The organism is Cupriavidus taiwanensis, from assembly GCF_900250075.1.
Taxonomy (GTDB): domain Bacteria; phylum Pseudomonadota; class Gammaproteobacteria; order Burkholderiales; family Burkholderiaceae; genus Cupriavidus; species Cupriavidus taiwanensis_C.
Window position 1 is genome coordinate 1,879,901 of record NZ_LT977071.1, and the last position, 54,668, is coordinate 1,934,568.

53 protein-coding genes and 2 pseudogenes (1 of these 55 cut by a window edge) are annotated in these 54,668 nt (G+C 68.4%); 31 read left to right on the forward strand and 24 right to left on the reverse strand.

What is annotated here, in order from left to right; all coding sequences use genetic code 11:
- Positions 1-160: 160 nt before the first annotated feature.
- Positions 161-403: pseudogene (locus tag CBM2588_RS31495) on the forward strand (helix-turn-helix domain-containing protein); the annotation flags it as partial.
- A gap of 337 nt (positions 404-740) precedes the next feature.
- Here the strand turns inward: CBM2588_RS31495 and CBM2588_RS24835 are convergent.
- From CBM2588_RS24835 to CBM2588_RS24865, 7 genes and pseudogenes are all read right to left on the reverse strand, one after another.
- Positions 741-893, reverse strand: a pseudogene (locus tag CBM2588_RS24835) (ISNCY family transposase); the annotation flags it as partial.
- A 259-nt stretch (positions 894-1,152) separates the two neighbouring features.
- Positions 1,153-1,884 (reverse strand): hypothetical protein, encoded by a 732-nt coding sequence (locus CBM2588_RS24840; RefSeq protein WP_115682958.1) that lies wholly within the window; start codon positions 1,882-1,884, stop codon positions 1,153-1,155.
- 294 nt (positions 1,885-2,178) lie between these two features.
- Positions 2,179-2,562 carry a hypothetical protein gene (locus tag CBM2588_RS24845; protein WP_115682959.1) on the reverse strand — a complete coding sequence of 128 codons (384 nt, stop codon included), beginning with the start codon at positions 2,560-2,562 and terminating at the stop codon, positions 2,179-2,181.
- Positions 2,563-2,685: 123 nt separating this feature from the next.
- Positions 2,686-3,252: an Hsp20/alpha crystallin family protein gene (locus CBM2588_RS24850; protein ID WP_115683727.1), complete on the reverse strand. Its 567-nt coding sequence runs from the start codon at positions 3,250-3,252 to the stop codon at positions 2,686-2,688.
- Positions 3,253-3,349: 97 nt separating this feature from the next.
- Positions 3,350-3,757, reverse strand: coding sequence for an Hsp20/alpha crystallin family protein (locus CBM2588_RS24855; protein WP_115682960.1), 408 nt, complete (start codon positions 3,755-3,757; stop codon positions 3,350-3,352).
- A gap of 15 nt (positions 3,758-3,772) precedes the next feature.
- Positions 3,773-4,213, reverse strand: a complete 441-nt coding sequence (locus tag CBM2588_RS24860; protein ID WP_115682961.1) for an Hsp20/alpha crystallin family protein — start codon at positions 4,211-4,213, stop codon at positions 3,773-3,775.
- Between the two features lie 213 nt (positions 4,214-4,426).
- The gene (locus CBM2588_RS24865) at positions 4,427-5,293 is read right to left on the reverse strand and encodes a LysR family transcriptional regulator (RefSeq protein WP_115682962.1); all 867 of its coding nucleotides are present in this window, start codon (positions 5,291-5,293) and stop codon (positions 4,427-4,429) included.
- 108 nt (positions 5,294-5,401) lie between these two features.
- Between CBM2588_RS24865 and CBM2588_RS24870 the strand changes: the two genes are divergently transcribed.
- The 3 genes from CBM2588_RS24870 (at position 5,402) to CBM2588_RS24880 (ending at position 8,067) form a co-directional block, all read left to right on the forward strand.
- Complete coding sequence (locus CBM2588_RS24870) at positions 5,402-6,715, forward strand: DUF3422 family protein (RefSeq protein ID WP_115682963.1); 1,314 nt, start codon at positions 5,402-5,404, stop codon at positions 6,713-6,715.
- A gap of 44 nt (positions 6,716-6,759) precedes the next feature.
- Positions 6,760-6,945 (forward strand): hypothetical protein, encoded by a 186-nt coding sequence (locus tag CBM2588_RS24875; RefSeq protein ID WP_147298429.1) that lies wholly within the window; start codon positions 6,760-6,762, stop codon positions 6,943-6,945.
- 195 nt (positions 6,946-7,140) lie between these two features.
- Entirely contained in the window at positions 7,141-8,067 is a 927-nt protein-coding gene (locus CBM2588_RS24880) for a LysR family transcriptional regulator (protein WP_115682964.1), read from the forward strand.
- A 42-nt stretch (positions 8,068-8,109) separates the two neighbouring features.
- On the opposite strand, the gene CBM2588_RS24885 is transcribed toward CBM2588_RS24880, so the two are convergent.
- From CBM2588_RS24885 to tcuA, 3 genes are all read right to left on the reverse strand, one after another.
- Positions 8,110-9,090 (reverse strand): Bug family tripartite tricarboxylate transporter substrate binding protein, encoded by a 981-nt coding sequence (locus tag CBM2588_RS24885; protein ID WP_115682965.1) that lies wholly within the window; start codon positions 9,088-9,090, stop codon positions 8,110-8,112.
- Between the two features lie 73 nt (positions 9,091-9,163).
- Positions 9,164-10,375 (reverse strand): tricarballylate utilization 4Fe-4S protein TcuB, encoded by a 1,212-nt coding sequence (gene tcuB, locus CBM2588_RS24890; RefSeq protein WP_115682966.1) that lies wholly within the window; start codon positions 10,373-10,375, stop codon positions 9,164-9,166.
- Positions 10,359-11,789, reverse strand: coding sequence for an FAD-dependent tricarballylate dehydrogenase TcuA (gene tcuA / locus CBM2588_RS24895; protein WP_115682967.1), 1,431 nt, complete (start codon positions 11,787-11,789; stop codon positions 10,359-10,361). The genes tcuB and tcuA overlap by 17 nt, the downstream gene beginning before the upstream one ends.
- A gap of 178 nt (positions 11,790-11,967) precedes the next feature.
- On the opposite strand from tcuA, the gene CBM2588_RS24900 reads away from it, so the two are divergent.
- Entirely contained in the window at positions 11,968-12,480 is a 513-nt protein-coding gene (locus tag CBM2588_RS24900; protein ID WP_147298430.1) for a hypothetical protein, read from the forward strand.
- A 126-nt stretch (positions 12,481-12,606) separates the two neighbouring features.
- Here the strand turns inward: CBM2588_RS24900 and CBM2588_RS24905 are convergent, their stop codons facing one another.
- The 5 genes from CBM2588_RS24905 to CBM2588_RS24925 all read right to left on the reverse strand — a co-directional run bounded on the left by CBM2588_RS24905 (position 12,607) and on the right by CBM2588_RS24925 (position 17,749).
- Positions 12,607-13,233 (reverse strand): hypothetical protein, encoded by a 627-nt coding sequence (locus CBM2588_RS24905; RefSeq protein ID WP_115682969.1) that lies wholly within the window; start codon positions 13,231-13,233, stop codon positions 12,607-12,609.
- A 220-nt stretch (positions 13,234-13,453) separates the two neighbouring features.
- A complete protein-coding gene (locus tag CBM2588_RS24910; protein ID WP_115682970.1) occupies positions 13,454-13,915 on the reverse strand; it encodes a RidA family protein in 462 nt (153 codons plus the stop codon).
- Between the two features lie 35 nt (positions 13,916-13,950).
- Positions 13,951-15,399, reverse strand: coding sequence for an aminotransferase class V-fold PLP-dependent enzyme (locus CBM2588_RS24915; RefSeq protein ID WP_115682971.1), 1,449 nt, complete (start codon positions 15,397-15,399; stop codon positions 13,951-13,953).
- Positions 15,400-15,623: 224 nt separating this feature from the next.
- On the reverse strand, positions 15,624-16,295 hold the full coding sequence (locus CBM2588_RS24920; RefSeq protein ID WP_115682972.1) for a response regulator: 672 nt from the start codon (positions 16,293-16,295) through the stop codon (positions 15,624-15,626).
- Positions 16,292-17,749: a cache domain-containing protein gene (locus CBM2588_RS24925; protein ID WP_231942263.1), complete on the reverse strand. Its 1,458-nt coding sequence runs from the start codon at positions 17,747-17,749 to the stop codon at positions 16,292-16,294. The genes CBM2588_RS24920 and CBM2588_RS24925 overlap by 4 nt, the downstream gene beginning before the upstream one ends.
- Before the next feature lie 570 nt (positions 17,750-18,319).
- Between CBM2588_RS24925 and CBM2588_RS24930 the strand changes: the two genes are divergently transcribed.
- Positions 18,320-20,332: a hypothetical protein gene (locus tag CBM2588_RS24930; RefSeq protein WP_231942264.1), complete on the forward strand. Its 2,013-nt coding sequence runs from the start codon at positions 18,320-18,322 to the stop codon at positions 20,330-20,332.
- A 39-nt stretch (positions 20,333-20,371) separates the two neighbouring features.
- On the opposite strand, the gene CBM2588_RS24935 is transcribed toward CBM2588_RS24930, so the two are convergent.
- From CBM2588_RS24935 to ampC, 3 genes are all read right to left on the reverse strand, one after another.
- Entirely contained in the window at positions 20,372-21,763 is a 1,392-nt protein-coding gene (locus CBM2588_RS24935; protein WP_115682974.1) for a YncE family protein, read from the reverse strand.
- A 32-nt stretch (positions 21,764-21,795) separates the two neighbouring features.
- Positions 21,796-22,230 (reverse strand): CopM family metallochaperone, encoded by a 435-nt coding sequence (gene copM / locus CBM2588_RS24940; protein ID WP_115682975.1) that lies wholly within the window; start codon positions 22,228-22,230, stop codon positions 21,796-21,798.
- 575 nt (positions 22,231-22,805) lie between these two features.
- Positions 22,806-23,987, reverse strand: coding sequence for a class C beta-lactamase (gene ampC, locus CBM2588_RS24945; protein ID WP_439897475.1), 1,182 nt, complete (start codon positions 23,985-23,987; stop codon positions 22,806-22,808).
- Positions 23,988-24,201: 214 nt separating this feature from the next.
- Between ampC and phnC the strand changes: the two genes are divergently transcribed.
- From phnC to CBM2588_RS24965, 4 genes are all read left to right on the forward strand, one after another.
- On the forward strand, positions 24,202-25,056 hold the full coding sequence (phnC, locus tag CBM2588_RS24950; protein ID WP_115682978.1) for a phosphonate ABC transporter ATP-binding protein: 855 nt from the start codon (positions 24,202-24,204) through the stop codon (positions 25,054-25,056).
- A gap of 49 nt (positions 25,057-25,105) precedes the next feature.
- Positions 25,106-26,107 (forward strand): phosphonate ABC transporter substrate-binding protein, encoded by a 1,002-nt coding sequence (phnD, locus tag CBM2588_RS24955; protein WP_115682979.1) that lies wholly within the window; start codon positions 25,106-25,108, stop codon positions 26,105-26,107.
- Positions 26,108-26,207: 100 nt separating this feature from the next.
- The gene (gene phnE / locus CBM2588_RS24960; RefSeq protein ID WP_115682980.1) at positions 26,208-27,020 is read left to right on the forward strand and encodes a phosphonate ABC transporter, permease protein PhnE; all 813 of its coding nucleotides are present in this window, start codon (positions 26,208-26,210) and stop codon (positions 27,018-27,020) included.
- A 5-nt stretch (positions 27,021-27,025) separates the two neighbouring features.
- On the forward strand, positions 27,026-27,487 hold the full coding sequence (locus tag CBM2588_RS24965; protein ID WP_115682981.1) for a GNAT family N-acetyltransferase: 462 nt from the start codon (positions 27,026-27,028) through the stop codon (positions 27,485-27,487).
- A 2-nt stretch (positions 27,488-27,489) separates the two neighbouring features.
- Here CBM2588_RS24965 and phnN read toward each other — a convergent pair whose 3' ends face one another.
- The 3 genes from phnN to phnF all read right to left on the reverse strand — a co-directional run bounded on the left by phnN (position 27,490) and on the right by phnF (position 29,663).
- Complete coding sequence (phnN, locus tag CBM2588_RS24970; RefSeq protein WP_115682982.1) at positions 27,490-28,080, reverse strand: phosphonate metabolism protein/1,5-bisphosphokinase (PRPP-forming) PhnN; 591 nt, start codon at positions 28,078-28,080, stop codon at positions 27,490-27,492.
- A complete protein-coding gene (locus CBM2588_RS24975) occupies positions 28,077-28,802 on the reverse strand; it encodes a DUF1045 domain-containing protein (RefSeq protein WP_115682983.1) in 726 nt (241 codons plus the stop codon). The genes phnN and CBM2588_RS24975 overlap by 4 nt, the downstream gene beginning before the upstream one ends.
- Before the next feature lie 126 nt (positions 28,803-28,928).
- Positions 28,929-29,663, reverse strand: a complete 735-nt coding sequence (phnF, locus tag CBM2588_RS24980; RefSeq protein WP_115682984.1) for a phosphonate metabolism transcriptional regulator PhnF — start codon at positions 29,661-29,663, stop codon at positions 28,929-28,931.
- Between the two features lie 178 nt (positions 29,664-29,841).
- Here phnF and phnG point away from each other — a divergent pair, with 178 nt between their 5' ends.
- The 11 genes from phnG (at position 29,842) to CBM2588_RS25035 (ending at position 41,719) form a co-directional block, all read left to right on the forward strand.
- Positions 29,842-30,342 carry a phosphonate C-P lyase system protein PhnG gene (phnG, locus tag CBM2588_RS24985; RefSeq protein WP_115682985.1) on the forward strand — a complete coding sequence of 167 codons (501 nt, stop codon included), beginning with the start codon at positions 29,842-29,844 and terminating at the stop codon, positions 30,340-30,342.
- A 1-nt stretch (position 30,343) separates the two neighbouring features.
- Complete coding sequence (phnH, locus tag CBM2588_RS24990; RefSeq protein WP_115682986.1) at positions 30,344-30,961, forward strand: phosphonate C-P lyase system protein PhnH; 618 nt, start codon at positions 30,344-30,346, stop codon at positions 30,959-30,961.
- 1 nt (position 30,962) lies between these two features.
- The gene (locus tag CBM2588_RS24995) at positions 30,963-32,117 is read left to right on the forward strand and encodes a carbon-phosphorus lyase complex subunit PhnI (RefSeq protein WP_115682987.1); all 1,155 of its coding nucleotides are present in this window, start codon (positions 30,963-30,965) and stop codon (positions 32,115-32,117) included.
- On the forward strand, positions 32,114-33,016 hold the full coding sequence (locus CBM2588_RS25000; RefSeq protein ID WP_115682988.1) for an alpha-D-ribose 1-methylphosphonate 5-phosphate C-P-lyase PhnJ: 903 nt from the start codon (positions 32,114-32,116) through the stop codon (positions 33,014-33,016). The genes CBM2588_RS24995 and CBM2588_RS25000 overlap by 4 nt, the downstream gene beginning before the upstream one ends.
- Entirely contained in the window at positions 33,013-33,789 is a 777-nt protein-coding gene (gene phnK / locus CBM2588_RS25005) for a phosphonate C-P lyase system protein PhnK (protein WP_018004533.1), read from the forward strand. Before CBM2588_RS25000 ends, phnK begins: the two co-directional genes overlap by 4 nt.
- A gap of 5 nt (positions 33,790-33,794) precedes the next feature.
- Positions 33,795-34,532, forward strand: a complete 738-nt coding sequence (gene phnL, locus CBM2588_RS25010; protein ID WP_115682989.1) for a phosphonate C-P lyase system protein PhnL — start codon at positions 33,795-33,797, stop codon at positions 34,530-34,532.
- 27 nt (positions 34,533-34,559) lie between these two features.
- Positions 34,560-35,777 (forward strand): alpha-D-ribose 1-methylphosphonate 5-triphosphate diphosphatase, encoded by a 1,218-nt coding sequence (locus tag CBM2588_RS25015; RefSeq protein ID WP_115682990.1) that lies wholly within the window; start codon positions 34,560-34,562, stop codon positions 35,775-35,777.
- A 100-nt stretch (positions 35,778-35,877) separates the two neighbouring features.
- Positions 35,878-36,390: a sigma-70 family RNA polymerase sigma factor gene (locus CBM2588_RS25020; RefSeq protein WP_115682991.1), complete on the forward strand. Its 513-nt coding sequence runs from the start codon at positions 35,878-35,880 to the stop codon at positions 36,388-36,390.
- Between the two features lie 10 nt (positions 36,391-36,400).
- Positions 36,401-37,375, forward strand: coding sequence for a FecR domain-containing protein (locus tag CBM2588_RS25025; RefSeq protein ID WP_115682992.1), 975 nt, complete (start codon positions 36,401-36,403; stop codon positions 37,373-37,375).
- 133 nt (positions 37,376-37,508) lie between these two features.
- A complete protein-coding gene (locus tag CBM2588_RS25030) occupies positions 37,509-39,971 on the forward strand; it encodes a TonB-dependent receptor (RefSeq protein WP_115682993.1) in 2,463 nt (820 codons plus the stop codon).
- The gene (locus tag CBM2588_RS25035) at positions 39,971-41,719 is read left to right on the forward strand and encodes an enterochelin esterase domain-containing protein (protein WP_231942265.1); all 1,749 of its coding nucleotides are present in this window, start codon (positions 39,971-39,973) and stop codon (positions 41,717-41,719) included. Before CBM2588_RS25030 ends, CBM2588_RS25035 begins: the two co-directional genes overlap by 1 nt.
- Here the strand turns inward: CBM2588_RS25035 and CBM2588_RS25040 are convergent.
- Entirely contained in the window at positions 41,703-42,536 is an 834-nt protein-coding gene (locus tag CBM2588_RS25040; RefSeq protein WP_115682994.1) for an IclR family transcriptional regulator, read from the reverse strand. The genes CBM2588_RS25035 and CBM2588_RS25040 overlap by 17 nt on opposite strands.
- A 239-nt stretch (positions 42,537-42,775) precedes the next feature.
- On the opposite strand from CBM2588_RS25040, the gene CBM2588_RS25045 reads away from it, so the two are divergent.
- From CBM2588_RS25045 to CBM2588_RS25055, 3 genes are all read left to right on the forward strand, one after another.
- A complete protein-coding gene (locus CBM2588_RS25045; protein WP_231942327.1) occupies positions 42,776-43,711 on the forward strand; it encodes a Bug family tripartite tricarboxylate transporter substrate binding protein in 936 nt (311 codons plus the stop codon).
- 85 nt (positions 43,712-43,796) lie between these two features.
- On the forward strand, positions 43,797-46,136 hold the full coding sequence (locus tag CBM2588_RS25050) for a cytochrome P450/oxidoreductase (RefSeq protein WP_115682996.1): 2,340 nt from the start codon (positions 43,797-43,799) through the stop codon (positions 46,134-46,136).
- A 112-nt stretch (positions 46,137-46,248) separates the two neighbouring features.
- The gene (locus CBM2588_RS25055) at positions 46,249-46,815 is read left to right on the forward strand and encodes a hypothetical protein (RefSeq protein ID WP_115682997.1); all 567 of its coding nucleotides are present in this window, start codon (positions 46,249-46,251) and stop codon (positions 46,813-46,815) included.
- Between the two features lie 10 nt (positions 46,816-46,825).
- Here the strand turns inward: CBM2588_RS25055 and CBM2588_RS25060 are convergent, their stop codons facing one another.
- On the reverse strand, positions 46,826-47,731 hold the full coding sequence (locus CBM2588_RS25060; protein ID WP_115682998.1) for a LysR family transcriptional regulator: 906 nt from the start codon (positions 47,729-47,731) through the stop codon (positions 46,826-46,828).
- Between the two features lie 197 nt (positions 47,732-47,928).
- Here CBM2588_RS25060 and CBM2588_RS25065 point away from each other — a divergent pair, with 197 nt between their 5' ends.
- From CBM2588_RS25065 to CBM2588_RS25090, 6 genes are all read left to right on the forward strand, one after another.
- On the forward strand, positions 47,929-49,911 hold the full coding sequence (locus CBM2588_RS25065) for an FUSC family protein (protein ID WP_115682999.1): 1,983 nt from the start codon (positions 47,929-47,931) through the stop codon (positions 49,909-49,911).
- A 23-nt stretch (positions 49,912-49,934) separates the two neighbouring features.
- A complete protein-coding gene (locus CBM2588_RS25070) occupies positions 49,935-50,153 on the forward strand; it encodes a DUF1656 domain-containing protein (RefSeq protein ID WP_115683000.1) in 219 nt (72 codons plus the stop codon).
- Positions 50,150-51,058 carry an efflux RND transporter periplasmic adaptor subunit gene (locus CBM2588_RS25075; RefSeq protein ID WP_115683001.1) on the forward strand — a complete coding sequence of 303 codons (909 nt, stop codon included), beginning with the start codon at positions 50,150-50,152 and terminating at the stop codon, positions 51,056-51,058. Before CBM2588_RS25070 ends, CBM2588_RS25075 begins: the two co-directional genes overlap by 4 nt.
- A complete protein-coding gene (locus CBM2588_RS25080) occupies positions 51,055-52,542 on the forward strand; it encodes an efflux transporter outer membrane subunit (protein ID WP_115683002.1) in 1,488 nt (495 codons plus the stop codon). The genes CBM2588_RS25075 and CBM2588_RS25080 overlap by 4 nt, the downstream gene beginning before the upstream one ends.
- 180 nt (positions 52,543-52,722) lie before the next feature.
- Positions 52,723-53,064 carry a hypothetical protein gene (locus tag CBM2588_RS25085; protein ID WP_115683003.1) on the forward strand — a complete coding sequence of 114 codons (342 nt, stop codon included), beginning with the start codon at positions 52,723-52,725 and terminating at the stop codon, positions 53,062-53,064.
- Positions 53,065-53,188: 124 nt separating this feature from the next.
- The gene (locus CBM2588_RS25090; protein ID WP_115683004.1) at positions 53,189-53,524 is read left to right on the forward strand and encodes a cupin domain-containing protein; all 336 of its coding nucleotides are present in this window, start codon (positions 53,189-53,191) and stop codon (positions 53,522-53,524) included.
- A 29-nt stretch (positions 53,525-53,553) separates the two neighbouring features.
- Here CBM2588_RS25090 and CBM2588_RS25095 read toward each other — a convergent pair whose 3' ends face one another.
- Positions 53,554-54,438, reverse strand: a complete 885-nt coding sequence (locus CBM2588_RS25095) for a LysR family transcriptional regulator (protein ID WP_115683005.1) — start codon at positions 54,436-54,438, stop codon at positions 53,554-53,556.
- A gap of 123 nt (positions 54,439-54,561) precedes the next feature.
- On the opposite strand from CBM2588_RS25095, the gene CBM2588_RS25100 reads away from it, so the two are divergent.
- On the forward strand, positions 54,562-54,668 hold the 5' end (the start) of the coding sequence (locus tag CBM2588_RS25100; RefSeq protein ID WP_115683006.1) for a VOC family protein. It continues 325 nt past the right edge of the window; 107 of the gene's 432 nt are visible here — the first part of the coding sequence; the start codon lies at positions 54,562-54,564; its stop codon lies off the right edge, out of view.

Sequence of the window (54,668 nt, forward strand, 5' to 3'; positions counted from 1 at the left end):
AGTAGCTGTTGGGGATTATTAGTAATGTCACCTTTGGGATGATTAGAGATGTCACCTCATGCTGCGGCCCCGTATTCTCACCGTTCGGCGGTGGATGCTACGGGAGGCAGCCATGCACGACCAGGGATTGGTGACCATGAGCATGCGCGAAGTTGACCGCATGAAGGTGATCCAGGCAGTGGCCGATGGCCATTTGGCGCGTTGGCGCGCCGCGGAGCGGCTTGGCATCAGTGCTCGGCACGTTAGGCGGCTGGTCTTGCGGCTTCAGGAGGACGGGCCAAGCGGCCTGGTCTCGCGCAAACGCGATCGCCCGAGCAACCGCCAGTTGCCGCCCGGTCTGGAGTCGCGGATTCGCGGCCTGATCCGCGACAGCTACGCCGACTTCGGCCCGACCCTGGCCTGCGAGAAGCTGCGCGAGCGCCACGGCATCGAGATTTCCAAGGCCTGCGTGCGCCGGATCATGATCGACGCCGGCTTCTGGATCCCGCGCAAGCGACCAGGGCGCGATCGTCGAGCACAAGCGCCTCCGGCACGTGCTGGCGCTCGCGGCGCAGGTGCAGGCGCAGCGCGACAATCGCCAGCAGGCCGGGCCGTCGCGCACGCTGCAAGGCGAACCCGCCCGGCCGCATCGCGCGCCGCTGAACGTGAAGCGCCAGCGGCTGATCAACCGGCTCGATCTGGAGCGCGCGCTGGCGCCCGCGCCGCTCCCTCAGAAAGCGGACCTTTCAACTTGGCCAACGGTGCATCAGGCGTCCGGTCGCGTCGTCGACGTAGACCAGCAGCGTGCACGCCGGCGCCCGGTCCTCGAACCAGGCGTGGTCGCTGCCGTCGATCGGCACCAGCTCGCCCAGGCAGGCGCGGCGATTGCGCGGCTGGTGCACCTTGGGCGGGCGCAGCATCCACCGCCCCACCCTGCGCTGAATTCAGTCACGTCAGGCCAGCGCCACTGCCCTACTTCTACCCCGCAAAAGAACCCAATCCCGCACAAAAAGCACGGTTGGACTGACATTTGAATTTAGCGGAAGCGACGACCTTTCAAAACCGACTAGACAACGGCTGTAGCAGCTAAGCGGTAATGTCCGCTTCTGGCTAAGTTCAAATGTCCGAGTTGACCCCGGTAACCTGTACGGCCTTGAGCCAGCCGGCGTCGGCTCACCACACCAGCCAGAGTCCCACGCCGAGCAGGAGCGCATGCGCGCCTAGCGCGATGTATAGCGGTTCGCTCGAGGGCGTCGCTATGTCCTGCAACGTCTCGCTGATACAGCGCATGAGCATGGCACGCAGCGCAGGATCCTTCACCGCGCCCTTGTCGCCCGCTGCCGGTTCGCTCGGCGCTGCGCGGCACGATTGCAATTCGGCGAGCATGTCGCCGATTGGCAGCCGGTTCAGCACGAAGGCGATCGCCGAGCGCACCGCTCGACCTTCGCCCAATACCGGCGCCAATTGCTTGCTCAAGGCGTCGACCGACAGCCAGTCCGCCGCGCGCTGCAGCGTCCCGTGCGTGTGTGGCATGGCTTCGATGCGGTCCGCGAACGCAGACGCCAGGCGCTGCGCCATGGCGTCGCCGTGGGCCTCCACAAGGTGTTGCATGGCGCGTGCGCGCCCGTGTGCCACGCCCAGCACCGCGTAGACGCCGACGAACAACAGCAGCAGGACGGCTACCAGCCACGGCGCAGACGTGGCCAGCGCGAAGCTGGCGCCCGCGCCCCCGGAATCCACCGCCGTGTTGCCCGGCCCCAGCAACTGGCTCAAGTAGAAGAAAAATGCGCCGCCGCCCAGCGCCATGCCGAGCAGGCCGCCGTTGATGACCGAACGCGCAAAGATCAGCCCGGCCCTGGTGCCGGTGCCAATGAGCGATGGTTGCCCGGTTGATTCTGAGGACATAGAGAATGCGAGGTTGTGAACTTGCAAGGAATAAGGATACCGGCTCCGGGCTTCCGCCACCTGACCAGCCCCCTTGACGCATGCGTGCTGAAACGTGTCCTCGTGGCCGGCGCGGTCGCCCGCGGCGATCCCGTCCAACCGAAAGGCGGCCGCGTCATGGCCGCAGCACTTGCGCGCCGGTATGGCGCGGCACTGCCGATGCTTCAAAAACCCAGGGAAACAATGCGCCGACTGGTGACGGTGGCCGGAATGCTGGCGCCTTGCTGGGCGCGGTCTTGACATGCTTCGGGAGCCTTACTGTATCGAAGGCACGATGCCCAGTTTTTCCGCCAGCATTCGCTCATAGACGCCAAAGTGCCTGTCAACGTCTGCCTGGCTGACAACCACTATTTCCATAGAGACCTGGCCGACCTTCAGCCCAAGCATCGTGGCCAACGCCAGCTCCAGGTGCGGGGCCGCTTCGCGGTCTTTGGCAAACGTCGTGCCGACGCTGACCGTGTAGGCCCTCTCGCCTTCACTGCTTACCTCGACCAGCCTTGCCGCCGCGCTGAGGTTGCTCTCAATGGCGATCCTGGCGAGTTCCGCCACACGTCGCGTCCTTTCGGTGGGGAACCCGCGCGCGCATCTCAGCCGCAGCCGATGCTTGCCCAGCGTTAGCCATTCGGAATCAAACTCCATCGAAGTCTCCTTTTGCCAAAGATGCGTACAGACCCTGGAGCCGGGGCATGCCAGAACCCGCATCCGTCTGGCTGCTACGGTAGCGAGAAGCCGGCTGCCACCCGGCCCACTCTTCTATCCGGCTCACTTCACGTCGATTCGCCGGACCGCAGCCTGCGGCGAGCCCGACTTGGGCAAGCGCACTGTCAAGAGGCCGCGTTCGAAGCGCGCATCGACGTGGTCCAGGTCGAGACCATCCGGTAACGGGATGCTGCGCATGAATGCCCCATATGCGCGCTCCAGGCGGTAACAGCCGTTTTCTTCGCTGCAAACATCCTGTCGCTTCTCTCCGCGCAGCACCAGCGCCCCATCTTCGATGGTGGTCTGCACGTCCTCACGCTCCATGCCCGGCAGCTCGGCCGTGATCCGCAATGCCGCGCCATCGTCGACCACGTCGATCCTCGGCTGAAAGCGGGAAGAACTGAAGTCGCCGAACCACCGGTCCAGACCGCTGAAGCCGGCGAACGGCTCATGCAGGAACTCGCCCATCGCACGCCATGGTTCGCCGGAGAACAGCCGCGCAACGTCCGGCCATTCGGAGGCCCTGTGCCGGGGCACAGGAACGTTCGACGGCTCGTCACTGGATGGCTTCTCCGCCGCCGGTCTCCGCAGGAACTTGAAGGGATTCCACTTGCCCAGATCCGTCTTCATCTCGTCCTCCATTCACGCAATGAAAAATACCTGGCCCCTCCGGCAAGAGGCACGTCGGCAGCGCGCGGGTTGGCGCAGCCGACGCACCAGCGACCACTCACGCCACGGTGACTGCGATGCGGCGCGGGCGTGCTTCCTCGCGCCGCGGAATCGTCAATCTCAGCACGCCGTCGTGCAGATTTGCCTCAATTCTTGACGTGTCAAGATCGGGACTTAACGCAAATGCGCGAGCGAAGTGAGGCTCCCGGATTTCCGCGTGTTGCACACGCAGTTCCTTGCGCGTCGGCACCACCGCCTCGGCCTCGATATGGAGGTTGCCGTCATGGACATTGACCTCGAGCTTGTCCTTCGTCACGCCCGGAAGGTCGGCCCAGAGGGTGACACCGTTGCTGTCCTCGACAATGTCGACCGCGGGCAGCAACGTCACGGTCGGCGCCGACTTTTGCTCCTGACCTTTTGTCACCGCTCCCTGGCCGCGTTCAACTACTTGCGTTGTATCGTTCATGGCTTGCTCCTCGCGTCATTGGACCGTAATCGCCCGTGGCTTCGAGGCTTCCTGCTTGCCAACGCTGACAGACAGGCAGCCATTGGCATAGCGCGCCTGGACTTTTTCGGGGTCGGCGCCCGGGGGCAACTCGACCACGCGCCGGAAGGCGCCGGTGAAGCGCTCCTGCTTGTACAACCGCATTTCCGGATCGTCGACGGCATGCGTCGGTTCGCGCTCTCCGCTGATGGTCAGCAAGCCCTTGTCGATCGACACCTCGAGCTTGTCCTGCCTGATACCGGGTGCGAACGCCACCACCTCGAACGAGTCGTCCGTGGCGCCGATATTGACGGGTGGAAAGGCTCCGAAACGGCCGGAGCGAATGCTGGATGGGAATCCGCCGAACAAGCTCGCCATCTGCCTTTGCATGCGGTCGAGTTCGTTGAACAGGTCGGTTCCGAAGAATAGATCACTCATGGTCGTATCCTCCTTCGATGCAGCAAGGAGGCGAAGGGGCAACGCGCTACCATTCACCTGCCAAGCTGCTGGCAAACAAATAGAAACACGCAGCGCGCAACGTCGCGACTGCCTGAGCGAAAAATAAAATAGTAACGGCGCCGCGAAATTTCAAGGGGGATTGCGTTGCACTTCGCCGTAGAGCGACGTGTGATCTTTAGTGCTTTTTTGACGCTAGGCCTGCCCCGCCGCCGCCCGCAAGTCCGTCATGATCTGCTCGGCCAGGAACTCGCAGGGCGGCCGCTTCGACTTCGCGCTGCGGGCCAGGATCAGCTCGAGCGGCGGCAGGTCAGGCAGGCCCTGGGCCTGGCCCAGCACGGTCAGTTGCGGCGGGATCGCGCAGCGGGCCAGCGCGGCCACGGCCAGGCCGGCCTCGACCATGCTGAGCAGGCCCAGCAGGCTCGGGCTCTCGTACGAGGTACGATGCGCGATCCGCGCGCGATCGAGGCTGCGTATTGCGTTCTCGCGCGCCACGCTGCCGGGCATGAACACGGCGATGGGCAGTGGCCGGTCCTCCCACACTTGCGGCCCGTTGGACATGGCGGCCCATGCCATCGGCTCATGGCGGATGAAGTCGCCCGACAAGCCCTTCACGCGCGTGCCGCAGACCAGGTCGACGGTGCCGTCCTTGACCAGTGGCGCGAGCGCGCTGCTGGGCAGGCCCACCACCTGGATCTCCACCTTCGGGTACGTGGTCGAGAATTTCTTCAGCACCGATGGCAGCAGCGACGACGCGTAATCGTCGGGCACGCCGATCGCCACCTTGCCCGTCACCTCCGGCCGCACCACCGCCGCCCAGGCTTCGTCACGCAGCGCCAGCATGCGGCGGGCGAAGCCCAGCAGCACCTCGCCCTCGTGCGTCAGCACAATGCTGCGCGGCCGCCGCACGAACAGCGGGCGGCCCAGTGCTTCCTCGAGTGCCTTGATTTGCATGCTGACCGCGGATTGCGAACGGTTCACCGCCTCCGCGGCCCGCGTCATATTGCCGGTCTCGGCGACGGCGATCACCGTGGCCAGCACATCGTGGTCGAGCGTCTTCATTGGTATCAGGAAAACTGAACGTAACAATCAATATTATGCGTTTTTCTTGTTGAAAACGGCGTGCGATATTCGGCAACAGCAAACAGGATTCCGCCCTCCCCTCCGAGCATGGACAACCCAGCCGCTTCCCTCCTCGTCGACCACCCGCTGCGTGCCTCGCTGGTCGCCGAATTGCACGCCCGACCCTTTCTTCGGCTCAGCGGCAGCGTGTCACTGACCCACTACGCCATCTACTCGGACGAGGATCCCGCCATCCATGAATATCTGGTGCGCGCCTTGTGCGAACAGACCGGCATGGCGCTGCCTGCGGACGGGGTCACGCACTACGCCGTGCAATCCCCGTTCGGCTGGCATCTGAAATGGGAGCGCCACACCGAGTTCTCCACCTTCACCTTCGTCAGTCCGCGCGACGACACCGATTACTTCAACGACCTCGCCATCGATGGTGTTCCGGCAGACTGGCTGAGCCTGCTGGCCGGCAAGCGCTTTCATGCGGTGCGGATGGAATTGCTGTCGGGACAGGCGGCGGCCGCTGTCAGCGCGAAGCTGCGCGAATGGCTCGACGGGCCGGTTCTGGTCGGCAGCGATGTCCTGGGCGGCGGCAGGGTCTACTGCGACTGGAACGTGCGGGCCGATGGCTATATGCGCATCCTGGCGATCGACGAGGACTTCCGCGAGGAACAGGGCGGCAGGCTGCTGCAACGGCTTTACGAGATCGAGACCTATCGCATGATGGCGTTGCTGGCGTTGCCGGTCGCACGCCGCCTGGGGCGGGAGCTCGACGACATCCACGCATCGCTGCAGGAACTGATGCGCGCCATGGACGCGCGCCGCGCCGGCGACGACGATGCCGAACTGCTGGACCGGCTTACCGAACTGGCCGTGCGCGTGGAATCGCTGTCCGGGCACAGCGGGCGCTTCAGCGCATCGCGCGCCTATGAGCGCATCGTGCTGGCGCGCATCCATGAGTTGCGGGAACAGCGCATCGAAGGCATGCCTACCATCTCAGAATTCATGGAGCGGCGTTTCGGTCCCGCCATGGAGACCTGCCGCAGCGTCTGGTCGCGCCACGAACAGATCGCGGCACGGGTGGCGCGCGCGGTCGACCTGCTGCGCACCCGCGTCAACCTGGCGCAGGAGCGGGATGTCACCAGGCTGCTGGCCGGACTGGAACGCACCGCGCGCAACCAGTTGCATCTGCAGCATGCGGTCGAGGGGCTGTCGGTCGCCGCGATCTCGTATTACGTGTTGTCCATCGCGGCTGCCGGATTGAAGGCATTGCATGTCATCAAACTGCCGGTGGATCCCGAACTGGCAGAAGGCCTGTTGATCCTGCCGGTGGTGCTGATGGTGTTCGGCGTCATCAAGCGCAGCCGGACCCAGAAAGCCCACGATGGCGCTGTCCACGCCGGCCAGGCCTGAACCATCATCGACCTGAAGTGCTTACCATCGAGAAAGAAGAGCCCATGAACGCCGTCACGAGCATCGACCCGTCTCTTGCATCTTTGCTTCGAGCTGTCCGCCACGCGCCGCAGCCTGGCTCGCATCGGGTGATCCGGGCCGGCAGACAAAAGACCCCCACGGAAGTGCTGACCGACAACTCGAACGACCGGCCGGACGTCGCAACGATCGCGGTACTGGGCTACAACTGAAGCAAAAATGCCCGCCGGGATCCCGGGCGGGCCGGTACCCTGCTTCAAAACTCGCCCGGGCAGTTCTGTTCCCTGCTCCCATCCGCGCAGGCACCCTGCCAGGTGCTACCATTCGGCGGCATGGCGCACGCAACCACGGCCAGCCAATGGTCCGTCGCCGCGGCGCTCGCATAGTGCGATGCCACCGAATACTCCATGGAACTGCGTCAACTCCGCTATTTCGCCAAGGTCTGCGAACTTGGCAGCTTCGGCAAGGCAGCGCTCGAACTGGAGCTCGCCACCTCCGCGCTCAGCCAGCAGATCAGCCGGCTCGAGCGCGAATTGTCGACGCGCCTGCTGCAGCGCCAGTCCACCGGCGTGGTGCCGACCGATGCCGGGCTGGCCTTCCTGCGGCAGGCCCAGCTGACGCTGCGCCACGCCGATGATGCGGTTCGGGCCGCGCAGCAGGCGCGGCTGTCCGGCCATGTCAGCATCGGCCTGGCTTCGACTACCGCCGCGGTGCTGGGCGTGCCGCTGCTGCGTGCCATGGCTGCGCGCTATCCCGACGTGCGCGTCCACGTGGTCGAGGCTTTGTCCGGGCATCTGAGCGAGATGCTCAATGCGCGCCGGCTGGACCTGGCCATCGTATTCCGCACCGAGACCGCGCGCCGCTGGAGCGTGACGCCGCTGCTCGACGAGAAGCTTTATGTGCTGGGGGCTTCGGGCTTGCCAGGCCTGCCGAAGGGCCAGCGCGCCCGGCTCGCCCAGTTGGGCGAACTGCCGCTGATCCTGCCAAGCGCTACCCACGGCCTGCGCGCCCTGCTCGATGCTGCCTTTGCGCGCGTGCGCGTGACGCCAAACGTGGTGGCGGAGATCGACGGCCTGTCGCTGCTGATGGATGCGGTGCGCGCCGGCTTTGGCGCCACCATCCAGCCGGGCGCAGCGACCGCGCGCCTCAATGATCCGACGCTGGTCCGCTCGCTGGTGGTCGACGCCCAGGTCGGGCGGCACAATCTGCTGGCGAGCCTTTCCGATGACGAGCTGTCGCCTGCGGCGCTGGCGGCGCGGGTGGTGCTGGCCGATACCGCGCGCAGCCTAGTGCGCGACGGCGCGTGGTTCGGCGCCACGCTGCACAAGGCTTGAGGCCGCGACGGCGGCGCTGCCGTCCCGGCCTGAGCGCCGGCCTCAATCGACCGTGATCTTCCGCTCCCTGACGATCGCGCCCCACTTGGCGCTTTCCTTCTTCATGAAGGCCAGCAGTTCCGGCCGCGTGGTCGGCTGCGGGGTCAGGCCATGCTTGTTCAGGGCATCCTTCACGCCGGCGTCGTTCAGCACCTTGACGATCTCCTGGTTCCAGCGATCGAGGACCGGGGCCGGCGTCTTGCCCGGAGCCACGAAGGCATACCAGTTCAAGGCCTCGAAACCGGGATAGCCGGATTCCGCTACCGTGGGCACGTTGGGCAGATACGCCGGCCGCACCGGGCCGGTGGTGGCCAGCGGCACCAGCTTGCCGGCCTCGACCTGCGGCATTGCGGTCGGCGGTGCCGCGAAGTACGAGGTCACACGCTGGCCAAGCAGGTCCTGCAACGCCGGTGCCCCGCCCTTGTAGGGGATATGGACCATCTCGATGCCGGCGCGCTGGTTGAACAGTTCACCGGCAAGGTGGGAGGCGGAGCCGGCACCGGTCGACGCATAGTCCACCGCTCCAGGCTTCTTCTTTGCCAGCGCGACCAGTTCGGCCAGGTTGTTCACCCCGGCGCCCTTGTGCACCACCAGCACATTGGGAAAGTTCACGCCGCCCGAGACCGGAGCCAGATCCTTGAACGGGTCGTAAGGCAGCTTCATCAGGTGCGGCGCGATGGTCAGCGGCCCGATCGAGCCGAACAGCAGCATGCTGCCATCGGCCGGACCGCGCGCCACCAGCTGGTGGGCAATATTGCCGCCGGCACCGCCGCGGTTGTCGACGACGACCGGCTGGCCGAGGTTGTCCGCCAGTTTCTTGGCGATCAGTCGCGCGGCCGCATCGGCGGCGCCGCCGGCAGCGAAGCCCACCACCAAAGTGACCGGCTTGCCGCCGGCGATGGGCTGCGCTTGCGCAAAACCCGATGAGAAGGGAAAACAGAGCGCGGCCAGCAAGGGTGCGCGCAGGATCAGTCGACGGTCCATTGAATCGGTCTCCGTATTGTCGTTCTGGAAAGGGTCTATGGAGGGGCGTGGGGATTGGCCAAGCCTCGGCCGCTCAGTCCGCCCCGAGCCCGACCGGGTTCGGCCGGCGCTTTTCCACTGCATGGCGCAGCAGCGCGGCACTGCGGAACACACCGTGCGCAAACTTGCCGTAGGGCATGGTGGCGAACAGCGCCATCACCGCGCCCAGGTGCAGGCACAAGAGCACGGCCAGCGCCGGTGTGCCGCGGCCCAGCCACAGCGCCAGGCCGCTGGTGGCGGTCAGGAACAGCAAGGCGATGAAGCCCAGGTCCATCGGCCGCTGGCCGTGAGCGAGGTGCAGGCGGTGACGTTGCAGGTTGAGCCAGCCGAGCCCCGCGGTGCCGATCGCGAGACTGACGCCGCCGAGGGCACCGAGCACCTTGGGCAGGCTCGGCAACTCGTATGGCGCATGCCAGCCGAGCGCATAGTGATAGATCGTCGCCACGGCGGTGGCGGCAAAGCACAGCACGAAGCCATAGAACGTCAGGTGATGGAAACGCCGGCGCGACAGCGTAAAGGCGTCGTCGGCATTGTTGCAGCCGGCACCGTGGCCGCCGTCGAGGTATTTCAACCGCAGCACCGCGGCTCCCGCCTCTGCCGCCGCCGGTGCGCTCACTGGCGCACCGCTGGTCGCCGGGGTGACTTCGCGCCAGAACCTGCGCACGCCCATCGCCAGCGCAAGCACGACGAAGCCGAATACCGGCGCAAACATCGACACCAGCAGGTTGTGCGGGAACAGCGCGTAGAAATTGCCGCTGGCGGGACCGCCCCACAGCGTACCGTTGAGCGCCACGGCCAGCAGCAGGAACAGGGTCAGCGCGAGCGCCAGCGCCAGCGACACGGTCAGGCCATTGCGCCGGTACAGCTTGCCCAGCACTGGCGGCCAGGCATAGTCCTGGTAGGTCTGGCCCCGGACCTCGGCCATCGCCACCGGCACGTTGACGGCGAACTCGTGCGGCGGCGCGTACTGGCAGGCGTGCAGGCAGGCCCCGCAGTTGTGGCACAGGTTGGCCATATAGTGCACGTCGGCGCGGCCGAACTCGAGCCGCCGCGTCATGGCGGGGAACACCGCGCAGAAGCCTTCGCAATAGCGGCAGGCATTGCAGATCTGCAGGATGCGCGCGACTTCGCCTTCGGCAGCGGTCAGCGGCAAGACGGGATGGATCGGAATCACGCGTCGCTCCGCCCCGCCCACGCCTTGTGCGTCGGCACGAGCCTGGTCGACCAGCTCAGCTAGCGATGGCATTGGACTGCTCCATGTCGAAATCGGGATGTTGGAAACCGCAGGCGCGCGCGGCGCCCACGCCGGCGATGCGGCCGAAGGCGGTGCCGATCGCCATGCCGACGCCGGCGGTATAACCCTTGCCCAGCACGTTGCCGGCCATCATCTCGCCGGCGACGAACAGGTTCGGGCTGGGCCTGCCATTGAAGTGGACCTGAGCGTTCTCGTTGACCTTGAGGCCCAGGTAAGTGAAGGTCACGCCGGGACGCAGCGCGTAGCCGATGTAGGGCGGCGTGTCGAGCGGCCGCGCCCAGTGCGTCTTGGCCGGCGCGATGCCCGCGGTAGCGCAGTCATCCAGCACCGTGTGATCGAAGGTGCCAGGCCGGCAGGCGGCGTTGAAGGCTTCGACGGTCCGCACGAAGGTGGCTTCCGGCACGCCGAGCTTGCGCGCCAGTTCGCCGAGCGTATCGGCGCTGGTGCCCGGAAACACCGGCGGCATAAAGCGGCCGATAGCCTTCTGGTCGATGATCGAGAAGCCGACCTGCCCCGGCTGCTGTGCGACCAGCCGTCCCCAGATGGCATAGCGCTTGGGCCAGAAGTCCTCGCCCTCGTCGTAGAAGCGTTCGCCGTCGCGATTGACGACCACGCCGAGCGAGACACAGTCGATGCGCGTGCAGATGCCGCCGTCATAAAGCGGAGCGCGCGCGTCGATCGCCACCATATGCGCCTGGGTCGGGTCGCCGATCGCATCGGCGCCCGCGTCGATCATATGGCGCAGCAGCACGCCCTGGTTGAAGCGCGTGCCCCGGATCAGGAAGTTGTCCGACGGCCACTCGCCACGTTCGTTCTGGCCCCAGGCTTCGCGCAGCCAGTCCCGGTTCGACTCGAAACCGCCGGCGGCCAGCACGCAGCTCCTGGCCTGGATGCGTTCGCCCGCAGCGGTCACGGCCGCGACGAAACGGTCGCCGTCGCGCTCGATCGCAACCACCTGCGTGTCGTAGCGGATCTCGGCGCCAAGCGCCTCGGCACTGCGAAAATAGGCGTTGACGAGCGCCTTGCCGCCGCCCATGAAGAAGGCATTGGTGCGCGCCACATGTAGCGCGCCAGACAGCGGCGGCTGGAAATGGACGCCGTGCCGGCGCATCCAGCCCCGGCAGCGCGACGACGCACGGATCGTCATGCGCGCCAGCCGCTCGTTGGTGATGCCGCCCGTCACCTTCAGCAGGTCCTGCCAGTACTCCTCTTCCGGGTAGGCGTCGACCAGCACATCCTGCGGCGCATCATGCATGCAGCGCAGGTTGCGGGTGTGCTGCGAATTGCCCCCGCGCCATGCGCGCGGCGAGCCCTCCAGCAACAGCACCGAGGCACCCGCCTCGCGCGCCATCAACGCGGCGCACAGCGCGGCATTGCCGCCGCCGATCACCAGCACATCTTTCATGGGGGAATCTCCTTGTGGGCTCGACTGTAAGCAGGGCCCGAAGGAGACGAAAGATGGTGGTGGTTAAGGCGTGTTCAGTTTTTGTGAAGGGTCGGGGGCGGTGGTCGAAGGCCATAACGCGGGCCGTTGATCAAAGTGTGCCCCAGTGCGTGAAGGCGGGCCGAGCGCTTCAACGCCGGTGTCCGATCTCTTCCCTCGTGTTACCGTTACGCTGCCAAAAACGGGAAATGGTAACGATATGCGCTCGATCATACAGACCGCGGGATTTATCGCCATCGCCATGGCGGGTACCTTTTTTACTCCGGCCGATGCCGCAAAATGTCGCAGCGGCAAGAGCATCCTGTACACCCAGGACCAGTATTGCCCGAGCGGTTACACAGATATATCCAATGGCATGAGTGGTAGCGTGTCTACCTACTCAATGACTGCTCAGGAATTGAAGTCGCAGCAAGATTATCTCGCATCACGCGAGCAGGACAAGCATCGCTATCAAGTTCAGCTAGCCCGAGAGCAACAAGCGATGGCCCTGGCCGATAACCAGGAACGATCTGGTTGCCAAGCCATCGACAGCCAGTTACGGGCAAACGAGAACGCAATGCGTCAGATCAACGCCTGGCAGACCATGGAACAACTCAAGCAGAACCGCAAGCAACTGCAAGAGCAGCGCTATCGGTTAGGCTGCCATCGGTAAAGCTACCAAAGCGGTTTGTCGGCGGGTGGCTTGCCCCGGATAACGCTCCGTTACGACACGATGCCGCGCCCAGCTTCTGGAATGCCACGCCCAGTCGACATCAGCGCGAGCTGACCTCACGCTTCCCTACTCCTCCACGCTCACGACAGACGCCCCCATCCAGCTTGTTCTCAGGTACAGGACAGCGGCGTTGCCTTGATCCCCATAATTTCCGTGCCCGACCGCGCCATCACGGCCGACGGAAAAGACTTCGTCTTTCATCGGCCCCGTCAGCACCTTGTATTGAACGTAGGTCCTGGCAGGCGTCCGATGCGCGGAAGGCTGAATGGTCGTGGTCCAACGGTGTGCAGTCAATGCCAATGGCGTGCCATACGCCGCGTTGTAGAGGTTCATGACGGTGGCTCCCTCGAATGCCACCAGCATCAGGGCGCAGGGAAACAGGGAGTACAAAAGACCGCTGCCAGCGTCGCTGATCTGTGTGCCGATGGGGCGGATCAGCGCGGCCAACAGTGTCTGGGCCATGACGAAGAGGAACAGCCCGGCAAAAACCAGCGGAAAGCGCAGCAACCACCAGCGCAGGCTCTGATTTCCACCCAAGGGATACGGGTCGACTTCGCCCAGGACCATTACCATGGTTGTCGTGATGCTAACGATTATCCCGATCGCTATTCCGGCCTTGAAGGCGTTACTCCGGCCTGGGTTGGCCGGCGCCGATGCCACGGCGCTGTCTGATGTATCGATACCCGGCTGCATCCTCGCTCCATACTGAACGTCTCCCCGGCCATCGCCTTTCGTGCGGGGCGCATCGGCGCCTGCTGGTGTCCCCGCACTGCAACGAAACCGGCGTGTGACATTGTAATGGCGAGGCGCATCCTGGATCTGCACGAGCCGCTTCCAGCACGGTGCAATTCCAACGCCAACAGCGGGGACGGCCGAAACCGTACCCCGCTGCCCTCTTCCTACCGTAACACCGTCAGGGCTTGACCGCGATCGCCCCGATCTCCACGGCAACGTCGCGCGGCAGGCGCGCGACCTGGACCGTCGCCCGTGCCGGCGCGACGCCGGTGAAGTAGGTCCCGTAGACCTCGTTCATCTTGCCGAAGTCGTTCAGGTCCTTCATGTAGACGGTGGTGGAAACCACGTCGGCCATGGTCATGCCGTCGGCCGCGAGTACCGCCTTCAGGTTGTCGAGCACCAGCCGGGTCTGGGCTTCGATGGGGGCGTCCTTGAGCAACTCGCCCGTCTTGGGGTGGATCGGGATCTGGCCGGCAAGATACAGCACGTTGCCGGCGCGGATGGCCTGGGAGTATGGACCGATGGCCTTGGGGGCGTCGGCCGACGCGACGGCGCGCAGCGTGCCGCCGTGCTGGGCGCAGGCCGACAGCGAGGCCACGCCGCAAAGGGCCGCGGCAATCAGGGTGACAGATCGTTTCATGGGCTTGGCTCTTGTCGTGTTGAACGGGACCGGGGTTACGCCATGGCGCCGGACAGGGTCCACATCGATTCCACCAGCCGGTCGATGTCGTTCGCGTCGTGCCACAGGTGCGTGGAAATGCGGATGCCATAGTGCTGGGCCGGCGCGCCGATGACCTCGAAGTTCACCGAGCGGATCACGAAGCCCGGGGCGAAGTCGCTCAGCATGCGGTTGACGAAGGTCGTGGCCTTTTGCTGGTTCATGGCATCGTCGCGATTGCGGAACGGATTGAAGCAGGTCAGCGCGGACAGCAGCTTCGGATCGTCCTTGGGCGAATACAGCGACTCGACGCCCCAGCGCTCGACGATTTTTTCCTTCAGGTACGACGACAGCGTCAGGTCGTAGGTCTCGATCTTCTTCCGGCCGATGGTGTCCCACATCTCGCAGGCGCGCGCCAGTGCGCGGAACATCGGCACGTGCAGGCTGCCGCAGGACGTCACCGTGGCGGCGATGTCGTAGGCGCCGCGCGGCTGCCTGACGTAGGAGCTGGTATGGATCGGATACCACTCCGGCAGCGGCAGCGGATTGGATGGGCGCATCTTGTTGCGGATCACCAGGATGCCGGTGGAACCCGGTCCGCATTGCCACTTGTGGCCGGCGCCGGACATGAAGTCCATGCCCAGCGCGCCGTAGTCGTACGCCATCATGCCAGGCAGGTGGGCACCGTCGACGATGCTGATCAGGCTGTGGGCCTTCACCACCTGCATCAGGTCGGCGATCGGCAGCATGGTGCCGGTCTTGTAGGTGGGCGACGACCACATCATCGCGCGTACCCGCTTGCCCTGCCCCTTCAGCGCGCGGATGCGCTCGTCGAACAGCTGGACGTAAGTGCTGGCGGTCTGGTTGTTGCCGACCGGCAGCGCAATGGTCGAGACCTCGATGCCGTAGCGATCGACCGCGATATTGAGCGGGGTCAGGCCGCCGCCGTGTTCGTGGTTGGTGGTGACCACCACATCGCCCGGCTCCCACTTGATGCCGAGGATCGCATGGCACATGCCCGACGAGGTATTGCCGGAGAATGCCACTTCATCGCCATCGACGCCGAAGCCCTTGGCCACTGCGGCGCGCAGGTCGGCCAGGTTGCCGTAGCCGCTCGATGAATCGGCGGCCTTGGCGAGGTTTTCCTGGCCGAAGACATCGAGCACTACCTTGGGCATCGAGCCGCCGGTGCCGATGTTCATGTAGACCTTCTCGGGCTTGAGCACGAACATGCCCTGCACTTCATTCCAGAAGGCCTCGTCCTGCGCCAGTTGCGAGCGCAGGTCGGACGATGCCGCCGAGGCGTCGTCCGAGCAGGCGCTGATCAGCGGCGCCAGCGCCAGCGAGCCGGCGCCGTAGGCCAGCATGCGCAGGAATTCGCGCCGCTTGGGTGTCCACGTCGCCAGCGCTTCCGGATGCGGTGGCGTTGCGACAGCCGTTATCTGCTTTTGCTTCAGCTCGTCCATGGTGCTCTCCCGTTGTGTCCAGCGATCGGCGCATCGACGCATCTGCGTGCCCGGCGCCTCTTCTTCGAAAAAAGTCTACGCAAACAACGGCCGCGACAGCAGCACGACTTTCCCCTACGCAGTAATACAGAGAGCTTGTTCCGCGCCCCACTCATGGTGCGCACCAGCGCCCTGCCCCGGTGCAACCGCACCAGGCATGGACACAGCGCACGGCTCAGGGGCAATCAGCAGTCCGCGGCCAGGGCCGCGTCGGCGAGCTGGATCGCGTGCAGGTCGGAGAAGTGGACCGCGTACTTCACCAGTTCGGCCCGGCCGCCAACCTGCAGCTTGCGGCGCAGGTGCAGCCGGTGGGTTTCGACGGTGCGCACAGAAGTGCCGAGCCGCTCGGCGATCTCCTTGTTGGAGCGGCCCTCGGCCAGCAGCTTCAGCACCGTGGCCTCCTTCGGCGTCAGCGTGCGGCGCGACGACGGTGGCGGCTCGTCGGTCTGCAGGAAGGCCTGCAGTTCGGCGTTGAGGTAGGTGCCGCCGGCGGCGACGGTGCGGATCGCGGTCACCAGCTCGTGCGCGGGCGCTTCCTTGAGGACGTAGGCGGCCACGCCGAGGGCAAAGGCGCGCCGCACATATTCCGGGTCCTTGTGCATCGACAGAGCGATCACGCGCACCGACGGAAAGCGTTCGGCAAAGCGCGACGCAAGCTGCAGGCCGTTGGCATCGGGCATGTGGATGTCCGACACCACCAGGTCGGGGTCGTGCTGACCGGCGAGGATGATGGCCTCCTCCACGCTCGCTGCCTGGCCCACCACCGTCATTTCCCCGGTGGCCTCCAGGCGCAGGCGCACGCCGTCCAGCACGAACGGATGGTCATCGACCAGCAGCACACGAAGGTTTGGGATCATGCGGCAGGCCTCCTCGCAGGGGAATGACGGCCCAGGCCGCGTCCGGCCGGGAGCCTGGCTGATGGTGTTGCGGGCGCTGGCTGCGGCAGGCGCAGACGTGCCTCGACACGCGTGCCGCCAGGGCCGGTGCGCACGGCAAAGTCGCTGCCTTCCAGGCTTTCGATGCGCTCGCGCATATTGCGCAGGCCGATGCCGCCCTTGCCGTCGGCGCGGACCTTGTTCAGGTCGAAGCCGCGACCGTTGTCCTCGATCGTCAGCGCCACGTGATGGCCGCTGCCGGCCAGCGTGACCTGGACCCGGCCGGCCTGCGCATGCGTGAGGGCGTTGTTCAAGGCCTCCTGCGCGACCCGGAACAGCGCGGTGCGCTGCGCCTGCGACAGCGCGGGGATGGCCCCCTGCTCGATGAAGCGCACCTCCACGGCGCGCGGCGGGTGCAACTGCTCGACCAGCATGCGCAGCGCGGCGGCCAGCCCCAGGTCGCTCAGCAAGGCCGGATGCAGCCCGTGCGAGACCCGCCGGATCTCGACCAGCGCTTCCTGCAGCCGGCCCAGGCCTTGTGCCAGCAGTGCCTGCGGCGCGTGGCGACGCGCTGGCGGACGCTCCTTGTCCGGGTCGGTTCCGGGGTCCTGCTCCAGATGCACCTGGGCGGTTTCGAGCAGGTACTTGGACGACACCAGCACCTGCACCACGCCATCATGCAGCTCGCGTGCCACGCGGGCGCGCTCCTCTTCCTGCGAGCTCACCACGCGCCGCGCCAGGCGCCGCAGCTTCTCGCCCGAGATGCGCGAGTTGCGCAGGTTCCAGGCCAGGCCGGCCAGGCTGATCAGCATCACCGAGCCGATCGCGAAGGCGGTCAGGCGTATCTGCGTATCGCGCAGCGTGCGCGCGGCGTTGGCATCGAACGCGGCCAGTTCGCGCTCGATGTCGTCCATATAGAGGCCGGCGCCGATCACCCATCCCCATTTGTCGGCGGTCCGCACATACGACATCTTGGGTGCCTCGGTACGCGAGGAGGGCTTGATCCAGTTGTACCGGACAATGCCGCCGCCAGCTTGCGCCTGCCTGATCAGCATCCTGGCCTGGTCGCTGCCGGTATCGGCCGGGTCGCAGAAATCGACCCCGTCGATGCCCATGCTGCCCGGATTCAGCAACACGTTGCCGAGGCGATCGTAGACGAAGAAGTAGCCGTCATTGCCGAAATGCATGCGCGACAGCGCAGCGAGCGCCTGTTGCTGCAGCGCGGCTTCCTCGCCGCTGCCCTGGGCGATGCGGGTCAGGGTCGCGTGCCCGAGTTCAACGTAGTGGCGCAGCTCCTTTTCCTTGCTGGCCACGTAGACGGCCTGGACCTGTTTGCGGTCCTGCCTGGAATGGCTGACCATCTGGTACGAGACCATCCAGGTCACCAGCAGAAATACCACCAGCATGAAGGCCGCCGACAGGGCGACCGTTCTCATGCGGATCGTCATGCTTTGCACGCGCGGGGGCAGATGGATCATCGCGGGGGCCCAGGGGAGCCGGTCATACTCGGGCTGGCGAGCCGACTGCAAGGCCGCCGACGAAAACACCAAGGCGGCGTTGGCGAGGAATGCCGACGCCGCCACGACAAATCGATTCCTCCCAGTTCGATTTATCGAAACCGCCCTGTGCGCGCGTTTTGGTCCTGTGTTTTGGTCCCGCGCTTTGCCAGCCGGTTTCTCGACCCCTGATGCAGCCGGCGAACCAATGGCTCAACCGATATGCATGAGGAAACCTATGTCGTTTTGTGGCAAAAAGCAAGCAGCGTGCCGGAACCGGCAACGCACTATGCAAGGGCGCCGGAACGTCGATTGGGGCGATTACCGATAACAATGCAGACATGGAGTGCGGCCGCGCGAGCCAAGGCACCAGAAATATGTGCTGGCGTACTAAGCGGCGGCCGGAAACCTGCCAAAGTCCAACCTGGCGAATCTTTGCGCCCCACGATTCTCCTTTGCGCCGCATAAAGACCCATGCCTGGGAAACGCTTGCCATCGCACCACACTGCCATGCGTCGGGCCGTCAAGCTGACGCTGGCTCCCTGCGTCGTCATGCTGGCGCTGGCCGGCTGCGAACGCGATCCCGAGCGCCGCACCGCGGCGCCGGTGCCGTCTGGTACCGCATCGGGGGCGGTGGCCGCCAAGCCGGTTCCCGCGCAAGTGCCCGCGGAACGCCCGCCGCCCGCAGCGACAGTACCGGCAGCACCGCCGCGGCCATGGTTCGACGACGTCGTGGATGCCGAAGGCAAGCTGGTGCGGGAAGCCTATCTGGCGATCGCGTCCGATTACAGCAGCGACGAGGCCATCGCCTATCGCTACGGCCCGGCCAATACCAGGCCGGTGGCGGGGGCGCCAACGCACTGGCAGCCGGACGACAAGACCTTCTATCCGCACGGCAATCCCTGCTATCAGAAGGAGTTTCCCAAGTCCGAGCTGGATCACAGCCTTAAGGTCATCTATCAGCTGGGCCAGATGGATTGCTCCCGCAACGATTACGGCAGCAATATGGGGGATGTCATTTATCGCGCCGATGCGGCGTCGGACCCTGGCGTTACCTCGCTGCTGACGCTGGCGCTGAGTGCCGGGACGGTTGCCGAGAAACCGCAGTTGCCGTGGGTTTACGGGCATGTCGCGACCGACCCCCAGTTGAAAAACCATATTGCGGCCAATGGCGGCGAATTGCCCAGGCGCCCGATTGCCATGGGCCGCTGCAGCGAACACGACTGTGCCCAGGCCTTGATCGCGTTCCAGAACGGGCTGATTGCCTCGGTCGGCAGCAATACCGCCTCGCACTCGGCGGCCGTGAAATTGCCCGCGGGCAAGGTGCCTACGGCGATTGCGATCACGACCAACTCGGAATTCGCCCTGGTGACGATCTGGGATACCGTCGCCTTCAAGGGCCAGGTGGCCGTGCTGGCGCTGGGCAGCCTGGCCGATGGCAGCAAGGTCGGCGGCCCCTATGATCCCAGCGCGGGCTCGTGGCCGGGTCTTTACCCCGGCCTGCGCAATATGTCCAACTTCGTCTTTATCAAGCTGCTGGGCTTTATCGACCTGCCCGGCATGGTGGCGCCGACCGACATCTCGGCGGTAACGGATTTTGGCGTGATGCAGGACAACAGCACGCAAGGCTGGCTGATCGACCCGGTCGGCCGCCGCGGCGCCAGCCGGACCAAGACGGAGGTAAACCCGGCCACCAGCAGCGTCAACCAGAAGAGCTTCACGCGCACGGGCATCAACGGCAAGCTGGTGTCCCGGGCCGGCGTGGCGGCGGTGATTTCGAAGTCCGAGAAAAAGGTGATCTTCCTCGATCTGAAGCCGCTGTTCGACAAGGTCAACCGGGCCTACTTCGAAGGCAGCCATGCCGCGCTGCAAGCGACGCTGGCCAACACCGGCCTGGGCGATGCCCAGTGGCCGCCGGTATTTGCCGTCGACAACTACGCGCCGGCCATCGTCAAGTCGGTCCGCCTGCCGCAGAAGCCCACGGCCGTCAGGATCTCGATCCTGCCGATTCCCGGCCGCGCCTGGGTGGCGACGGAGGAAGGCAAGATCCGCGCGTTCTCCGTGGCGGGGCTGCAGTCCGGCCGCAATCCCGACCCGAAGCTGATCGAGGAGATGCTGAGCGTGCAGGTCGGCAAGAATCCCACCAGCATGAAGCACCATGTCAACGTGGGACTGGGCAATTCCAACACCCGGCTATGGGTGGTCTCGCGTGGCGCGCAGAAGATCCAGTTGGTCGACATGGTGGGCCTGACCGTGGAGAAGACGCTGCAGGACTCGCGCATCGTCGACCCCATCACGGTGGACGAGACCCAGCAGAACCCGCTGCTGACCAGCGTGATCACCATTGCGGACTACACCGGCAGGCAGGTGATGAACTACCGTTATGCGCCGATTGCCCTGCAAGGCGGGAATACGCCGTTGCATATCGGCGTGGGCAAGTCGGGCAATGCGCCGTTCGAGTTCGGCGGCGCCTACGACGTGCCCGGCAAGCCGTTCGATTTCACCCAGAGCAATGTGCCGTGAGCACCCTGCCCCGTGCTGCCGCGCTGCTCGCGATCGCGCTCAGGGCGCGCTGACCAGCACCGCGTTGGCCGGGTCCGGCGGCGCGCTGCCCTCCATCACCACCAGCTGCACCGGTGACGGCGCCTGCGGCGACAGCGTCGGCACCACCTCCCGCAGCGGCCCGATCGCGGTGCCGTTGGCCATGCCGGCCGGGTTGGTCCTGAAGCTTGCCACCGGCGTCTTCTGCCCGCCCGCGTAGACGCTGTATTGCGTTTCCGGCTTCAGCTTGAACAGCGAGACCTCGAGCGCGTCGACCACGCCCAGGTTGCGCGCCACGACAAAGCCTTTGGCGTCGCCGCCGCGGACCGGCTTGAGCGCAACGTTGAGCGGCTCGGTGTTCGCGCGCGGCACCAGGTTGTCGGTGCCGGCGCCGCCGGGCACCGCATTGCTGACATAGACCAGCGCCTGCGGCGCCTGGCCCACCGGCACGCGTGCGATGACGCGGTTGTCGGCGGTGTCGATCACATCCACCGCGTCGCCGTTTTCCAGGCCGACATAGACGCGCGAGCCATCGTCCGCCGCCCAGATGCCATGCGGCAGCGCGCCGACGGGAATGGTCGCGACCAGCGTGGGCGTAGCCTCGGTGGTGAACACCTTCACCACGTTCTCGCCACCTACCGTGACATAGGTATGCGTGCCGCGCGCGGTGCGGGCAAAGGCCAGGTGGTTGGTGATAAAGCCGGTATCGAACACGCCTTTCACGGCCAGCTTCCCGGTATCGATGCGCGTGACCTTGCCCACGTCCTTGTGCGTCATCCAGACTTCCTTGAAGTCGGGCGTGAACTGCAGGAAGGGCGAGAACGGGCTGGCCACGTCCAGCCGCTTCACCACCTTGCGGGCCCTGACGTCGATCACGTCGACCACCGGATTGAAGCTGGAGACGACGAAGGCCAGCTTGCCCGCCGGGTGGAACAGCACCATGCCCGGCCCTGCCGTGGTCGGGATGCGCCGGGTTTCGCGGAAGGTGGCGGGATCGATCACGGAGATATAGTCTTCGCCGCGCACCACCACCCATACCTCCTTGCCATCGGCGGTAAAGAAGCCCTCGTGCGGCGAGCGGCCGATATAGGCGATGCCCTTGACCCGGTTGGTGGCGGTATCGATGAACGCGACCGAGTTGGAGCCATTGGAGATGGCGATCAGCGTCCGGTGGTCCGGTGAGAACCCCAGGCCGTGTACGTTGAGTTCGCCCTTGTACAGCGGCGACAGCACGTCGGGCCGTGCATTGCCGAGCCGGATCTGGCCCAGCAGCCGGTTGGCGGCGGGGTCGATCACCGACACGGTGTTGCTGTTCTGGTCGGCGGTGTAGACGCGGTCCTGTGGTTGCGGGGCGGCGGTGGCCAGTGGCGCGCCGAGGGAAATGGCCAGGGCGACAAGGGTGTTTTTCTTCATGGCGGTAAGGGGGATGGATGCGGTTGGCATGGTCAGCGCGGCGTGACCTGCGATGGCTGGGCCTGGTGGCGCTGCAGCCACGCCTGCATCAGCCGTATCTCGTTCTGCTGCTCGGTGATGATGCCCTGAGCCAGGTTGCGCAGCGCCGGATCCTTGCCGTACAGCAGCAGCGCCTTGGCCATGTCGATCGCGCCCTGGTGGTGCGGGATCATCATGGCGACGAAGTCGTGGTCCGGGTCGCCGTTGGTGGGCGCCTGCGTCATGCCGTGGTGCATTACGTTCATGGCGTCGTCGATCAGGGCGGCATAGGGCTTGGCGGTGCTGGCGATGAAGGGCGGAGGTGCCGACTGGCCCGGGTGCTGGTGGGCGTTCTGGGCCGGCGCGGCCAGGCTGGCGGCCGACAGGCACAGTGCCGCCAGGGCGCGTGCCGTGGTGCGGGCGCCATGGCGTGAGGGACTTCGTTGCATCGCAGGGTCTCCGGGTGGCCACGGACTGGCGTGGGTCTGGGTCGGGATGGTTTCCTGCGTATACACGTGGGCGGGCTGGACTATTCCGTCACGCGTGAAAAATATTGGTTGGGGTCGGGTGCTTGGCGGGCGCGGCTGTTTCGCCGGCGTAGCCGGCGACCTCCTTTCTGTCCGAGCGACAGAAAGGAGGCAAAGAGCGCGTCGCCTAAGCGGCTGGCTAAGGCGGCGTCGGTTGTTCCAGCGGCGGTGACTTGCGGTCCGGCGGTTGGTGGTTCCACCCTGCTGACGCTACCTGGATGTGCCTGGCGTTCGAGGTCGGATGGACGAACCCGACTTTAGGTCGGTGGCCGCCTTCTAACTGCGTTGTCGGTTGGACGCCTTCGGCTGCGCTGCGCGCGCTCCCTATCTCAGGTCTGCTGCCCGGGCACGGAATGCGTCGCGGCGCTCGCATGCGTTGTTGGTATTGATCACCACGAACGTACCGAACCTGCTTGTTTGCTCCCCTCTCCCGCTTGCGGGAGAGGGGCGGGGGTGAGGGCCGGCGCATCCACGAAGTCAACCGCCTCAATCGCCCCTCAAGGCTTGCCTTCCCCCACCGGCTGTCCGTCCAGATACTGCAGCACCTTGAACGCCGCCTTCACCCGCTCCGCGACCGGGTAGTTCTTGTTTGCCAGCATCACGATGCCGATGCGCTGCGACGGTACGTAAGCGACATAGGCGCCGAAGCCATTGGTCGAGCCAGTCTTGTTGACCAGCATGGCGCTGCGCGCCGGCTGCGGCGGCTCCAGTCGCGCCACCGGGTTGGCCTCGAACACCACCTGCGGCGAGCTGCCTGCCAGCACGCTGTCGCGCGATGCCGGCCAGGGGTACATTTCCCACGCCAGCCCTTGCACCATGTCGCCGACCTTGAAGTAACCGGTGCGGGTGGTGGCCAGCGCGCGCTGCAGGGTCTGGTCCAGCCCGCTGCTGTCGATATTGGCCATGACGAAGCGCATCATGTCGGCCGACGTGGTCTTGACGCCGTAGGCCTCGGCATCCAGCACGCCCGGCGTGACGCGGACCGCCTTGCCGCCCCTGGCGTAGCCATAGGCATAGTCCTTCATGCGCGCCTTCGGCACCGTGATGTAGGTGCTGCGCAGCCCGAGCGCGGGGAACAGTGTCTTCTCCATCAGCACGTCGAACGGCTGGCCCATGCTGCGCGCGGCCAGGTAGCCGAACAGGCCGATGCTGGGATTCGAGTATTGCCGGTGGGTGCCGGGGGCGTAGCGGGGACGCCAGTCGCGGAAATAGTCGACCATCTTGCCGGTGTCGGTGACGGCCTCAGGAAACTGCAGCGGCAGCCCGCCGGCCGCATACGTGCCCAGGTCCAGCAGGCTGGTCGCGCCCACGCTGCTGCCCGCGAGTTGCGGCAGGTGCTTCGCCGCATTGTCGGTCAGCGACAGGTCGCCGCGGGCTTGCGCATAGGCGGCCAGCGTCGCGGTGAAGGTCTTGCTGACCGAACCGATCTCGAACAGCGTATCGGCGTCGACCTTGCGTCCTTCCCTCTTGGCGGCGACGCCGTAGTGGAAGTCGTACTGCTTGCCGCCGGCCGTGACAGTCACGGCCATGCCCGGCACATCGTGCGCCTGCATCAGAGGCTGGATTGCCGCGTCGACGACACGCCTGAGCGCGGCCGCATCGACACGCTCGGCAGCATGGGCACCGGCACCGGCACCGGCGCCGCAAAGCAGCGCCGCGGCGGCGGCAATGGCTTGCATTGCCTTGTGAAGAGTTTGGTTCATATCAGATCGTCTGACCGTGGTGCGCCGGCACACAGCGCAGCCGGCGCGGGAAATAAGCGAGACTTTACCGGCTCCCGGGCCTCGCCCGCCCAAACCTGTGTCCGATGACCGCGCCGGATCGGTCTTCCAGTCATCGTTCTGTCATCCACCCCCGCCAGAATGCGCAGGTCAATCAAGTCAGGGAGTCGACATGACGCACGCAATTGAAGTCCGCGGCCTGAGCAAATCGTTCCGTGCGGACCGCAAGGCGCTTGACGATGTCACGCTGCAGATCGCACCGGGCGAGATGGTCGCGCTGCTGGGCGCGTCCGGATCCGGCAAGTCTACGCTGCTGCGCCACGTGGCCGGCTTCGTCACCGGCGACGCCGGCGCCGGCGAGATCCTGGTCAACGGCCGCCACGTGCAGCGCAACGGCCGCCTGGCCGGCAACGTGCGCCAGGTGCGGCGCGAGATCGGATTCGTGTTCCAGCAGTTCAACCTGGTGGGACGCCTGCCGGTCATCACCAATGTGCTGGTCGGCATGCTGGCGCGTGTACCCAAATGGCGCGGCCTGCTGCGCGCGTTCAGGGCCGACGAAATCCGCAGGGGGCTCGATGCGCTTGCGCAAGTTGGTATAGACGACTATGCCTTTCAGCGTGCCTCGACGCTGTCGGGCGGCCAGCAGCAGCGCGCCGCGATTGCGCGCACGCTGGTGCAGAACGCCAGCGTGATCCTGGCCGACGAGCCGATCGCCTCGCTCGATCCCGAATCCTCGCGCCGCGTGATGTCGCTGCTCAGGCAGATCAACCGCACCCGCAAGGTGGCGGTGGTGGTGTCGCTGCACCAGGTGGACGTAGCCATGCGCTACTGCCCGCGCGTGGTGGCGTTGCGCCACGGCAAGGTGGTCTATGACGGCCCCTCGGCCGCGCTGACGCCGGCCATGCTGCGCGACCTCTACGGCACCGAAGCGGACGAACTGCTGCGCGATGCCATCCCTGAAGACGACGACAGCGCCGCGCCCATGCCGGCGCCGGCGCTGGTCACGATGAACCTGGCCGCCGCCTGAGCGGTTGGCGCAGCCCCATTCCCCAAACCGCTTTCCATCGGAGTTGCCCATGCTTCGCAGAACCTTCATCGCCGTCGCGGCCTCGGCCGCGGTTGCCCTCCCCGCCCTGCCTGCCTTCGCCCAGGAGGCAAAGAGCCTGAACATCGGCTTCATCTCGACCGAATCGTCGTCCAACCTGAAGACCGCCTGGCAGCCGCTGATCGACGACCTGAGCAAGACCCTGGGCGTGCCGGTGAAGCCGTTCTTCGCCTCCGACTATGCCGGCATCATCGAAGGCATGCGTTTCAACAAGGTGCAGATCGCGTGGTTTGGCAACAAGTCGGCCATGGAAGCGGTCGACCGCGCCAGCGGCGAGGTGTTTGCGTCGGTGATCGACAAGGACGGCAACCCGGGCTACTGGTCGGTGCTGGTGGTCAACAAGGACAGCGACCTGAAGAGCGTCGAGGACGTGATCAGGCGCGGCAAGGACCTGACCTACGGCGCCGGCGACCCCAACTCCACCTCGGGCACGGCGGTGCCGGGCTTCTACCTGTGGAGCGCCAACAAGGTCGAGCCCAAGACGCTGTTCAAGGCGGTGCGCATCGGCAACCATGAAACCAACCTGCTGTCGGTGCTGAACAAGCAGGTCGACGTGGCCGTCAACAACACCGAGAACATGGAGCGCTACCGCATCAACACAGGCAAGAACGCCTATGACCAGGTGCGCGTGCTGTGGAAGTCGCCGCTGATCCCGGCCGACCCGATGGTCTACCGCAAGGACCTGGCGCCGGAACTGAAGAAGAAGATCCAGACCTTCTTCGTCAACTACGGCAAGGGCACCGACGCGGCGCGCGAGAAGCAGGTGCTGGCCGGCCTGACTTACCAGGGCTTCCGCGCCTCGAACGACGCCCAGCTGGTGCCGATCCGCCAGATCGAGCTGGCGCGCGAAAAGGCCAAGATCGAATCCGACACCACGCTGGCCGCCGCCGACAAGGAAAAGCGCCTGTCCGACGTGAGCCGCCGCCTGGCGGAGCTGGACAAGGCCGCCGCCAGCGCCGGCAGCACGCAGTAACCGGTTCGCCACCACACTGTTCGACCTGTCTCACCGGGGCGGCGGCTGTCGCCGCCCGCCTCGCACCGCTTTCCAATCCCCGCTATATCCGGACCGCTCCATGACCGTCTCCGCCACGCCTGGCCTGCCTCCCACGCCCCGAAGCCATGTGCGCCCGCCGCGCACGCCCCTTGCCGTGCCGCTGACCTGGGCGGTGCTGCTGGCCATGCTGGCCCTGTCCTGGCAAGGCGCCGACATGCGCCCGCTCGACCTGCTGCGCGATTCGGACAACATGGCCAGGTTCGCGGCCGACTTCTTCCCGCCGGATTTCCGCGACTGGCGCCACTACCTCGACGAGATGCTGGTGACCGTGCAGATCGCGCTGTGGGGCACGGCGCTGGCCGTGGTGGTGGCGGTGCCGCTGGGGCTGCTGTGCTCGGCCAATATCGTGCCGGCCTGGGTCTACCAGCCCGCGCGCCGCGTCATGGATGCATGCCGCGCCATCAATGAAATGGTGTTCGCCATGCTGTTTATCGTCGCGGTCGGGCTGGGCCCGTTCGCCGGCGTGCTGGCGATCTGGATCCATACCACCGGGGTGCTGGCCAAGCTGTTTGCCGAAGCGGTAGAAGCCATCGACCCGCGTCCGGTCGAAGGCGTGCGTGCCACCGGCGCCGGCCCGGTCGAGGAAATCGTCTACGGCGTGATTCCGCAGGTGCTGCCGCTGTGGCTGTCGTTCGCGCTGTACCGTTTCGAGTCCAACGTGCGCTCGGCGTCGGTGGTGGGCATCGTCGGCGCCGGCGGCATCGGCACCGTGCTGTGGGAAATCATCCGCAGCTTCCAGTACGGGCAGACCTGCGCGGTGATGATCATCATCATCGTGTTCGTCTCGGCCATCGACATCCTGTCGGCCCAGATCCGCAAGGTGCTGGTCTGAACGCCATGCCGACCACCGAAGTCTCGCTGGCGCTGCGCGAAGTGCGCGGCTCCGACGCGGAGCTGCTGCACCTGTCCGCGCTGCTGGCCGCGATGGACGGCGAGGCGCCGCTGCCGCTCGCCACCATGCGCGAGCGCTATGCCACCATGCGCCGCTATCCGGACTACCGCTGCTACATGATGGTGGGCGCGAATGAGGTGCCGCTCGGCACCTTCAGCCTGCTGGTGTTCCCGGTGATGGTCCACGACGGGCGTCCGGAGGCGATCGTCGAAGCCGTGGTGGTGGCGCCGGCCGCGCGCGGCATGGGCATCGGCAAGGCCATGATGCGCGAGGCGATGCGGCTGGCGCGGGAAGCCGGTGCCGCCAAGCTGGCGCTGTCATCCAGTGCGCGACGCCTGCGCGCGCACCGGTTCTATCGCCAGCTCGGCTTTACCGAGCATGGCATCAGCTTCAGCGTCGGGCTCTGAACTCAGGCCTGCCGTGCCGCCGGAGGCGCGGCGCCTACCAGTTGCGCCAGCGCCGCCACCGCGCTCTCCAGCCCGCCGCTGTTGTCGATCTCGACCAGCCGGCATCCCGGCGGCACGGCGAACGCCTGCCGCGCGCGGGCCAGCCGTTTCGCGATCGCATCTTCCGCTTCGCGTCCGCGCTGGCGCAGGCGCGCCGCCAGCACTTCCGGCTGCACCCGCACGTGTACCGCGCACAGCTTCGGGTAGCGTGCCACCGCCTGTGGCAGGTACTCGCGCGAGCCGTTGACGATCACCGTCAGGCCGCGCGCCAGCCACTGCTCGATCTCGATGCCGATGCCGTAGTGCAGGCCGTGGCTGTGCCAGTCCAGCGCCAGGCAGCCCAGCGCGCGGCGGCGGTGGAATTCCTCGGGTGTCAGCGCCACCGAGGCCTCGTTGGCATCGGCGGCGCGGGTGATGTAGCGATGGGCGATGACAATGCGGTGATCCGCGCCCAGGCGCTCGCGCAGCGCGCGCAGCAGCGAGTCCTTGCCGCTGCCGGACGGTCCCATCAGGTAGAACAGGCCGTGCCCGTCGGCCACGGTTGCCGCGCTCATGCGCCCAGATACGCCGCGCCGGCGCCGTCCGCGGTGCTGCCGTCGAAGCCGTAATGGCGGGCGACGACAAAATCCTCGCCCTGGGCCGGCTGCACGAATACGCTGATGCGGTCCACACGCAACGGCGCTTGCAGCAGCTTGCCGCTGGCTGCTTCAAGCTGCGCGATCGCGGCGCGCTGGCTGTCAGCATCGAGCATGCCGGTCAGCGTGATATGGAACACGAAGGTGCCGAACACATACGGGTAGCCCCATGCGTCGAGCATGCGGCGCTCTGCTGCGCTCAGCTGGTCCGCGGTGCGCCTGGCCAGTTCCTGCGCCGAAGGCGGCGCGCGCAAGGGGTCGAAGGCCAGCACGCAGGCGTCGGCCAGCGCCTGCATCGGCGGCGAGCCGCCGGCGGCGAGCGTCCATGCGACAAAACCACGCAGCGCGCGCAGCGCCAGCGGCGCCTCGAACGGCGTTTGCCGGCGCGCAAGATCCCGCGCGGCGGCATCGACCATCGCCGCGCTGGCGCCGTCGGCAAGCCGGAATGGCGGCTTCAGGGTGGCATGCAGGCCGTAGTGGGCCGGCGCCTCGATCCACTCGGGCGGCGCGGCGGGCAGGTCGGCGGGCGGAGGCAGCATGGCGCCGGTGTCGGCGTCGCGCCCCAGCCAATGATTGCCGAAGGTGGCCAGCGGGCCGGATGGCGACAGGTAGATGGCGTAGCGGTACGCGGCTTGAGTCATGCGGCAAGGTTACCAGCGGCATCACGCGCGCGCAGGCGCGGACTGCCCCGGTTTGGTGGGGTTGACCGCAGACAGTAGCGCAGGCAGATGACAGCCGGATGTCTAGACCAATCCCGCGCGACAGCGTCACTCACGGTCGGACACCGTCAGCTGCACCCAGTCGCCGGCAAAGCGCACCACGCTGTACTGCACCGGGTTGCCGTCGATATCGACGTTCAGCGCCTCGACCTGCAGCACCGGGCGGGTCTTGGGCTGGTTCAGCATCCGCGCCACCGGCGCGCTCGGCATCGCCGCGGTGATGCGCGACCACTTGCGGGTGTAGTCGGCAATGCCGTAATGGGCCAGCGCGCGCGATACGGATTGCCTGGCGCGCAGCACCTCGTCGATGCCGGGAAAGCGCTTGAGGTCGAAGTAGTGCTCGGCCACGTCGATGGTGCGGTCCTCGGCCTTGCCGATCATCTGCGCATGGAGCAGCTCCGCGGTGCGCGCCAGCCCCAGCTGTTTGGCCACCTCCGGCGCGCGCACCACCTGGCTGGCGACGACTTCGGTATGGCCGCGCACGCCCTGCGCCGCCAGGTTCTGCGAGAAGCGCGTGCGGCGCCCGATGGCGTAGTCGATCGCGTGCTCCTGCACGAAGGTGCCGCGGCCCTGCTCGATCCGCACCAGCCCGCTCAGTTCCAGCTCGCCCATGGCGCGGCGGATGGTGTGCCGGTTCACGGCGAAACGGTTGGCGAGCTCCGGCTCCGGCGGCAATTGCTCGCCTGGCAGGTACAGCTTCTTGCGGATGTCGTCCGCCAGCGCCTCGCCAATCTGGCGCCACACCGCGACCCCCGAACCCCGTTCCACTTCTCGATCAGACATCTTGCGCTGTCCTCTTGTCATCAAGCGTTAACCCATCTCGTGCGATTGTGCCTCAGCCATGCCGCGCTGGCAGCGTGCCCGAGCAATCCCCTGCCCCGTCATGAAACGTTCATTTGGCTGTGGTCTAGTGGCTGCGTGTTCCAGCAACGACATCTAAACGTATAGACGTATAGGGGTGATGATGCAAAGCGAAACCGCGCGGCCGGATGTGCCCGCCGCCCATGCTGCCCGCGCCGCCTGGCTGCGGATTCTGGCCACCGCGCCGACCGATGCGCTCGACGGCGCCTACCAGAGGCTTGCGCAGGCGCAGGCCCTGCCCGCCTACCGGCTGCTGCGCAAGCCCGAGGCCGGCATGGCGATGGTGCGGGGCCGCGCGGGCGGCACCGGGGCCCAGTTCAACCTCGGCGAAATCACGGTAACGCGCTGCGCGGTGGTGCTGGAGGATGGCGCCGCCGACGCTGCCGCCGGCGTCGCCTATGTCCAGGGGCGCAGCGTGCGCCATGCCGAGCAGGCCGCGGTGCTGGACGCGCTGCTGCAGCGTCCGGCCTGGCACCAGCGCGTGCAGGACCTGGTGCTCGCACCGCTGGCCGACGCACACGCCAGCCGCGCCGCGCACGCGGCGGCCATGGCCGCGCAGACGCGCGTCGAGTTCTTCACCATGGTCCGCGGAGAAGACTGAGATGCCCGCCGCCCAACCCATGCTGTCCACGCCGGCCGCCGCGCTGCTGCCCGGCTTTAGTGATCCGGTGGATGACGCCCAGCAGGTGTTCCGCGCCGCGCTGCGGGCGTTTGCCCACCCGGGCCAGCTGCAGACGCTGCCGGCCCGCAGCGGCTTGCCGGACGGCCTGTCGCCGGCGCTGGCCGCGCTGCTGCTGACGCTGGCCGACGCCGATACCCCGGTCTGGCTGCCCGCCGCCGTGCCGGCCGCGGCGCGTGCCTTCCTGCGCTTTCACTGCGGCTGCCGGCTGACGGAAGCGCCCGGCGCCGCGGCCTTCGTCTGCGTGCCGGCCGGCCATGCCATGCCGGCGCTCACGGACTGCGCGCAGGGCAACCCGGCCTTCCCGGACCGCTCGGCCACGCTGCTGGTGGAAGTGGCCTCGCTCACCGACGGCGAGGCCCTGACGCTGCGGGGCCCCGGCATCGAGCACACGCAAGCGCTGCGTGTTGCCGGCCTGCCGGCGGGCTTTCGCGCGGCCTGGCGCGCCAACAACGCCGGCTTCCCGCTCGGCGTGGACCTGCTGCTGTGCAGCGGCGACCGGTTCTGCGCGCTGACGCGCACCACCATCGTGGAGGACTGACATGTACGTAGCCGTCAAAGGGGGCGAACGCGCCATCCTCAATTCTTACCGGATGCTCGACGCCTATCGCCGCGGCGACACCGCGGTGCCGGAACTGACGCTGGCACAGATCCGCGAGCAGATGCCGCTGGCGGTGTCGCGCGTGATGGCCGAGGGCTCGCTGTATGACCCGCACCTGGCGGCGCTGGCGCTCAAGCAGGCCGCCGGCGACCAGATCGAGGCCATCTTCCTGCTGCGCGCGTACCGCACCACGCTGGCGCGCTTCGGCTATACGCAGCCGCTCGATACCGGCGCGATGCGCCTGCAGCGCCGGATCTCGTCGACCTTCAAGGACGTGCCGGGCGGCCAGGTTCTCGGGCCCACCTACGACTACACGCAGCGGCTGCTGGATTTCTCGCTCGAAACCGGCCGCGCGCCGCAGCCTTTGCCCGCTGATCAGGAACCGCTCGCCGCCGCGATGCCGCGCGTGACCAGCCTGCTGGAAGCGGACGACCTGGTCGAAGCCGACGCGATTCCCGCCGGCGACCCCGCCCCGCCCGACCTGACGCGCGAGCCGCTGAGCTTCCCCGCCGGCCGCGCCGCGCGTCTGCAGAACCTGGCGCGCGCCGACGAGGGCTTCCTGCTGTCGATGGGCTACTCGACCCAGCGCGGCTACGGCAACTCGCACCCGTTCGCGGCCGAGATCCGCTACGGCACGGCCGAGGTGGAGCTGTTCGTCGAAGAGCTCGGCTTTGCCGTCACCATCGGCGCGATCGAGCTGACCGAATGCCAGATGGTGAGCCAGTTCGCCGGCAATGCCGACGAGGCGCCGCGCTTTACCCGCGGCTATGGGCTGGTGTTCGGCTACAACGAGCGCAAGGCCATGTCGATGGCACTGGCGGACCGCGCCATGCGCGCCGAAGCGCTCGGCGAGGCCGCCGACGCGCCGGCCAACGATATCGAATTCATGCTGTACCACAGCGACAACGTCGAGGCCTCGGGCTTTGTCCAGCACCTGAAGCTGCCGCACTACGTGGATTTCCAGGCCAACCTGGAGCTGCTGCGCCGGCTGCGTGCCGAGGGCGCCGACGTGCCGGACAGCGCCATGCCCGCGTCCGTGGCGGCGCCACCGCAGCCGCAGCCGCAGCCGCAGCCGCAAGAGGAGACGCTGGCATGAGCGCCGCCGACACCACCATGGCCGCGGGCATCGCCCGCGACGAGCACTACAACTTCGGCTATCTCGACGAGTCGACCAAGCGCATGCTGCGCCGCGCCTTGCTGAAGGCGGTGGCGATTCCTGGCTACCAGGTGCCGTTCGGCAGCCGCGAAATGCCCTTGCCGTATGGCTGGGGCACCGGCGGCATCCAGGTGACGGCCGCGATCATCGGCAAGGACGACGTGCTCAAGGTGATCGACCAGGGCTCGGACGACACCACCAACGCCATCAATATCCGCCGCTTCTTCGCCCGCGTCACCGGCGTGCCGACCACCGAGCGCACCACCGCGGCCAGCATCGTCCAGACCCGCCACCGGATTCCCGAAACGCCGCTGCGCGCGGGGCAGACCGTGGTGTTCCAGGTGCCGATCCCGGAGCCGCTGCGCTGGCTTGAGCCCAGCGAAGGCGAGACCCGCACCATGCATGCGCTGGCGGAATACGGCGCGATGCACGTCAAGCTGTACGAGGACATCGCGCACCACGGCCACATCGCCACCACCTACGACTACCCCGTGATCGTCAACCAGCGCTACATGATGCGGCCCTCGCCCATCCCCAAGTTCGACAACCCCAAGCTGGACCGCAGCCCGGCGCTGATGCTGTTCGGCGCGGGCCGCGAAAAGCGCGTCTATGCGGTGCCGCCCTACACCGCCGTCAAGAGCCTGGACTTTGCCGACCACCCCTTCACGGTGGAGTCGTGGTCCAACTGCTGCGCGCAGTGCGGCGCCACCGACAGCTACCTGGACGAGATCATCACCGACGACGCCGGCACGCGCCGGTTCGTGTGCTCGGATACCGAGTACTGCGCCGGCCGCCAGGCCGCGCAAGCCGTCGACACCGCTGCCGGAGGTGCGCAATGAGCGCCGCTCCGCTGTTGTCGGTGCGCAACCTGACGCGCACCTGGGATGGCCTGCATGGCTGCCATGACGTCAGCTTCGACCTCTATCCGGGCGAAGTGCTGTGCGTGGTGGGCGAGTCGGGCTCGGGCAAGAGCACGCTGCTGCAGGCGCTGTCGATGCAGGCGCCGGCGCAGCGCGGCACGGTCAGCTACGCCATGCGCGAATCCGGCCTGACCGACCTGGCCACCCTGTCCGGCGCGCGCCTGCGGCTGCTGGCGCGCACCGACTGGGGCTTCGTGCGCCAGCACGCGCGCGACGGCCTGCGCATGCAGGTCAGCGCCGGCGCCAATATCGCCGAACGGCTGATGGCCGTGGGCGAGCGCCACTACGGCAACCTGCGCGAAGTCGCCGGCAACTGGCTGGAAAAGATGGAGATCGACCTGGCGCGGCTGGACGACGTGCCCGGCACCTTTTCCGGCGGCATGCAGCAGCGGCTGCAGATCGCGCGCAACCTGGTCACGCATCCGCGCCTGGTGTTCATGGACGAGCCCACGGCGTCGCTCGACGTGTCGGTGCAGGCGCGGCTGCTGGACCTGCTACGCCGCCTGGTGGCGGACCTGGACCTGGCCGCGGTGCTGGTCACACACGACCTGGCGGTGGCCAGGCTGCTGGCGCACCGCACCCTGGTGATGCAGGGCGGGCGCGTGGTCGAGCAGGGCCTGACCGACCAGATCCTCGACGATCCCCAGCATCCGTACACGCAGTTGCTGGTTTCTTCCATCCTGCAGGGCTGAACACGATGCACGCAGAACAAGCACAGAAGCTGGTCGAGGTGCGCGGCCTCGGCAAGATGTTTACGTTGCATAACCAGGGCGGCATCCGCCTGCCGGTGTTGCGCGCGATCGATTTCGATGCCGCGCGCGGTGAATGCCTGGTCCTGTCCGGGCCGTCCGGCACCGGCAAGAGCACGCTGCTGCGCTGCCTGTACGGCAATTACCTTGCCACCGAAGGCAGCATCCGGCTGCGCGACACCAGCGCCGACGGCGCGCCGTGGGTCGAGCTGGGCCAGGCCAGCGAGCAGCGCGTGCTGCAGCTGCGCCGCGACGTAATCGGCTATGTCAGCCAGTTCCTGCGCGCGATCCCGCGCGTGGGCGCGCTCGACGTGGTGGCCGATCCGCTGCGGCAGCGCGGCGCCGGCGAGGATGAGGCGCGCGCGCGCGCGGCCGAACTGCTGGCGCGGCTGAACCTGCCACGCCGGCTGTGGGACCTGCCGCCCGCCACCTTCTCGGGCGGCGAGCAGCAGCGCGTCAATATCGCGCGCGGCCTGATCGGCGGCCATCCGATCCTGCTGCTGGACGAGCCCACCGCCTCGCTGGACGCCGACAACCGTGCCGTGGTGGTCGCGCTGATCCGCGCAGCCCTGGCCGAGGGCCGCGCGCTGATCGGCATTTTCCACGACGAAGCCGTGCGCGATGCCGTGGCCACGCGCCTGCTGCCGCTGCACCCCGCTACCGCTACCACCACCGCCCCCGCCTGAACCGAACCGCCCCGAACGGAGCCAGACATGCCTGCGACCTACCTGACCCACGCCACCCTGGTGCTGCCCGACCGCGTGCTGCACGACAGCGCGCTGCTGCTCGAGGATGGCCGCATCGCGGCGATCGAGCCGGCACCCGCGGCCGTGCCCGCGCACGCCACCGTGGTCGAACTGCATGGCCACACCGTGATGCCCGGCCTGGTGGACGTGCATTGCGACGCGATCGAGAAAGAGGTGGAGCCGCGCGCCAGCGTGCTGTTCCCGCTGGACTTCGCCGTGGCGCAGGTCGACCGCCGCAACGCCGCGGCCGGCATCACCACGCCCTATCACGCGCTGTCGTTCGCCGGCAACCAGTTCGGCGTGCGCAACGTCGACACCGCGGCCACGGTGGTGCGCACGATCGCCGCCTACCGGCAGCACAGCCTGGTCGACAACCGCGTCCATTGCCGCTACGAGGTCGCCGACGCCGGCGCCGTGCCGGTGTTGGAGGCGCTGATGGCCGAAGGCGTGGTCGACCTGCTCTCGGTGATGGACCACTCGCCCGGCCAGGGCCAGTTCAAGACCATGGACGCCTACCTGGCCTACATGATGGGCAACCACGGCATGAGCCGCGACGCCGCCACCGATGCAGCGCGCCAGAAAGCCGTGGCGATGGAGGGCGCGCACGAGCGCGTCGACCGGCTGGTTGCCGTGGCGCACGCGCTGGGCATTCCCACCGCCAGCCACGACGACGATTCGCCGCAGCGCATCGCCGCCATGCACGCGCTGGGCGTGCGCATGAGCGAGTTCCCGATCAACCTGGAGACCGCGCAGGCCGCCTGCGCCCGTGCGCTGCCGACCATCCTGGGCGCGCCCAACGTGCTGCGCGGCAAGAGCCAGAGCGGATCGATGCGCGCCATCGATGCGATCCGGGCGGGCGCCGGCACCATCCTGTGCTCGGACTACCAGCCCTCCACCCTGATCGCCGCCGCGTATGCCGCCGGACGCCAGGCCGGGCTGCCGCTGGACCAGGCGCTGGCGCTGGTCACCGCCCACCCCGCCGATGCCTGCCAGCTGGACGACCGCGGCCGCCTGGCGCCGGGCCTGCGCGCCGACGTGATCGCGGTTTCCGAGGTGGCGGGCCAGCCGATGGTCACGCACACCTGGTCGGGCGGGCGGCTGGTGTTTGCGGCGGGGTATCCGTCGCTGCGGCCCGCCGCCGATGCGGCCGTGCCGCGCCGGACGGCGCTGCGCGAGGTGGCGTGACCGGATCCCGCGCGGCCATCGAGCTTGGCTCGTATTGCGAATCATTATCATTTGAGAATACAATGCGAGGCTGTTTGTCCGTGCCCGAGTTTTCCGCGCCATGCCCGCCGCCGAGCCTACGCTCAACGATGAAGTCCGCACGCTCTACCTAGACCATCACGGCTGGCTCCATGGCTGGCTGCGCCGGCGCCTGGCGAACGCGGGGCAAGCGGGGCACGCGGCCGACCTGGCGCACGACACCTTCGTGCGGCTGCTGGCGCGCGAGGCGCCGATCGCCGCGCGCGAGCCGCGCGCTTTCCTGGCCACGGTGGCACGCGGGCTGGTGGCGAACTTTCATCGCCGCCAGGCGCTCGAGACGGCCTACCAGCAGGCGCTGGCAGCGCTGCCCGAAGCCGAGGCCCCGGATCCGGAAACGCGCGCGCTGCTGCTCGAGACCCTGGCCGAGCTCGACCGCCGCCTGAACACCCTGCCCGCGGCGGTGCGACGCGCCTTCCTGCTGTTCCAGCTCGACGGCATGCCGCAGGCGGCCATCGCCAGCGAGCTGCGCGTGTCGGTGGCCACGGTGCAGCGCTATATCGTCAGGGCGCTGCACCAGTGCTGTTTTCCTGCCTGAGCTGCGCCGCATGTCGTTACCGGGCGCACCGCAACCTCCCATCGATGCCGCGATCACGTTGCGCGCGACGCAGTGGTGGCTGACGCTGTTGTCGCCTGACGCTACGCCGGCGAGCCGCGAAGGCTGCGCGCGCTGGCGTGCCGAGCATCCCGACCATGAGCGCGCCTGGCAACACCTGCATGACTGCAGTGCCGCCATGGCAGTGATGCCGCGCGGCGTGGCGCGGGCCACGCTGGCAAGCCCGCCGCCACGCCGCGGCCGGCGCCGCGCCATCGCGCTGATGGCTGCCACCGTCGTGGCCGCGGGGTCGTGGCAATGGCAGCGCGGCGGTGCGCTGCTGGCATGGCGGGCCGACCATGCCACCGGCATCGGCGAACGCCGGCGCGTGACGCTGCAGGACGGCACCGGGATCGACCTGGATACCGACAGCGCCATCGCCGTGCACTACGGCGATGCCGAACGCCGGGTCACGCTGCTGCGCGGCGCCATCGCCGTGGCAACAGGGACGGACGTGCTGGCCAGGCCCTTCCGGGTCGGCACCGCGCAGGGAACGTTGCGCGCACTGGGCACCCGCTTCACCGTGCAACTGCACGACGAAGTGACGACCGCCGTGGCGGTGCAGGCGGGCGCCGTCGAAATTCGCCCGGCCGATCCGGCCGCGGTGCCGCGCGTGCTCCAGGCCGGCGAGCGCACGCGCTTCAGCCGCGCGCAGATCGATCCGCCCGAGGCCAGCGACGTTGCCGATACTGCCTGGACCCAAGGCATGCTGGCTGTGCACGACATGCGCCTGGACCGCTTCCTGGCGCAGCTGGCGCGCTACCGCCATGGCCGTCTCGGCTGCAGCGGCGATGCGGCCGGCCTGCGCGTGTCGGGCATCTTCCCGCTGGACGACACCGACCGGGTGCTCGATGCCCTGCCCCACCTGCTGCCCGTCAGCGTCGAGCGCTGGACGCGCTACTGGGTCAGCGTGCGGCGCAGGGCGTGAATTCAGTCCGGACATCTATCAGCCGGCATCGCCAATAGAGATTTTTGTTGCGCTTGACTGAGGGGTTTGCCTGCTTCAAGTGGCCTGACAGAGGAAAGGCTGATTTCCGGCCGCATTCTGAAAGGACTGTTTCATGGGCAAGCTTCATCTGCCAACCCTGCCCGCCGGCACGCGCCGGCCCGCTGCCCTGCGCATCCGGCGCAGCGTGCTCGCCGTTGGGCAGGCGCTGGCCTTGTCGGCCGCCACCTGGCCGCTCGCTGCAGTGGCCGCGGAACCCGTGCCGGCGCCCGGCGCCGCGGCGCGCGGCTATGCGATCCCGGCCGGCGCGCTGCAGCCCGCGCTGACGCGCTTCGGCCTGGAATCGGGCGTGCTGGTGTCCTACGACGCAGCCGACCTCGCCGAGCGCCGCACCGAGGGGCTGCAGGGCCGCTACGCGCCCGACGAGGCGCTGGCCGCGCTGCTGCGCAATACCGGCCTGCACGCGGTGCGCGTGCCCAACGGCTTTGCCGTCAAAGCCGTGCGCGCCGGCGCCCCGGAAGCCAACGGCGCCACCCTGCCCGCGGTGACCGTGAGCGCCGCCCGCCACGACGCCGAAGCGCTGACGCCCCCCTACGCGGGCGGCCAGGTGGCACGCGGCGCAAGGCTGGGGTTTCTGGGCAATGCCGATGCCATGGACTCGCCCTACAGCAGCGCCGCCTATACCGCGCAGGCCATCGCAGACCAGCAGGCCCACACCATCGGCGACGTGCTGGCCAACGACCCGACGGTGCGCTTCACCACCTCGGCCGGACACCTGTACGAGAACTACACCGTGCGCGGTTTCGATATTTCGTCCAGCGACCTCGCCCTGAACGGCATGTACGGGCTGGCGCCCTACGGGCATGCGCCCACGGAGTTCGTCGAGCGGGTCGAACTGCTGCGCGGCCCCACCGCCATGCTGACCGGCATGGCCCCGAGCGGTGCCGTCGGCGGCGTGATCAACCTGGTGCCCAAGCGCGCCGCGGACACGCCGCTGACGCGGCTGTCGGCCAACTACCTTTCCGAAGGCCATGCCGGCGCCAGCGTCGATATCGGGCGCCGCTTCGGTCCGGACCATGCGTTCGGCGTGCGCGTGAACGGCGCCTATGGCAATGGCCGCACCGGCATCGACGGGCAATCCAAACGCCGCGCCCTGGGTGCGGTGGCGCTGGACTATGCCGGCGAGCGCGTGCGCGCCTCGCTCGATGCCTACGCCGATGAAGCGGAGGTGCGCAACGGCAGCGCCTGGATGGCCTCGTTCGCCAGCACCGTGCCGGCGCCGCCCAGGGCCGGCACCAATATCCTGCCCGGCACGCATGGCCGGCTCGACAACAACGCCATCGTCGCGCGCGGCGAGGTCGACCTCGCGCGCGACTGGACCGCGTACGCCGGCCTGGGCTCGCTGCACTACAAGTACAGCGGCTTTATCAACGGCACGCGCGCCAACAATGTCCGGCCCAACGGCGACTACACCGGCATCACCTACAACCAGAAGGGCTACACCGATACGGTCTCGGCCGAGGCCGGCGTGCGCGGCACCGTGCGTACCGGCCCGGTGGAGCACCGCCTGGTGCTGGGCTACACCTACCTGGGCCTGCGCAGCGGCACGGTCAACGTGGCCAGCCGGTCGTTCCTGTCCAACATCTACGCACCGGTGACGCCGATCCTGGCGCCATCGCCGGGCAGCATGCCCAAGACCGCCGACACCACGCTGACCAGCCTGGCGCTGGCCGACACGCTCGCCTTCGCCGACGACAAGGTGCAGCTGACGCTGGGCCTGCGCCACCAGCGCGTGCAGGCGCAAAGCTTCAGCGCGACCACGGGCGCGCGCACCGCGGACTACGACGAAAGCGCGGTCACGCCCTCGGTGGGCCTGGTGCTCAAGCCATGGGGACCGCAGCTGGCGCTCTACGGCAACTACGTCGAAGGGCTGAGCCAGGGCGACACCGTGACCGACGTCACTGCCCGCAACTACCAGCAGGTGTTCGCGCCCTACAAGACCCGCCAGGGCGAGCTGGGCGTGAAGTGGGACAGCGGGCGGCTGACGCAGACCCTCAGCGTGTTCCAGATCACGCGCCCCACCCTGATCAAGGATGGCGCCACCAATACCTATGGCCCGGACGGCGAACGCCGGCACCGCGGCGTGGAATGGAACGTCTATGGCGAGGCCAGCCGCGGTGTACGTGTGCTGGGCGGCATTGCCTATACCCGCGCCGTGCTGACCCATACGGCCAGCGGCGCCTATGACGGCAACACCGCGTTCGGCAGTCCCACCTGGTCCGGCAACCTTGGCGCGGAGTGGGACCTGCCCTGGCTGCCGGGCCTGACCGTCAGCGGCCGCGTGACCTACACCGGCTCGCAGTACGTCAACACCGCCAACACGCAGAAGATCGACAGCTGGACCCGCTACGACATCGGCGCGCGCTACGTGACCAAGATCCAGGGCAAGCGCGTGGGCTTCTACGCCAGCGTCGAGAACCTGTTCAACCAGAGCTACTGGGCGGGCTCGTTCAACGACGGCTACGTCACGCAGAACGCGCCGCGCCTGTTCAGGTTCACAACCTCGGTGGATTTCTGATGCGCTTTCCTGTCCTGATCCGGCGCCGCGCCGCGTGGCTGTCGGCGTCCCTGATGCTGTCGCTTGCCGCCATCGCCACGCCGGCTGCCGCATCCGATCCAACCCTGGCCGTGGGCCAGCCAGCGCACGGCACCTGGCAACCCGGCGCGCCGCTGCGCTACACGCTGTCGCTGCAGGCCGGCGACGTGGTGCGCGGCGTGCTCGACGGACCGGCGGCGACGCTCGACCTTGCCGACTCCGGCGGCAAGCCGCTGCGCCGGCTGCTGGGGCCGACCACGCTGTCGCGCAGCTTCCTGTTCGTGGCCCCCGGCAGTGGTGCGTACCGGCTGACCGTCAGCGGCGACCAGGCCGACGTGCCCGGTGCGGTCGGCGGACGGCCCGTGCCCGGCGCGCGCTACGCGCTGCGCATCGACGAGATCGTACCGCGCGCCGCCCAGCACGCGCCCGCCGAACTGCCCGACAGCCCCACCCTGCGCGAGCTGGCGCAGACCCTTGCCAGCGGCGGCAGCACCGAGGCCTTCTGGGAGGACATGGCCCGGCGTGGCACGCCGCTGGTGGAGCCTTTGCCGCCGGCGCCGGGCAGCGCGCAGGAAGCGATGGTGCGCGTGACTTTCCTGTGGCGCGGCGCGCGCGACAACGTGCGCCTGCTCGGCAGTCCTGCCGGCGACCATGATGCGCTGCTGCGGCTGGGCGACAGCGACGTCTGGTACCGCAGCTACCGCGTGCCGGCCGCCACCCGCATGAGCTACCAGCTGGCGCCGGACGTGCCCGTGCTCGACCAGCCGGCGGCCCAGCGCCGGCGCGCCATCCTGGCCACGGTGCAGCGCGATCCGCTCAACCCGCGCACCTTCCCGGACCATGGCGCGGATCCGTTCCAGCTCAAGTCCGTGCTGGAGCTTGCGGCCGCGCCGCCACAGCCCTGGCTGGCGCCGCGCGCGGGGGTGCCCGCCGGCACGGTCACGCCCTACCGCATCGACAGCCGCATCCTGGGCGAGGCGCGCGACCTCTACGTCTACCGCCCGGCCCGTGCCAGGCCCACGGCCACGCTGGTGCTGTTCGACGCCCACGCCTACCTGTCGCTGGTGCCAACGCCGACCCTGCTCGACAACCTGATCGACGCCGGCCTGCTGCCGCCCGTCGCCGCGCTGATCGTGGCCAATCCGAGCGCCGCGGCGCGCGCCGCGCAACTGCCGCCCAACCCGGCCTTCGCCGACTTCCTCGCCAACGAGCTGATGCCCTGGGCCGCCACGCTTGGCCTGGATGCGCCGGCCGACCGCACCGTGGTCGCCGGTTCCAGCTATGGCGGGCTGGCGGCGGCCTATGCGGGCCTGCGGCATCCGCAGCGTTTTGGCCTGGTGCTGAGCCAGTCCGGCTCATTCTGGTGGGGTCCGGGCGGCGCGCCCGACCAGCCGCCACGGCAGCCGGAATGGCTGATCCGCGAGTACGCCGCCAGCCCGCGGCTGCCGCTGCGCTTCTACCTGGAGGCCGGGCGTTTCGAAGAGGGCCGCGGCGCCGTCAACATCCTGACCACCACCCGGCACATGCGCGATGTGCTGGCCGCCAAGGGCTACCCGGTGGTGCATGCCGAGCATGCCAGCGGGCACGACTACCTACAGTGGCGCGGCACGCTGGCATGCGGACTGATCGCGCTGCTGGGCCGGCCGGAACGCGTCGACGCGGAAGTGGCCAGCGCCTGCCCGGCGCTGCGCCCGGATGCGTCGGGCGCAGCGGTCACGCCGCGGGGTTGAACCCCAGCGCCGCGCTGACCGTGCGCGCCTCGCGCCGCACGGCGCTGCCGATGGGCCCGTCGATGGCGGGGTCGAAGCCGCCGGTGGCACCCAGCGCGGTCAGCACCGCGCACACGCGCCCGGTGTAGTCGCGCACCGGCGCCGCCACCGCGCTGATGCCGGTCAGGTTGGTGTCGCGCACCCAGGCGCAGTCGTCGGCCTGCACCGCGCGGCGCAACGCGCCGATCGGGTCGGCGGCATCGAGCTGCGCCAGCCGCGCCGGGCTGGCGGCCGCAAGCTCATCCCTGGCCTGCGCCTGTACGCCCTTCTCATCGAGCAACCCCAGGAACACGCGCCCGGTGGCGGACCACAGCAGCGGCATCACCGAGCCCGCGCGCACGTTCACCGTCACCGGCAGGCCCGGTTCCTCGAAGCGCATGATGGTCGGTCCCTTGTTGCCCATCACCGCGACGAAGCAGGTCACCTCCAGGGTTTCGCGCAGGCGCACCAGCGAGGCCTCGGCCAGCCGGATCGGGTCGGCCTGGCGCATCGCCGCCATGCCGATCTGCAGCGCCTCGAAGCCAAGGTGGTATTGCTGCGTGCCCGGCTCCTGCGCCACCAGGCCTTCTTCCACCAGGCTGACCAGGTAGCGGTGCACCTTGGCCGGGCTTTCGTCGATATGCGCGGCCAGCGCGGTCAGGCTGGCGCGCCCGCCGAGGCGCGCCAGGCCTTTCAGGACGGCCATGCCGGTGACGGCCGACTGCACGCGCTGGCGACGTTCGCGGGGGCGGGTCGTGGCGGTTTCGATGACGGGTTCAGGGGCTTTGGATCGGGGCATGGCGGGACGGAGCTACGCGACTTGTGCGGTGTTCACGGCGACAGCGGACGATGCCACACGGTGACATGCGGCCAGCTCAAGGTTAACCCGCATTCAATCATTACGCAATGCGTATATGATTTACGCAAAACAGAAATCGCCGGGCCAGGACCCGGCCCATCCTTCAGGAGACAAAAAACATGCCCCGCCCCCGCCTTGCCCCCACCGTGCGCCTCGTTATCGGCGCGCTGACCGTGCCGATGCTGTTCGCGAGCGCCACCCATGCCGCCGATCCCTATCCCGCCAAGCCGATCCGCTGGATCGTCCCGTACGCCGCCGGCGGTGGCTCCGACTTCCTGGCGCGCACCATCGGCCAGGGCCTGTCGGCCAAGGTCGGCCAACCGGTGGTGGTGGACAACAAGCCCGGCGGCAATACCGCCATCGGCGCGGCCGAGACCGCGCGCGCCGCTGCCGACGGCTATACCGTGCTGTCGGCCGACAACGGCACGCTGGTGTTCAATCCCGTGCTGTACAAGTCGCTGTCCTACCATCCCGCGAAGGACCTGGCGCCGGTGACGCTGCTGGGCCGGTTCCCGATGATCCTGGTGGTGGGCGCCGCCAGCCCCGCCAAGACGGCCAAGGATTTCATCGCACAGGCCAAGGCCACGCAGGGCGGCATCAACTATGGCTCGGCCGGCGCGGGCAGCCCGCACCACCTGGCGATGGAACTGCTGAAGGTGGAGGCCGGCCTGTCGATGACGCATGCCCCGTACCGCGGCGCCGCGCCGGCGCTGTCTGACGTGGCCGCCGGCCAGGTCGCCGCGATGATGGTGGACTACGCCGCCGGCGCCGGCTTCATCAAGGGCGGCAAGGTGCGCCCGCTGGCCGTGGCCAATGCCACCCGCCTGCCGCAACTGCCCGACGTGCCGACTTTTGCCGAGCTGGGCTACGCGCGCGTCGAAGCCGCCGCGCTGGTGGGCATGGTGGTGCCGGCCGGCACGCCGCCGGAGGTGATCAACACGCTCAACAAGGACGTGGTCGCGGCCATCCGCGAGCCGGCGGTCAACAAGCGGCTGGTGGACTTTGGCGTCGAGCCCGTCGGCAACACGCCGGCACAGTTCAGCGAATTGCTGCGCAGCGAATCCGGCCGCTGGACCAAGCTGATCCGCGACCTGAAGATCACGCTGGACAACTGAGTCCGGCCGCAACACCGCTGCCCGTCCGGCACGCCGGACGGCAGCGCTTTTTGCCAGGCATCGATGCCTGCCAGGAGTACCCAGCATGACCCTCCCCTCCCCCGGCGCCGCGCGCGGCTGCCCGATCGACCATAGCGCCTTCACCGCACCCAACGGCTGCCCGGTCAGCCACAACGCGGCGCAGTTCGACCCCTTCGGCGACGGCTACCAGCAGGACCCGCCCGAATACGTGCGCTGGTCGCGCGAGCAGGAGCCGGTGTTCTACAGCCCGCAGCTGGGCTACTGGGTGGTCACGCGCTACGACGACATCAAGGCGATCTTCCGCGACAACCTGACCTTCAGCCCGTCGATCGCGCTGGAAAAGATCACCCCCACCGGCGACGAGGCCAACGCGGTGCTGGCCAGCTACGGCTACGCCATGAACCGCACGCTGGTGAACGAGGACGAGCCCGCCCACATGCCGCGCCGGCGCGCGCTGATGGCGCCGTTCACGCCCGCCGAACTGGCGCACCACGAGCCGCTGGTGCGGCGCCTGACGCGCGAGTATGTCGACCGCTTTATCGACGACGGCCGCGCCGACCTGGTCGACCAGATGCTGTGGGAAGTGCCGCTGACGGTGGCGCTGCATTTCCTGGGCGTTCCCGAAGAGGACATGGACCTGCTGCGCCAATACTCCATCGCCCATACCGTCAACACCTGGGGCCGGCCGAAGCCGGAAGAACAGGTGGCGGTCGCGCACGCGGTCGGCAACTTCTGGCAGCTGGCCGGCCGCATCCTCGACAAGATGCGCGAAGACCCGTCCGGCCCCGGCTGGATGCAGTACGGCCTGCGCAAGCAGCGGGAACTGCCCGAGGTAGTGACCGACTCCTACCTGCATTCGATGATGATGGCCGGCATCGTCGCCGCGCACGAGACCACCGCCAACGCCTCGGCCAACGCCATCAAGCTGTTGCTGCAGCATCCGCACGCCTGGCGCGAGCTCTGCGAAGACCCGGCGCTGATTCCCAATGCGGTCGAAGAGTGCCTGCGCCACAACGGCTCGGTGGCGGCGTGGCGACGGCTGGTCACGCGCGACACCGAGGTTGGCGGCATCCGCCTGCCGGCGGGCAGCAAGCTGCTGATCGTAACCTCGTCGGCCAACCATGACGAGCGCCATTTCGCCGATGCCGACCTGTTCGACATCCGCCGCGACAACGCCAGCGAGCAGCTGACCTTCGGCTACGGGTCGCACCAGTGCATGGGCAAGAACCTGGCGCGCATGGAAATGCAGGTCTTCCTGGAAGAGCTGACGCGCCGGCTGCCGCATATGCGCCTGGCCGAGCAGACCTTCACCTATGTGCCCAACACTTCGTTCCGCGGCCCGGAGCACTTGCTGGTGGAATGGGATCCCGCGCATAACCCCGAGCGCCGCGACCCCGCCCTGCTGGCGGTGCGCCAGCCGGTGCGCATCGGCGAGCCGTCGGCGCATACCATCGCCCGCACGGTGGTGGTCGAGCGCGCCACGCCCGCCGCCGATGGCGTGCTGCGGCTGCGGCTGGTGGCGCCCGACGGCACGCCGCTGCCGCGCTGGGCGCCGGGCTCGCATATCGACGTGGAATGCGGCGACACCGGGCTGTCGCGCCAGTATTCGCTGTGCGGCGATCCGGACGACGCGGCGGCGCTCGAGATCGCGGTGCTGCGCGATCCCGCCAGCCGCGGCGGCTCTGCCTGGCTCCATGGCAGCGTCAGGGCCGGCGACCGCCTGCGCATCCGTGGGCCGCGCAACCATTTCCGCTTCGATGAACAGTGCCGGCGGGCCATCTTCATTGCCGGCGGCATCGGCGTCACGCCCGTGAGCGCGATGGCGCGGCGCGCCCGCGCGCTTGGCATCGACTACGACTTCCACTATTGCGGTCGCTCGCGCCGGGCCATGGCCATGCTGGACGAACTGCAGGCGCTGCACGGCGCGCGCCTGCACGTCCATGCCAGCGACGAAGGCGGGCGTGCCGACTTGGGCAAGCTGCTGGGGCAGCCTGACGCGCACACCCAGGTCTATGCCTGCGGCCCGCAGCGCCTGCTGGATGCGCTGGCCGAATGCTGCGCGGCGTGGCCGGCGGACGCGCTGCGCGTGGAGCATTTCGTCTCGCGGCTGGGCACGCTGGATGCGTCGAAGGAGCAGCCCTTTACCGTGGAGCTGAAGGACTCCGGCCTGGTGCTGGAAGTGCCGGCGGGGCAGACACTGCTGGGCGCGCTGCGCGGCGCCAATATCGACGTGCAGAGCGACTGCGAGGAAGGCCTGTGCGGCTCATGCGAGGTACGCGTGCTGGCCGGCCAGGTCGACCACCGCGACGTGGTGCTGACGCGCGCCGAGCGTGACGCCAACCAGCGCATGATGGCGTGCTGCTCGCGCGCCTGCGGTGGCGGCCGGCTGGTGCTGGAGCTCTGAGCGCGTGGGCACGGCAAGCGCGCTGTTGCAACGTAGGACAAAGCCTGACAACGGCCGCAAGGACACAGGTCTAAAGTAGCAGCGCAACCGCCGCCCCCGTTCTGTCTGCCTCATGCCCCCTGACCCCGCCGCCGTCCACGTCGTTCCCGATTCCGCTCTCTGCCGCTGGCGCCGCACCGCCGTCCACCTGTCGTTGCTGGCTGCGACACTTGCTCTTTCCGCCACACCAGCCGCCACGCCAGCCGCGACCGTGGCCGCGCCGCAGCTGTCGGAGCTCGCCACGCTGTTGCTTGGCACCGTGCGCGGCAAGCCGACCGGCATGCACGGGGTCACGCGCCTGACCACCGGCGATGCCGACCGGCAACTGCGCCTGGCCTGCCAGGAGCTGATGCGCGCGGGCCCGGTCGACCTCGACGACACCACGCGCTTCGACGGTTGCGTGGCGCGGCCCGGCAAGATCGTCGACTTTCACCTGAAAGTCTCCGGCATCGATGCCAGCCGCGACGACACCCGTGATTTCATGGCCACGGCCAAGCCGATCCTGGAGCGCGGCATCTGCCGCAACCCGGATGTGCCGGTGCTGGGCAAGCTGGGGATCCGGCTGCGCTATCACTATGCGGCCGGACAGAAACCGCTGGTGCTGCTCGACATCCCGCCCGAGCAGTGCCGCGGCAAGTGAGGCGACCGGCTCAGCCAGCCCGCCCGCTCCCCAGCACCTCTTCGCACACCGCCAGCCACGCCCGCGCCGCGTGCGACAGGTAGCGCCCCGGCGACCAGATATGGGCCATGGTCCAGTCCACCGCGGGTTCGGTCAGGCGCGCCATGGCCAGCGTGTCCTGCGCCTGCAGGCGCTCGGCCAGCGGCTGGGGCAGGAAGGTGGTGCCCAGCCCCGCCGCCGCCATCGACGCCAGGAAGTCCCAGTGCCCGCTGCGCGCCACCACGCGCGGCTCGATGCGGGCTTCGACAAAGGCCTGGCGCAGCTTGCGCGTCAGCGAGAAATCCTCGGTCAGCATCACCAGCGGCTCGTCGCGCAGCGCCGCCAGCGACACGGTGCGCCCGCGCGCCCAGGCCGCCTTGCGCGGCCCCACCGCCCAGATCGGATAGCGGCCGAACTGGCGCGTTTCCAGCGCCAGGCCGCTGTCGCCCGGCAGCACGGTGGCTCCCACCTCCAGCTCGCCGCTGGCCACCAGTTGCTCCACCACCTGCCCGCCGTGCTCGTCCAGCGTCAGTGACAGGTTGGGATAGCGCTGCCGGAACGCGCTGACCGCCGGCGAGAAGAACAGGTTGACCATCGGCGGGATGCCGACCGTCAGCTGCCCCCGCCCCAGCGAGGACAGGTCGGCGACCTCCAGCGTCAGCCGGTGCACTACGCCCAGCGCCTCCTGGCCGCGCTCGTAGACCACGCGGCCGACGTCGGTCAGGCGCACGCTCTTGCCTTCGCGGATCAGCAGCGGCTGGCCGACTTCATCCTCGAGCTGGCGGACCATCTTGCTGATGGTCGACTGGGTCACGAACAGCGACGAAGCGGCCTGGGTAAAGCTGCGCAGCCGCGCGGTCTCGACGAAATAGCGCAGCGCGCGGATATCGATGGGCATGTTGGCGTGGAGGGCGGACGCGCCGCTCCATGAAGAACGCGAATGGAAAAGCCAATATTAAATCATGAATGGAATGCGATAGGTGCAGCTACACTTCGCTCCCAACATGCCGTCCCTGCCCAAACCGCGCCCCCAATGAAGCGCGGAGCGGCAGGTGGCGGCAAGCGCCCCCAACCTTCCCTTCAAGACCCCGCTCCATGGCTAGCTGGCCGAATGCACGACAGTGGCTGTTCTCGCTGAAGGCATTCGCCGCCGCGATGCTCGCGCTCTACATCGCGCTGGCGCTGGGACTGGCGCGGCCGTACTGGGCCATGGCAACGGTGTACTTCGTCTCGCATCCGCTCACCGGCGCGACCCGCTCCAAGGCGGCGTATCGCGTTGCCGGCACGGTGCTGGGCGCCACCGCCGCGGTGGCGACGGTGCCGCAACTGGTCAACATGCCGATCGTGCTGATGGGCGCGATCGCGCTGTGGATCAGCGTGCTGGTGTACCTGTCGCTGCTGCAGCGCACGCCGCGCAGCTATGTGTGCCTGCTGGCGGCCTACACGTTGCCGATCGTGGCCTTGCCGGCGGTCAGCCAGCCGGCGCAGATCTTCGACATCGCCGTGGCACGGATCGAGGAGATCGTGATCGGCATCGTCTGCGCCGGGCTGGTGGGCTCGGTGGTGTTTCCGGCCAAGGTCGCGCCGGCGCTGCGCGCGCGTGCCGATACATGGCTGTCCGATGCCGCGGCCTGGGCCTCGGACATCCTTGCTGGCAGTCCGCGCGCCGACCACAGCCGCCACCGGCTGGCCGCCGACATCCTGCAGCTGGACCAGCTGATCAGCCAGCTCGCCTACGACACCGAAGGCAGCCACACGCTGCGCCATGCGCGCGCGCTGCGCCGGCGCATGACCATGCTGATGCCGCTGCTGTCGTCGCTGGACAGCGTGCTGCAAGCGCTGCGCTGCCATGCCGGCGGCATACCTGCTGACCTGCGCGAGGCGCTGGCGGCGACGGCTGCATGGCTTGCCGGCGATGCTGCCATGGCACCTGCCCCCGAAGGCTGGCGGATGCTGTCCGGACCAGACGCGGGCGGCTGGCATGATCGCCTTGCCGCCACGGCGGCCGACCAGCTGCAGCGCCTGTGCGCCCTGTACGGCGAATGCCGCGCGCTGCAGCAAGGCATCGGCGACCACCGCACCGGCATGCCGCTGCCACGCGGCGAACCCGCTGCGGAAGCTGCCGGCCATCACCATGACCACGGCATGCTGCTGTTCGGCGCGGTGTCGAGCGGGCTGGCGGTGTTCTGCGCCGGGCTGCTGTGGATCTTCTCTGGCTGGGAGGACGGCGCCGGCGCGGTGGTGGTGGCCTCGATCGCGAGCTGCTTCTTTGCCGCGGTCGACGAGCCGCGGCGCATGGCCGGCGCCTTCGTGCGCTGGAGCGCGATCTGCCTGCTGATTTCGTCCGGCTACCTGTTCCTGGTGGTGCCGCATGCGCACACCTTCGAAGCGCTGGCCGCGCTGCTGGCTCTGCCCTATCTGGGCATCGGCCTGCTGATTTCGCGGCCGGGGTTCCAGCTGATCGCGATGCTGCTGTCGGTCAACACCGCCGCGTTCGCCAACGTGCAGGCGGTGTTCGACGCGGATTTCCTCGCCCTCTTCAATACCTGCCTGGCCAGCGCCGCGGCCATGGTGTTCGCACCGCTGTGGTCGGTGGCGGCACGCCCCTTCGGCGCGCGCGCGGCGGCACGGCGGCTGGTGCGCGCCAGCTGGCACGACCTGGCGCGGGCCGCCACGCTGCGCGCCACCGACGGCGATGCGCGGCTTGGCGCGCGCATGCTGGACCGGCTGGGCCAACTGGTGCCGCGCCTGGGCGCGGCCGGCGATCCCTTGTCCGCGGACGGCTTTCATGCGCTGCAGGTCGGCTATTGCGCGCTGGCGCTGCACAAGGCGATGCCGGACTTGCCGCCACCGGCGCGCAAGCCGGTGCGCCGCGTGCTGGCCGCGGTGGCGCGGCATTTTCGCGCGCAACTGCGCGCGGGCCGGCGCGTACCGGTAGCGGCGGGCCTGCCCGCCACCGTGGCCGAGGCCATGGCCGCGGTGGCGGCCAGCGGCCGCGCCCAGCGCGGCACGCTGGGCGCGCTGGTGGTGCTGCAGGTCACGCTGCTGCCGGTGGCGGCCATGTCCCCCTCCCGCTGATCCCCGCCTCTGCGCTCCGCCTCATGCTTAGTGAAATCGACCTCTACGGCGTATTCGTGCCCGGCGTGCTGGTACTGGCCGTGCTGGCCTTTGCGGTGGCCACGGCGATCCGCATGACGCTGGCCGCGCTGGGCTGCTACCGCCATATCTGGCACCGCTCGCTGTTCAACCTTTCCCTCTATGTGATCGTCCTGGGCGCCGTTGCTGCCATTTTTGCCGCGGTGCCCGGACTGCCGTCATGACCTTCCGACTCCGCTCCCTGCTTCCCGTGCTGCCGACGCTGCTGGCCGCCATCGCCGCGCTGCTGGTGCTGCGCCACCTGTGGGACTACTACACCGCCGCGCCCTGGACCCGCGACGGCCACGTGCGTGCTGACATCGTCCAGGTGGCGCCCGACGTATCGGGGCTGGTCACGCGCGTGCTGGCGCGCGACAACCAGTATGTCCGGGCCGGCGAAGTCCTGTTCGAGATCGACCGCGACCGCTACGCGCTCGCCCTGGAACAGGCGCTGGCGACGCTGGCTACCCAGCGTGCCGCGCTCGCGCAGGCGCGGCGCGAAGCCGCGCGCAACCGCAGCCTGGACGGCGTGGTTGCCGCCGAAGTCGCCGAGCAAGGGCGCGCGCGCGTGGAGCAAGGCCAGGCCGCGCTGGCGCAGGCCGAAGCCGCGCTGCGGCTGGCCCGGCTGAACCTGCAACGCACCAGCGTGCGCAGCCCGGTGGCGGGTTACTTGAACGACCGGCTGCCGCGGCTGGGCGACTACGTGTCGACCGGGCGACCGGTGCTGTCGATGGTCGATGCCGGCTCCTTCCACGTGGAAGGCTATTTCGAGGAAACCAGGCTGCACCGCATCCACATCGGCAGCCCGGTCGACGTGCATATCATGGGCGAGCCCCGCCACCTGCACGGCCGCGTCCAGAGCATCGCCGCCGGCATCGAGGACCGCGACCGCAGCGCGGGTTCCAACCTGCTGCCCAACGTCAATCCCACCTTCAACTGGGTGCGGCTGGCGCAGCGCGTGCCGGTGCGCATCGTGCTGGAAGACGTGCCGGCCGACGTGCGCCTGGTCTCGGGGCGCACCGCCACCGTGGCGGTGCGCGAGCCAGCCGCAGACCAGGGCGCCGCGCGCCGCCCGGGGCCGCGATCATGAGGCCGCGCCGCGCCTGGGTGGCATGCCTGATTGCGTGCCTGAGTGCGTGCCTGATTGCGTGCCTGAGTGCCTGCACGACGGTGGGACCGGACTATCGCGTGCCCGATCGCGCGGCGGTACGCGCAGCCGCGGCCAATGGCCCGCTGCAAGGTGCACAAGCGCCGGACGTGGCGATCGCGCCCGTGCCCGACGACTGGTGGCGCCTCTATGACGACGAACGGCTCGACCGGCTGGTGACGAAGGCGCTGGCGGCAAACACCGACATCCGCGCCGCCGGCGCCAACCTGCGCCGCGCGCTGGCGCTGCTGCACGAAGTGGAAGCCGAAAACCTGCCCCAGGGCAGCGCCGGCGCCGGCGTGTCGCGCGCGCAGCTGTCGGGGGAAAGCTTTTTGCAGCAGGCCCAGCCGCCGGTGTTCAACCTGGGCGACGTGGGCCTGGGCGCGTCCTACCTGATCGACTTCTTCGGCCAGCTGGCGCGCGCCGACGAGGCTGCGCTTGCGGGCGCGCAGGCCAGCGAGGCGACGCTGGACATGGTGCGCGTCACCGTCGCTGCGCAGACCGTACGCGCCTACGTGCAAGGCTGCGCCGCCACGCATGACCTGCACGCCGCCACGCAGCAGCTGGCGGTGCAGCAGCGCACGCTGGGTGCCACCCGCCGCCTGCTCGCCGCGGGCCGCGCCGGGCCCGCCGAGGTGGCGCGCGAACTTGCCCGCAGCGAAGCACTGCGCGCGGCGCTGCCGCCGCTGCAGGCCGCTCGCAGCGCCGCGCGCTACCGGCTGGCGCTGCTGCTGGGCCAACCCCCAGGCGCGCTGCCGGAAGCCGAGGTCGCCTGCGATGCCGAGCCCGCGCTGCGCGCGCCGCTGCCGGTCGGCGATGGCGCCGCGCTGCTGCGACGGCGCCCCGACGTGCGCCAGGCCGAACGCGAACTCGCCGCCGCCACCGCGCGCATCGGCGTGGCCACGGCCGACCTGTATCCGTCGGTCCGCATCGGGGCCAGCGCCGGACTGACCGGCGTGCTGAGCCATCTTGGCAGCGGACCCACGGTGCGCTGGAGCGTGGGGCCGCTGCTGAGCTGGACCTGGCCCACCAATGGCGTGCGGCACCGCATCCACGGCCTGGAAGCCGCCGCGGATGCCGCGCTGGCGCGCTTCGACGGCGTGGTGCTGCGCGCGCTGCAGGAAACCGAGACCGCGCTGTCGGCCTACACGCGCGAACTGGAACGCCACGCGGCCCTGCATGCCGCCGGCGAGCACGCTGCGCAAGCCGCGCGGCAGCAGCGCCGGCTATGGGAGGCGGGGCGCCTGCCCTATCTTGCGCATCTCGATGCCGAGCGCGATCTCGCCGCCGCGCAGGCCGCGCTGGCGGCCTGCGCGGGCCAGGTAGCCGCGCGCCAGGTGGACCTGTTCCTGGCCCTCGGGGGCGGCTGGCAGAGCGCGCGCAAGCTGGCTGCCGTGCCCGCATCGATCGATGAAAAAAACGACTGAAATCCGGACTGTTAAATCATCACGGGAATAGCGCGGCGTGGCTACACTTCGTCCCGTGCCGGGCAAACAACCAGGCGCGGCACCGCCCACAAGGCGAATCCGGACGGCGCAGGCAGCAAACCCGCCAGCCTGCGCGGCCCCTCATGGGCCAGCCGTCCCCTTACCCCAAAAAACAGCAACATGCACAAAAACGCTCTCAAAGCCCTTCTTTCCACGACTCTCTGCCTCGCAGCAATCAGCGCCGCCACCCCCGCGATGGCACAAGGCCTGAACGATCGCGGCGTTGCCGGCGACCGCTACGGCTACGCCATGCACAACGGCCAGCGCGATCCGTTCACCGACGGCGCGCGTGTCAACGACCAGCGCGATCCCTTCACCGATGGCGCGCGCGTCAATGACAAGCGTGATCCGTTTGCCGACGGTGCCAACCGCGCCACCGGCCTGGAAGTTGCTGGCATGGATCGCAGCGGTGTGTCGGAGACCCCCTCTCATCGCGGCGCGCGCGCGTCCACCGCGGCCTGATCTGGCGGCGACACCACGCTGCGTGCTAGGGATGCGCGCGCTCCGGTGCTAGATTGAGAAGGCGTGCCGCCGCCCGGCGTCGGCGCGCCTGACAAGCCACCCCACCAGACGCGAGGAGCCGCGCATGTCCCTTCCCCATCTTGCTTCAGGACAGATCGCCAGCGTGCTGCCCCTGGGCGCGCGGCTGGACCAGACCGCCACCCAGGCCCTGTTCAAGGAAGGCCCCCTCGAAGTCATGCGGCTGGTGCTGAAGGCCGGCAAGCATGTGCCCCCGCATGCGGTCGACGGACCCATGACCGTGCAATGCCTCGAAGGCGAGGTCCGCGTGCGCGTGGATGGCTCCGAACGCCAGCTGCACCAGGGCGACCTGCTGTACCTCGGGCCTTGCGTGCGCTACGACGTGACGGCGGTGTCGGATGCCTCGGTACTGGTGACGATGGTGTTGCCGGGCAGCCTCTGAGCCCTCCCTAAGCCCTCCCTGCGCCCTCCCTAAGCCTCGATCGGCTGCCAGCGCGCGCTCGCCGCCACGAAGGCGTCGATCAGCGCCGCGACCGGCGCGCGGCGCAGCGCCGCTTCACGCACCAGCACACCCACCTCGCGATAGAGCGGCCCGCCCGGCAGTGGCACCTGCACCACGCCGGCCGCCTCGCGCAGCGGCACTAGTTCGGCCGGAATGATGGCGCAGCCCAGGCCCGCCGCCACCATCTGCAGGATCACCGCCGGCTCGTCCAGTTCCATCCCTTCCCTGACCCAGAGCCGCTGCCGTTTCAGGTAGCGGTCCACCAGCTGGCCGCCGGTGCTGTGGCGGTTGTAGCGGATAAACGGCAGCGCCTCCAGCAGCGCGCGCAGCTCCTGCGGCGAGCCCGCCGGCCCGATGCCGACGAAGCGCTCGCGCACCAGCGGCACCCACTTCAGGTCCGGCGGCAAACCCAGGCGCGGCCGGATCAGCACAGCCACGTCGAGCTCGCGCGCATCGACCTGCGTCAGCAGCTGGGTCGACATGCCGGGCACCACGTTGACGTGCGAGTCCGGGAAGCGCTGGCGGAAGTGCCGCATCGCCTCGGCCAGCAAGGTGGCCTGCACCGTCGACACCGCGCCCAGCTCGACCGGCGCGGCCTCGGCATGCGGCCCGGCGCGGTCTTTCATCGCGGCATAGAGCTCGACAAAGCGGCGCGCCTCCGGCAGCAACCGGTGCCCGGCTTCGCTGAGCGCGACCGACTTGCCGGTGCGCTCGAACAGGCGGCAGTCCAGTTCCTCTTCGAGGCGCCGGATCTGCGTGCTGACGGCCGACTGGGTCAGCGCCAGCCGCGCCGCCGCTGCGGAAAACGACCCGGTTTCGGCAGCCGTCAGGAAGGTCTGGAAGTAGCGGATCATCTATCGAAATTTTTGATGCTCAGGGCAAAAATGATTCGCTTCATATTACGGCTTGTGCTGACTACAATCAACGCGCGGGCCGATCCACCGCCCGGTCAAGACCTTCCCTCGATAACCAGCCCCATGAACACGACTTCCACGATCCCCTTGTTCCACCTGGCGTTTCCCGTGCGCGACCTGGCCGAGGCGCGCAGTTTCTATGGCGGGTTGCTGGGCTGCCCGGAAGGCCG

Excerpts from the sequence above, each read along its gene's own strand:
- CBM2588_RS25030 (WP_115682993.1), top strand. The coding sequence starts at position 37,509 with ATGGGCAAGCTTCATCTGCCAACCCTGCCCGCCGGCACGCGCCGGCCC.
- CBM2588_RS24840 (WP_115682958.1), bottom strand. The coding sequence starts at position 1,884 with ATGTCCTCAGAATCAACCGGGCAACCATCGCTCATTGGCACCGGCACC.
- CBM2588_RS25060 (WP_115682998.1), bottom strand. The coding sequence starts at position 47,731 with ATGCCCATCGATATCCGCGCGCTGCGCTATTTCGTCGAGACCGCGCGG.
- CBM2588_RS25080 (WP_115683002.1), top strand. The coding sequence starts at position 51,055 with ATGAGGCCGCGCCGCGCCTGGGTGGCATGCCTGATTGCGTGCCTGAGT.
- CBM2588_RS24965 (WP_115682981.1), top strand. The coding sequence starts at position 27,026 with ATGCCGACCACCGAAGTCTCGCTGGCGCTGCGCGAAGTGCGCGGCTCC.
- CBM2588_RS25095 (WP_115683005.1), bottom strand. The coding sequence starts at position 54,438 with ATGATCCGCTACTTCCAGACCTTCCTGACGGCTGCCGAAACCGGGTCG.
- phnH (WP_115682986.1), top strand. The coding sequence starts at position 30,344 with ATGCCCGCCGCCCAACCCATGCTGTCCACGCCGGCCGCCGCGCTGCTG.
- CBM2588_RS24935 (WP_115682974.1), bottom strand. The coding sequence starts at position 21,763 with ATGAAGAAAAACACCCTTGTCGCCCTGGCCATTTCCCTCGGCGCGCCA.
- CBM2588_RS25035 (WP_231942265.1), top strand. The coding sequence starts at position 39,971 with ATGCGCTTTCCTGTCCTGATCCGGCGCCGCGCCGCGTGGCTGTCGGCG.
- phnD (WP_115682979.1), top strand. The coding sequence starts at position 25,106 with ATGCTTCGCAGAACCTTCATCGCCGTCGCGGCCTCGGCCGCGGTTGCC.
- phnK (WP_018004533.1), top strand. The coding sequence starts at position 33,013 with ATGAGCGCCGCTCCGCTGTTGTCGGTGCGCAACCTGACGCGCACCTGG.
- CBM2588_RS24910 (WP_115682970.1), bottom strand. The coding sequence starts at position 13,915 with ATGAAACGATCTGTCACCCTGATTGCCGCGGCCCTTTGCGGCGTGGCC.
- CBM2588_RS25055 (WP_115682997.1), top strand. The coding sequence starts at position 46,249 with ATGCCCCCTGACCCCGCCGCCGTCCACGTCGTTCCCGATTCCGCTCTC.
- CBM2588_RS24870 (WP_115682963.1), top strand. The coding sequence starts at position 5,402 with ATGGACAACCCAGCCGCTTCCCTCCTCGTCGACCACCCGCTGCGTGCC.
- phnG (WP_115682985.1), top strand. The coding sequence starts at position 29,842 with ATGATGCAAAGCGAAACCGCGCGGCCGGATGTGCCCGCCGCCCATGCT.
- phnE (WP_115682980.1), top strand. The coding sequence starts at position 26,208 with ATGACCGTCTCCGCCACGCCTGGCCTGCCTCCCACGCCCCGAAGCCAT.
- CBM2588_RS25040 (WP_115682994.1), bottom strand. The coding sequence starts at position 42,536 with ATGCCCCGATCCAAAGCCCCTGAACCCGTCATCGAAACCGCCACGACC.
- phnF (WP_115682984.1), bottom strand. The coding sequence starts at position 29,663 with ATGTCTGATCGAGAAGTGGAACGGGGTTCGGGGGTCGCGGTGTGGCGC.
- tcuB (WP_115682966.1), bottom strand. The coding sequence starts at position 10,375 with ATGCCATCGCTAGCTGAGCTGGTCGACCAGGCTCGTGCCGACGCACAA.
- tcuA (WP_115682967.1), bottom strand. The coding sequence starts at position 11,789 with ATGAAAGATGTGCTGGTGATCGGCGGCGGCAATGCCGCGCTGTGCGCC.
- CBM2588_RS24905 (WP_115682969.1), bottom strand. The coding sequence starts at position 13,233 with ATGCAGCCGGGTATCGATACATCAGACAGCGCCGTGGCATCGGCGCCG.
- CBM2588_RS25085 (WP_115683003.1), top strand. The coding sequence starts at position 52,723 with ATGCACAAAAACGCTCTCAAAGCCCTTCTTTCCACGACTCTCTGCCTC.
- phnC (WP_115682978.1), top strand. The coding sequence starts at position 24,202 with ATGACGCACGCAATTGAAGTCCGCGGCCTGAGCAAATCGTTCCGTGCG.
- CBM2588_RS25025 (WP_115682992.1), top strand. The coding sequence starts at position 36,401 with ATGTCGTTACCGGGCGCACCGCAACCTCCCATCGATGCCGCGATCACG.
- CBM2588_RS25090 (WP_115683004.1), top strand. The coding sequence starts at position 53,189 with ATGTCCCTTCCCCATCTTGCTTCAGGACAGATCGCCAGCGTGCTGCCC.
- CBM2588_RS24930 (WP_231942264.1), top strand. The coding sequence starts at position 18,320 with ATGCGTCGGGCCGTCAAGCTGACGCTGGCTCCCTGCGTCGTCATGCTG.
- CBM2588_RS25000 (WP_115682988.1), top strand. The coding sequence starts at position 32,114 with ATGAGCGCCGCCGACACCACCATGGCCGCGGGCATCGCCCGCGACGAG.
- CBM2588_RS24880 (WP_115682964.1), top strand. The coding sequence starts at position 7,141 with ATGGAACTGCGTCAACTCCGCTATTTCGCCAAGGTCTGCGAACTTGGC.
- CBM2588_RS24850 (WP_115683727.1), bottom strand. The coding sequence starts at position 3,252 with ATGAAGACGGATCTGGGCAAGTGGAATCCCTTCAAGTTCCTGCGGAGA.
- CBM2588_RS24885 (WP_115682965.1), bottom strand. The coding sequence starts at position 9,090 with ATGGACCGTCGACTGATCCTGCGCGCACCCTTGCTGGCCGCGCTCTGT.
- phnL (WP_115682989.1), top strand. The coding sequence starts at position 33,795 with ATGCACGCAGAACAAGCACAGAAGCTGGTCGAGGTGCGCGGCCTCGGC.
- CBM2588_RS25065 (WP_115682999.1), top strand. The coding sequence starts at position 47,929 with ATGGCTAGCTGGCCGAATGCACGACAGTGGCTGTTCTCGCTGAAGGCA.
- CBM2588_RS24865 (WP_115682962.1), bottom strand. The coding sequence starts at position 5,293 with ATGAAGACGCTCGACCACGATGTGCTGGCCACGGTGATCGCCGTCGCC.
- CBM2588_RS25070 (WP_115683000.1), top strand. The coding sequence starts at position 49,935 with ATGCTTAGTGAAATCGACCTCTACGGCGTATTCGTGCCCGGCGTGCTG.
- ampC (WP_439897475.1), bottom strand. The coding sequence starts at position 23,987 with ATGCAAGCCATTGCCGCCGCCGCGGCGCTGCTTTGCGGCGCCGGTGCC.
- copM (WP_115682975.1), bottom strand. The coding sequence starts at position 22,230 with ATGCAACGAAGTCCCTCACGCCATGGCGCCCGCACCACGGCACGCGCC.
- CBM2588_RS24920 (WP_115682972.1), bottom strand. The coding sequence starts at position 16,295 with ATGATCCCAAACCTTCGTGTGCTGCTGGTCGATGACCATCCGTTCGTG.
- CBM2588_RS25075 (WP_115683001.1), top strand. The coding sequence starts at position 50,150 with ATGACCTTCCGACTCCGCTCCCTGCTTCCCGTGCTGCCGACGCTGCTG.
- CBM2588_RS24860 (WP_115682961.1), bottom strand. The coding sequence starts at position 4,213 with ATGAGTGATCTATTCTTCGGAACCGACCTGTTCAACGAACTCGACCGC.
- CBM2588_RS24875 (WP_147298429.1), top strand. The coding sequence starts at position 6,760 with ATGAACGCCGTCACGAGCATCGACCCGTCTCTTGCATCTTTGCTTCGA.
- CBM2588_RS25045 (WP_231942327.1), top strand. The coding sequence starts at position 42,776 with ATGCTGTTCGCGAGCGCCACCCATGCCGCCGATCCCTATCCCGCCAAG.
- CBM2588_RS25020 (WP_115682991.1), top strand. The coding sequence starts at position 35,878 with ATGCCCGCCGCCGAGCCTACGCTCAACGATGAAGTCCGCACGCTCTAC.
- CBM2588_RS25015 (WP_115682990.1), top strand. The coding sequence starts at position 34,560 with ATGCCTGCGACCTACCTGACCCACGCCACCCTGGTGCTGCCCGACCGC.
- CBM2588_RS24925 (WP_231942263.1), bottom strand. The coding sequence starts at position 17,749 with ATGAGAACGGTCGCCCTGTCGGCGGCCTTCATGCTGGTGGTATTTCTG.
- CBM2588_RS24915 (WP_115682971.1), bottom strand. The coding sequence starts at position 15,399 with ATGGACGAGCTGAAGCAAAAGCAGATAACGGCTGTCGCAACGCCACCG.
- CBM2588_RS24845 (WP_115682959.1), bottom strand. The coding sequence starts at position 2,562 with ATGGAGTTTGATTCCGAATGGCTAACGCTGGGCAAGCATCGGCTGCGG.
- CBM2588_RS24995 (WP_115682987.1), top strand. The coding sequence starts at position 30,963 with ATGTACGTAGCCGTCAAAGGGGGCGAACGCGCCATCCTCAATTCTTAC.
- phnN (WP_115682982.1), bottom strand. The coding sequence starts at position 28,080 with ATGAGCGCGGCAACCGTGGCCGACGGGCACGGCCTGTTCTACCTGATG.
- CBM2588_RS24855 (WP_115682960.1), bottom strand. The coding sequence starts at position 3,757 with ATGAACGATACAACGCAAGTAGTTGAACGCGGCCAGGGAGCGGTGACA.
- CBM2588_RS25050 (WP_115682996.1), top strand. The coding sequence starts at position 43,797 with ATGACCCTCCCCTCCCCCGGCGCCGCGCGCGGCTGCCCGATCGACCAT.
- CBM2588_RS24975 (WP_115682983.1), bottom strand. The coding sequence starts at position 28,802 with ATGACTCAAGCCGCGTACCGCTACGCCATCTACCTGTCGCCATCCGGC.